Annotated in this window: 55 protein-coding genes (2 of these 55 cut by a window edge); 17 read left to right on the forward strand and 38 right to left on the reverse strand. The window is 32.8% G+C overall.

What is annotated here, in order from left to right; all coding sequences use genetic code 11:
- From QYS47_RS14625 to QYS47_RS14670, 10 genes are all read right to left on the reverse strand, one after another.
- Positions 1-634 carry the 5' portion of a phenylalanine 4-monooxygenase gene (locus QYS47_RS14625; RefSeq protein WP_322346935.1) on the reverse strand. The gene continues 104 nt to the left of window position 1, outside the view, so 634 of the gene's 738 nt are visible here — the first part of the coding sequence; it begins with the start codon at positions 632-634; its stop codon lies beyond the left edge, outside the window.
- Between the two features lie 234 nt (positions 635-868).
- Positions 869-1,993, reverse strand: coding sequence for a DNA polymerase III subunit beta (gene dnaN / locus QYS47_RS14630; RefSeq protein ID WP_308355978.1), 1,125 nt, complete (start codon positions 1,991-1,993; stop codon positions 869-871).
- Between the two features lie 235 nt (positions 1,994-2,228).
- The gene (locus QYS47_RS14635) at positions 2,229-3,161 is read right to left on the reverse strand and encodes a hypothetical protein (protein WP_322346936.1); all 933 of its coding nucleotides are present in this window, start codon (positions 3,159-3,161) and stop codon (positions 2,229-2,231) included.
- Positions 3,154-4,845 (reverse strand): gliding motility-associated ABC transporter substrate-binding protein GldG, encoded by a 1,692-nt coding sequence (gene gldG, locus QYS47_RS14640; RefSeq protein WP_322346937.1) that lies wholly within the window; start codon positions 4,843-4,845, stop codon positions 3,154-3,156. Before gldG ends, QYS47_RS14635 begins: the two co-directional genes overlap by 8 nt.
- A complete protein-coding gene (gene gldF, locus QYS47_RS14645; protein WP_322346938.1) occupies positions 4,833-5,567 on the reverse strand; it encodes a gliding motility-associated ABC transporter permease subunit GldF in 735 nt (244 codons plus the stop codon). Before gldF ends, gldG begins: the two co-directional genes overlap by 13 nt.
- A 4-nt stretch (positions 5,568-5,571) precedes the next feature.
- Positions 5,572-6,480, reverse strand: coding sequence for a gliding motility-associated ABC transporter ATP-binding subunit GldA (gldA, locus tag QYS47_RS14650; RefSeq protein WP_322346939.1), 909 nt, complete (start codon positions 6,478-6,480; stop codon positions 5,572-5,574).
- A 71-nt stretch (positions 6,481-6,551) separates the two neighbouring features.
- Positions 6,552-7,679 carry a site-2 protease family protein gene (locus QYS47_RS14655; protein WP_322346940.1) on the reverse strand — a complete coding sequence of 376 codons (1,128 nt, stop codon included), beginning with the start codon at positions 7,677-7,679 and terminating at the stop codon, positions 6,552-6,554.
- Positions 7,676-8,308 carry an HAD family hydrolase gene (locus tag QYS47_RS14660; protein ID WP_322346941.1) on the reverse strand — a complete coding sequence of 211 codons (633 nt, stop codon included), beginning with the start codon at positions 8,306-8,308 and terminating at the stop codon, positions 7,676-7,678. Before QYS47_RS14660 ends, QYS47_RS14655 begins: the two co-directional genes overlap by 4 nt.
- 78 nt (positions 8,309-8,386) lie before the next feature.
- Positions 8,387-9,664, reverse strand: coding sequence for an N-acetylmuramoyl-L-alanine amidase (locus QYS47_RS14665; RefSeq protein WP_322346942.1), 1,278 nt, complete (start codon positions 9,662-9,664; stop codon positions 8,387-8,389).
- Positions 9,665-9,777: 113 nt separating this feature from the next.
- Positions 9,778-15,609 (reverse strand): FG-GAP-like repeat-containing protein, encoded by a 5,832-nt coding sequence (locus tag QYS47_RS14670; RefSeq protein ID WP_322346943.1) that lies wholly within the window; start codon positions 15,607-15,609, stop codon positions 9,778-9,780.
- 156 nt (positions 15,610-15,765) lie between these two features.
- Between QYS47_RS14670 and QYS47_RS14675 the strand changes: the two genes are divergently transcribed.
- The 4 genes from QYS47_RS14675 (at position 15,766) to QYS47_RS14690 (ending at position 22,923) form a co-directional block, all read left to right on the forward strand.
- Complete coding sequence (locus QYS47_RS14675; RefSeq protein WP_322346944.1) at positions 15,766-18,825, forward strand: CHAT domain-containing protein; 3,060 nt, start codon at positions 15,766-15,768, stop codon at positions 18,823-18,825.
- Positions 18,826-18,887: 62 nt separating this feature from the next.
- Positions 18,888-20,597 carry a single-stranded-DNA-specific exonuclease RecJ gene (recJ, locus tag QYS47_RS14680; protein ID WP_322346945.1) on the forward strand — a complete coding sequence of 570 codons (1,710 nt, stop codon included), beginning with the start codon at positions 18,888-18,890 and terminating at the stop codon, positions 20,595-20,597.
- A gap of 67 nt (positions 20,598-20,664) precedes the next feature.
- A complete protein-coding gene (gene lptB / locus QYS47_RS14685; protein WP_302101760.1) occupies positions 20,665-21,396 on the forward strand; it encodes an LPS export ABC transporter ATP-binding protein in 732 nt (243 codons plus the stop codon).
- 3 nt (positions 21,397-21,399) lie between these two features.
- Positions 21,400-22,923: a GH3 auxin-responsive promoter family protein gene (locus QYS47_RS14690; RefSeq protein WP_322346946.1), complete on the forward strand. Its 1,524-nt coding sequence runs from the start codon at positions 21,400-21,402 to the stop codon at positions 22,921-22,923.
- Between the two features lie 54 nt (positions 22,924-22,977).
- Here QYS47_RS14690 and QYS47_RS14695 read toward each other — a convergent pair whose 3' ends face one another.
- Genes QYS47_RS14695 through QYS47_RS14710 form a run of 4 tightly spaced genes read right to left on the reverse strand, consistent with a single transcriptional unit; the run spans position 22,978 to position 26,037 of the window.
- A complete protein-coding gene (locus tag QYS47_RS14695) occupies positions 22,978-23,574 on the reverse strand; it encodes a thioredoxin family protein (RefSeq protein WP_322346947.1) in 597 nt (198 codons plus the stop codon).
- A gap of 7 nt (positions 23,575-23,581) precedes the next feature.
- Complete coding sequence (locus QYS47_RS14700) at positions 23,582-24,070, reverse strand: TlpA family protein disulfide reductase (RefSeq protein WP_322346948.1); 489 nt, start codon at positions 24,068-24,070, stop codon at positions 23,582-23,584.
- A 36-nt stretch (positions 24,071-24,106) separates the two neighbouring features.
- Positions 24,107-25,267 carry a hypothetical protein gene (locus tag QYS47_RS14705; RefSeq protein ID WP_322346949.1) on the reverse strand — a complete coding sequence of 387 codons (1,161 nt, stop codon included), beginning with the start codon at positions 25,265-25,267 and terminating at the stop codon, positions 24,107-24,109.
- On the reverse strand, positions 25,264-26,037 hold the full coding sequence (locus tag QYS47_RS14710; RefSeq protein ID WP_322346950.1) for a hypothetical protein: 774 nt from the start codon (positions 26,035-26,037) through the stop codon (positions 25,264-25,266). Before QYS47_RS14710 ends, QYS47_RS14705 begins: the two co-directional genes overlap by 4 nt.
- Positions 26,038-26,256: 219 nt before the next feature.
- Between QYS47_RS14710 and QYS47_RS14715 the strand changes: the two genes are divergently transcribed.
- Positions 26,257-27,288, forward strand: a complete 1,032-nt coding sequence (locus QYS47_RS14715) for an RluA family pseudouridine synthase (RefSeq protein ID WP_308355963.1) — start codon at positions 26,257-26,259, stop codon at positions 27,286-27,288.
- 144 nt (positions 27,289-27,432) lie between these two features.
- On the opposite strand, the gene QYS47_RS14720 is transcribed toward QYS47_RS14715, so the two are convergent.
- On the reverse strand, positions 27,433-28,590 hold the full coding sequence (locus QYS47_RS14720) for a 1-acyl-sn-glycerol-3-phosphate acyltransferase (protein ID WP_308355962.1): 1,158 nt from the start codon (positions 28,588-28,590) through the stop codon (positions 27,433-27,435).
- A gap of 180 nt (positions 28,591-28,770) precedes the next feature.
- Between QYS47_RS14720 and QYS47_RS14725 the strand changes: the two genes are divergently transcribed.
- Genes QYS47_RS14725 through map form a run of 4 tightly spaced genes read left to right on the forward strand, consistent with a single transcriptional unit; the run spans position 28,771 to position 30,528 of the window.
- On the forward strand, positions 28,771-28,998 hold the full coding sequence (locus QYS47_RS14725; RefSeq protein WP_302101768.1) for a hypothetical protein: 228 nt from the start codon (positions 28,771-28,773) through the stop codon (positions 28,996-28,998).
- Positions 28,999-29,032: 34 nt separating this feature from the next.
- The gene (locus QYS47_RS14730; RefSeq protein WP_302123492.1) at positions 29,033-29,335 is read left to right on the forward strand and encodes a hypothetical protein; all 303 of its coding nucleotides are present in this window, start codon (positions 29,033-29,035) and stop codon (positions 29,333-29,335) included.
- 3 nt (positions 29,336-29,338) lie between these two features.
- Positions 29,339-29,740 (forward strand): BT0820 family HAD-type phosphatase, encoded by a 402-nt coding sequence (locus tag QYS47_RS14735; protein WP_308355960.1) that lies wholly within the window; start codon positions 29,339-29,341, stop codon positions 29,738-29,740.
- Positions 29,737-30,528 (forward strand): type I methionyl aminopeptidase, encoded by a 792-nt coding sequence (gene map / locus QYS47_RS14740; protein WP_322346951.1) that lies wholly within the window; start codon positions 29,737-29,739, stop codon positions 30,526-30,528. The genes QYS47_RS14735 and map overlap by 4 nt, the downstream gene beginning before the upstream one ends.
- 15 nt (positions 30,529-30,543) lie before the next feature.
- On the opposite strand, the gene QYS47_RS14745 is transcribed toward map, so the two are convergent.
- Genes QYS47_RS14745 through QYS47_RS14755 form a run of 3 tightly spaced genes read right to left on the reverse strand, consistent with a single transcriptional unit; the run spans position 30,544 to position 32,768 of the window.
- Positions 30,544-30,939: a VOC family protein gene (locus QYS47_RS14745; RefSeq protein WP_302123490.1), complete on the reverse strand. Its 396-nt coding sequence runs from the start codon at positions 30,937-30,939 to the stop codon at positions 30,544-30,546.
- Between the two features lie 36 nt (positions 30,940-30,975).
- On the reverse strand, positions 30,976-32,025 hold the full coding sequence (locus tag QYS47_RS14750) for a lysylphosphatidylglycerol synthase transmembrane domain-containing protein (protein WP_308355958.1): 1,050 nt from the start codon (positions 32,023-32,025) through the stop codon (positions 30,976-30,978).
- Positions 32,022-32,768, reverse strand: coding sequence for a segregation and condensation protein A (locus QYS47_RS14755; RefSeq protein WP_308355957.1), 747 nt, complete (start codon positions 32,766-32,768; stop codon positions 32,022-32,024). The genes QYS47_RS14750 and QYS47_RS14755 overlap by 4 nt, the downstream gene beginning before the upstream one ends.
- 179 nt (positions 32,769-32,947) lie before the next feature.
- Between QYS47_RS14755 and dxs the strand changes: the two genes are divergently transcribed.
- Both dxs and QYS47_RS14765 read left to right on the forward strand, forming a co-directional pair.
- Positions 32,948-34,873: a 1-deoxy-D-xylulose-5-phosphate synthase gene (gene dxs, locus QYS47_RS14760; protein WP_308355956.1), complete on the forward strand. Its 1,926-nt coding sequence runs from the start codon at positions 32,948-32,950 to the stop codon at positions 34,871-34,873.
- On the forward strand, positions 34,870-35,643 hold the full coding sequence (locus QYS47_RS14765) for an alpha/beta fold hydrolase (protein ID WP_302123488.1): 774 nt from the start codon (positions 34,870-34,872) through the stop codon (positions 35,641-35,643). Before dxs ends, QYS47_RS14765 begins: the two co-directional genes overlap by 4 nt.
- A 2-nt stretch (positions 35,644-35,645) precedes the next feature.
- Here QYS47_RS14765 and galE read toward each other — a convergent pair whose 3' ends face one another.
- From galE to QYS47_RS14785, 4 genes are all read right to left on the reverse strand, one after another.
- Complete coding sequence (galE, locus tag QYS47_RS14770) at positions 35,646-36,671, reverse strand: UDP-glucose 4-epimerase GalE (protein ID WP_322346952.1); 1,026 nt, start codon at positions 36,669-36,671, stop codon at positions 35,646-35,648.
- Positions 36,671-37,663: a UDP-glucuronic acid decarboxylase family protein gene (locus QYS47_RS14775; RefSeq protein ID WP_308355955.1), complete on the reverse strand. Its 993-nt coding sequence runs from the start codon at positions 37,661-37,663 to the stop codon at positions 36,671-36,673. The genes galE and QYS47_RS14775 overlap by 1 nt, the downstream gene beginning before the upstream one ends.
- Before the next feature lie 3 nt (positions 37,664-37,666).
- On the reverse strand, positions 37,667-38,965 hold the full coding sequence (locus QYS47_RS14780; RefSeq protein ID WP_322346953.1) for a UDP-glucose dehydrogenase family protein: 1,299 nt from the start codon (positions 38,963-38,965) through the stop codon (positions 37,667-37,669).
- A gap of 129 nt (positions 38,966-39,094) precedes the next feature.
- Positions 39,095-41,482, reverse strand: coding sequence for a TonB-dependent receptor (locus QYS47_RS14785; protein ID WP_322346954.1), 2,388 nt, complete (start codon positions 41,480-41,482; stop codon positions 39,095-39,097).
- Positions 41,483-41,573: 91 nt separating this feature from the next.
- On the opposite strand from QYS47_RS14785, the gene QYS47_RS14790 reads away from it, so the two are divergent.
- Positions 41,574-42,227 (forward strand): MarR family winged helix-turn-helix transcriptional regulator, encoded by a 654-nt coding sequence (locus QYS47_RS14790; protein ID WP_322346955.1) that lies wholly within the window; start codon positions 41,574-41,576, stop codon positions 42,225-42,227.
- Here QYS47_RS14790 and QYS47_RS14795 read toward each other — a convergent pair.
- From QYS47_RS14795 to QYS47_RS14820, 6 genes are all read right to left on the reverse strand, one after another.
- Positions 42,224-42,709 (reverse strand): sterol desaturase family protein, encoded by a 486-nt coding sequence (locus tag QYS47_RS14795; RefSeq protein ID WP_308355951.1) that lies wholly within the window; start codon positions 42,707-42,709, stop codon positions 42,224-42,226. The two genes, QYS47_RS14790 and QYS47_RS14795, sit on opposite strands and share 4 nt — an antisense overlap.
- A gap of 17 nt (positions 42,710-42,726) precedes the next feature.
- On the reverse strand, positions 42,727-43,572 hold the full coding sequence (locus QYS47_RS14800) for a 4-hydroxy-3-methylbut-2-enyl diphosphate reductase (protein ID WP_302123474.1): 846 nt from the start codon (positions 43,570-43,572) through the stop codon (positions 42,727-42,729).
- Between the two features lie 8 nt (positions 43,573-43,580).
- Positions 43,581-44,423 carry a phytoene/squalene synthase family protein gene (locus QYS47_RS14805; protein ID WP_302123473.1) on the reverse strand — a complete coding sequence of 281 codons (843 nt, stop codon included), beginning with the start codon at positions 44,421-44,423 and terminating at the stop codon, positions 43,581-43,583.
- Positions 44,424-44,435: 12 nt separating this feature from the next.
- Complete coding sequence (locus tag QYS47_RS14810) at positions 44,436-45,911, reverse strand: phytoene desaturase family protein (protein ID WP_322346956.1); 1,476 nt, start codon at positions 45,909-45,911, stop codon at positions 44,436-44,438.
- A gap of 11 nt (positions 45,912-45,922) precedes the next feature.
- Positions 45,923-46,426, reverse strand: coding sequence for an RNA polymerase sigma factor (locus QYS47_RS14815; RefSeq protein WP_308355949.1), 504 nt, complete (start codon positions 46,424-46,426; stop codon positions 45,923-45,925).
- Positions 46,427-46,717: 291 nt separating this feature from the next.
- A complete protein-coding gene (locus QYS47_RS14820; RefSeq protein WP_308355948.1) occupies positions 46,718-47,653 on the reverse strand; it encodes a MerR family transcriptional regulator in 936 nt (311 codons plus the stop codon).
- Between the two features lie 157 nt (positions 47,654-47,810).
- Between QYS47_RS14820 and QYS47_RS14825 the strand changes: the two genes are divergently transcribed.
- Positions 47,811-48,113 carry a DUF4286 family protein gene (locus QYS47_RS14825; RefSeq protein WP_302101779.1) on the forward strand — a complete coding sequence of 101 codons (303 nt, stop codon included), beginning with the start codon at positions 47,811-47,813 and terminating at the stop codon, positions 48,111-48,113.
- 95 nt (positions 48,114-48,208) lie between these two features.
- Here QYS47_RS14825 and QYS47_RS14830 read toward each other — a convergent pair whose 3' ends face one another.
- The 4 genes from QYS47_RS14830 to QYS47_RS14845 are packed head-to-tail and all read right to left on the reverse strand — an operon-like array spanning position 48,209 to position 49,253.
- Complete coding sequence (locus QYS47_RS14830) at positions 48,209-48,427, reverse strand: hypothetical protein (RefSeq protein WP_322346957.1); 219 nt, start codon at positions 48,425-48,427, stop codon at positions 48,209-48,211.
- A gap of 1 nt (position 48,428) precedes the next feature.
- Positions 48,429-48,728 carry a thioredoxin gene (trxA, locus tag QYS47_RS14835; RefSeq protein ID WP_308355947.1) on the reverse strand — a complete coding sequence of 100 codons (300 nt, stop codon included), beginning with the start codon at positions 48,726-48,728 and terminating at the stop codon, positions 48,429-48,431.
- 6 nt (positions 48,729-48,734) lie between these two features.
- Entirely contained in the window at positions 48,735-48,932 is a 198-nt protein-coding gene (locus QYS47_RS14840) for a heavy-metal-associated domain-containing protein (protein ID WP_302101781.1), read from the reverse strand.
- A gap of 9 nt (positions 48,933-48,941) precedes the next feature.
- Positions 48,942-49,253: a rhodanese-like domain-containing protein gene (locus tag QYS47_RS14845; protein WP_302123469.1), complete on the reverse strand. Its 312-nt coding sequence runs from the start codon at positions 49,251-49,253 to the stop codon at positions 48,942-48,944.
- A gap of 148 nt (positions 49,254-49,401) precedes the next feature.
- Here QYS47_RS14845 and QYS47_RS14850 point away from each other — a divergent pair, with 148 nt between their 5' ends.
- Positions 49,402-49,743: a hypothetical protein gene (locus QYS47_RS14850; protein WP_302123466.1), complete on the forward strand. Its 342-nt coding sequence runs from the start codon at positions 49,402-49,404 to the stop codon at positions 49,741-49,743.
- A gap of 37 nt (positions 49,744-49,780) precedes the next feature.
- Here QYS47_RS14850 and QYS47_RS14855 read toward each other — a convergent pair whose 3' ends face one another.
- The 4 genes from QYS47_RS14855 to QYS47_RS14870 form a co-directional block, all read right to left on the reverse strand.
- Positions 49,781-51,262 carry a M28 family peptidase gene (locus QYS47_RS14855; RefSeq protein ID WP_322346958.1) on the reverse strand — a complete coding sequence of 494 codons (1,482 nt, stop codon included), beginning with the start codon at positions 51,260-51,262 and terminating at the stop codon, positions 49,781-49,783.
- A gap of 18 nt (positions 51,263-51,280) precedes the next feature.
- Positions 51,281-52,177, reverse strand: coding sequence for a bile acid:sodium symporter family protein (locus QYS47_RS14860; protein WP_322346959.1), 897 nt, complete (start codon positions 52,175-52,177; stop codon positions 51,281-51,283).
- Between the two features lie 70 nt (positions 52,178-52,247).
- Positions 52,248-53,279, reverse strand: a complete 1,032-nt coding sequence (locus QYS47_RS14865; protein ID WP_322346960.1) for a quinone-dependent dihydroorotate dehydrogenase — start codon at positions 53,277-53,279, stop codon at positions 52,248-52,250.
- Between the two features lie 179 nt (positions 53,280-53,458).
- Positions 53,459-53,761, reverse strand: coding sequence for a DUF3276 family protein (locus QYS47_RS14870; protein ID WP_322346961.1), 303 nt, complete (start codon positions 53,759-53,761; stop codon positions 53,459-53,461).
- 134 nt (positions 53,762-53,895) lie between these two features.
- Between QYS47_RS14870 and QYS47_RS14875 the strand changes: the two genes are divergently transcribed.
- From QYS47_RS14875 to QYS47_RS14885, 3 genes are all read left to right on the forward strand, one after another.
- A complete protein-coding gene (locus tag QYS47_RS14875) occupies positions 53,896-54,801 on the forward strand; it encodes a DUF58 domain-containing protein (protein ID WP_322346962.1) in 906 nt (301 codons plus the stop codon).
- Between the two features lie 83 nt (positions 54,802-54,884).
- A complete protein-coding gene (locus QYS47_RS14880) occupies positions 54,885-55,472 on the forward strand; it encodes a riboflavin synthase (RefSeq protein WP_322346963.1) in 588 nt (195 codons plus the stop codon).
- Positions 55,473-55,483: 11 nt separating this feature from the next.
- A complete protein-coding gene (locus tag QYS47_RS14885) occupies positions 55,484-56,182 on the forward strand; it encodes a LytR/AlgR family response regulator transcription factor (protein ID WP_302123460.1) in 699 nt (232 codons plus the stop codon).
- Here the strand turns inward: QYS47_RS14885 and QYS47_RS14890 are convergent.
- Together QYS47_RS14890 and hemF are read right to left on the reverse strand one after the other, a co-directional pair.
- A complete protein-coding gene (locus QYS47_RS14890) occupies positions 56,156-56,731 on the reverse strand; it encodes a phosphatase PAP2 family protein (RefSeq protein ID WP_322346964.1) in 576 nt (191 codons plus the stop codon). The genes QYS47_RS14885 and QYS47_RS14890 overlap by 27 nt on opposite strands.
- A gap of 33 nt (positions 56,732-56,764) precedes the next feature.
- Positions 56,765-57,671: the 3' portion of an oxygen-dependent coproporphyrinogen oxidase gene (gene hemF, locus QYS47_RS14895; protein WP_322346965.1), read on the reverse strand. The gene runs 11 nt beyond the window's last position; 907 of the gene's 918 nt are visible here — the last part of the coding sequence; its start codon lies beyond the right edge, outside the window — the gene reads right to left on this strand; it ends in the stop codon at positions 56,765-56,767.

A 57,671-nucleotide genomic window follows, 5' to 3' on the forward strand; every position in this document is an offset into this window, starting at 1 on the left:
TCGTTTGAAACTTATCCTTTCTGTAACTACTATCAATTATTTTTCCTACATCGTAATTAAAATGCTCTGGTTCATCAGAAATTGAAAATTTAGTTTCCCCTGGTGAAGAAATAATACCAGCACCATAAATTCTTAAATCCCCCTCTTCACGGATTAAGCCAAACTCAATTGTAAACCAATAAATACGACTGAGTAAATGAATTGCCCACTCATTATCCAAATGTTTTAATCCAATTTTAGCTAATCCTTGTAAGAAGTCTACAAATGGCTGGTTCGTTAGTAATGGAATATGTCCAAAGACATCATGAAACATGTCTGGTTCTTCTAAATAATCTAACTGTTCACGAGTTCTCAACCAAGTGGTAGCTGGAAATATTCTATTACTTAATAATTCAAAGAATTTATCATCTTCGACAATACCAGGAACAGCCGCTACTTGCCAACCTGTTAGCTCTTTTAAATATTTATTAGTTTCCTTGAAGTTAGGAATAGCTTTTTCAGTAAAATGGATTTTATCAATTCCATCTACAAACTCCTTAGTAGCTACTTTTTTAATATTTTGAAATTGCCTTCCAAAAAGGATTCCCCAAACATCTTGGTCCTCGGCTGTGTAATTTTCATAAATCTGTTGCATGTTGATAATAATTAAATTTTAATGTTAGTGTTTAAATTTGGACATAAAAAAAGCCCGATTCCATTGGAACCGGGCTTGGTATATTTTTTATTTAAAATATGTCTTACAAAATATGCATAACACTACCATTACCGATTCCTTTCGGGGACTGATAATAGTAATAATATGTGTTGTGCGTGAAATTCATTGAAGCAAATATATGTTGTGATAATTATAAAACCAAATTAATTTCAATTATACATAATTATTTAACATCACTGGCATAACCAATAATAAGATATCTTCATTCTCATCCATATCAGAAGGGAATAATAAACCAGCTTTATTAGGTGCTGACATATCAATACTAATTTCTTTGCTATCAAGGTTATTCAGCATCTCGATTAAGAATTTAGCATTAAATCCGATTTCAATATCATCTCCATTATGTTCACAAGCCATTATCTCACTTGCTTCATTAGAGAAGTCTAAATCCTCTGCGAAGATTTGTAATTCACTCCCATTAATTTTTAATCGAACCTGATGTGTCGTCTTATTCGCATAAATGCTAATCCTTTTCAAAGAAGCCATAAACTCTTGACGGTTGATGGTCATCTTGATGTTGTTTTCCGCAGGAATTACATTTTCATAGTCTGGGAAACGCTCATCCACTAATCTACAGATTAGTTTAATGTTATTAAACTTGAAATAAGCATTAGACATATTAAATTCTACCGCTACGTTTACATTTTCAGCAGGCAGGCTATTTTTCAATAATGAAAGTGCTTTTCTAGGAATGATAATTCCAGTACCAGCATCAGAAGCCACATCCACTCTTCTGTAACGGATTAATCTGTTACCATCGGTTGCTACAAAAGTTGTATTGGTTTCATCAAACTTAACATAAACACCGCCCATAGCAGGACGAAGCTCATCGTTGCTTGTAGCATAAATGGTATGGTTGATAGCAGTTGCTAAAACATCTGCTGAAATATCTACTGTATCAGGGTTTTCAACTTCCTGTACTTTAGGGAAGTCTGTAGCATTTTCTCCTGCAAGCTTATAGCGTCCATTGTCAGAGCTAATTTCGATACTGTAGGTTTCCTCATCTATTGAGAAAGTTACAGGCTGCTCTGGTAAATTTTTAAGCGTATCCATCAAAATCCTAGCAGGTACCGCAATACTTCCATTTTCCGATGATTCTACATCAATTTCAGTAATCATGGAAGTTTGTAAATCTGAAGCTGTAATGGTTAATAATCCATCTTGAATTTCAAATAAGAAATTCTCTAAGATGGGAACCATTGGATTGGTTGAAATAACTCCATTAATGGATGAAATTTGCTTTAATAATGCAGATGAGGATACTAAAAATTTCATAGTTTTTTATTTAGTGCTCGCTTTCAAAATAACTGTAAAAGCTCAGCTATAAACTTCTTGATTTTTTATTACCAACAAAGTTAAAAATTAATTTGCAAATCTATACTTTATAGCGCATTTCCCAACTAAAAATTAGTAAATGAAATCAATTTTTAATAAAAGACTGAAATGTGATATAAATTTAGTTAAGGAATTTAAGCTAAAAGCTTAATATGATAGAATAAATCTGGTGGACTCAAAGCAATTTTTCTAATTCAATCCATATTTTCTCCATCCTTTCGTTTCGGATAGCTGCCCATTCATTATCATTAATATGAACTAAATACGCATTAAATTCAGGATTTTTAAAGAGCTTTAAATCTAAGTTCTCATTATCATCTAATGCATTAATTATGATAGAACCTGCCTCTTGGAAGCTTTCTTTCTTTTCTAATGCAATATGATCAGAAGGTAAAAACTGATCCACAAAAAAATAATTGAATCGTTCCACAAAATTCATGACTTTGGCTGTATCTGCTTTTTCGTTCTGTAAGCGCAATAATTGATCTTCATACTTAAATACTAGTTCTTTTTGATTGGGCCTATCAATTGTAAGGCTTACCATATCTTGCCAAATCCCATCAAAAATAACTCTATCTCTCCAATCACTTTCAGACACTTCAAATATCCCTGCAACATAACTTTGGTAACCTGGCAGCTGTACTAAATAAACTTCATCCCCTTTAATAAAATAAGATTTTAGAGCTTGAAAATCTCCTCCCACCGTATAGGAATTAATTAATTCATTTTGACCATAAATATTTACACTCACTCCAGTATCCAATACTTGCTGCTTAATTTCTTCTGCAGTTTCATTTACCAAAGCTCTTTGAATACTAATTTCTTCTAATAATTTAAAAAACACTTGCTGCATAGAAGCATCTAATCGATATTCTTCATTTACTGTCCAATAGCTTGATTTCTTTTCTATTGTATTAGATATCCCCTCTCCATTAATCTCTATTCTTGAAATATTTTCAAAGGCATTTTGAATTGAAAACAGATCCTTTTCAAAAGTAGTAGTACGCCTTTCGTATGGGTTATAATTATATACAATTATGGTACATAAGACCATAACAATTAAGATCGACAGTAAAGATATATTCTTTTTAGATTGAGCTTTATTCATTGAATTTGGCATATTTTCTTTTCCTCCAATAAAATCTTATTAGTCCGAATAAAACAATCAAAAGGATTGGTAAGGCAACATTCAATAGTTGCATCAAAAGCTTATCTTCTTGAGCTTTCACCTTATCTAAGGGTCTAATTTTTAAATCTTTACTCCTAGAGATTATTAATCCATCATCATCCAATAAGTAATTCAACATATTAAGAATTAACTGCTCATTAGCAAAGTTTGAGGGGCGATTGGCATATGGATCAACACCTAATGGAAATGGTTGATTATTCTTTTTATTAATTTCACTTAAAAGCAAGTCACCATCAGAGGCCACAATAATTGAATTACTTTCACTTTTATTTAATCTTTTACTCTCATCTTTACCTTTAGGCACCAGTCTGTTTTGATAGGCTGAATTAAATTCCCCCTCTAACAAATAAGTGACCGGAACATTCTTTTTATTAAAATTCTCAGGTTTAACATCTTCTTTTAAACTTTCAAAGCTGATATGGATAGGTCCATTTAAAACTCGAGTATAATCAGATGTAAAAATTAAGGGTGTTTTTGTTATGTCAGGAGCTAAAACAGTATCAATGGAACTAACAAATTTCCCATAAACTGCATCCATATTTCTAACTATGGGATGATCAGCGTAATTATTTAAGATGATATAATAAGGCCATGGCAAAAGTTGTATTTGAGCATCTTTACCCAAATTACCTGTAACAATTGGGAAGTTCCCACTATTTACATCTTGAATGATATCCTTATTGACTCTTACGCCATATTTAAATAGTAAATCATCTAAACCTGTTTCTACAGGTAATGCCAGTGCTCCATAATCCTTTATGGAATCCACATCCATCATTAAACCATCTAAAAAGAATAAACTTTTACCACCCTTCATGATATATTGATCAATATCGTATAATTCAGAATTCGAGAAATCTTTAGTTGGTTTTATAAAGATTGCAGCATCAAAATTCTGAAGTCTTGCAGTATTCTGTACCGGAATTAAATCATATTTCTGAGATACGGCATCCTTCAATCCTTTTAACACACTTCCTGATGCAGATTCTTTAGATTGATAGAGAGCAATACTTTTTCGATCTACATTTGCCAAGCTTTTAATAGCATTAGCGAGCTCATATTCAATATTCTCAATAGATTGAGTGATAGCTTCGCTAGCCCCAGCTGCATTATTACCGTTTAATAAAATTACAGGTAAGCTTTTTCCACCGTATGATATTTCTGCTCCGGGAAAAATCAGTTTCTGAGATTTCTTTCCATCCTTATTATCGAAAACGGTAGTAGGTTGAATTCCCTTATCAATAAGGTATCTATAAAATTCATTTCTAGCGTTTGCTGAACTAGCTTGATCAGGATTCACAAAATTATATTGCAGATTTCCATATGCATAAGTTTTGAATTGCTCTAAGGTTTGCTTTATGGCCGTCTGCAATCTTGTAAATTCAGAATTAATATCACCTTCTAAATAGACTTCAACATAAACGGGTTCTTCTAGATTTTTTAAGAGCGTGATCGTAGCATCATTCATAGAAAACCTATTCTCCTCTGTCATATCAATACGAAATATCTGATATCGAAAACCGAGATTAACTAAAACTACTAATGTGAATAGTATTAGAAATTTAAGTATGTATTCCGTTGATTTCCTTTTTAAGAATTCCATTTTCTTAATTTTAATACCATATAGGTGGCTCCAAGAAACAAGCTACTGATAGAAATGAAATATAATACATCTCTAAAATCAATCACTCCTTTACCCAATGCATCATAATGTGCCAACATGCCAATTTTATCAATTTGAATATCCAATTCAGAAACAAAAGCTAAATCTGAAATAGAAGAAAATCCCATAAAAACTATGAAGCTTATGAAAACGGCAATGATGAAGGACACGATCTGATTTTCTGATAATGATGATGAGAAAATACCAATTCCAGTATATGAAGAAGCTAGAAATAATAAGCCAATATAGGCTCCAATTATCCCTGCAGTATCAATATTCCCTACAGGATTACTCAAATAAGACAGTGAGAAATAGTATACTAATGTTGGAATAAGAGAAATAAAAACAAGAACTAATCCTGCAAAATATTTACCTAATAGAAGTTTTAATTCTGTAATAGGTTTTGTCATCAATAGCTCAAAAGTACCGCTTTTGGTTTCTTCAGCTAAGGCTTTCATGGTTATGGCAGGAATAAGAAACATCAAAACATAAGGAGCTAGATTGAAAAATATCCCCATATCTGCATAGCCATATTCAAAAATCGCAGTATCAGGAAAAACCCATACAAGCAGTCCCATACTGACTAAAAAAACACCCATTACCAGATAGGCAATTAGTGAATTTAAAAAGCTATTTATTTCCTTTTTAAAAATACTCCACATGGGATTAATTATTTTGAGTAAGTTTTCGAAACACTTCTTCCATATTCCCTTTCTCTAGAGAGATACCAATCAATTCTACATCATTTTGACCTGCCCACTTAAATATTTCTTTCCTAATATCACTTGTTGTCTCAAACAAATACTCAACCTTATTAATCATTTTAAGATTATTAACCTCAGCGTGTTGCGACCAATATGATAAATCAGATTCAGATTCTAATTCTACCTTAATAGTGAACTTCTCCTTTTCATCCGTTAACTCATTTACAAGCTGATCCGCTACAATCGTCCCTTCTTTAATAATGATTGCCCTATTACACATAGCTTGCACTTCCTGCATAATGTGCGTGCTAAGGAGCACTGTTTTATCCTTACTGATCGACAAGATTAAATTCCTTATTTCAATAATTTGGTTTGGATCAAGACCTGTGGTTGGCTCATCTAAAATCAAAACAGAAGGATCATGGACCAAAGATTGAGCTAAGCCTACTCTTTGTCGGTAGCCTTTTGAAAGTGTTCCAATTTGCTTATTCTGCTCTTTGGTTAATCCGCAAAGCTCAACTAATTCTGCAACTCTGTTCTTTAATTCAGAACCTGATAATCCATAGATACCTCCACAAAACCTAAGAAATTCATGAACATACATATCTAGATATAAAGGATTATGCTCTGGCAAATAACCAATATGTTTTTTTACTTCAAGAGGATTTTGGGAAACATCAATTTCATCAACCAATATTTGTCCAGAATCAGAAGGTAAAGTACCCGTTATCATTTTCATGCTAGTTGATTTACCAGCACCATTTGGCCCTAGGAAACCCACAATATTTCCTTTTTTTATTTCAAAGGAAATAGTATTCACTGCGATTTGCTCGCCAAAAGTTTTAGTAAGATCCTTAACGAAAATGGACATTCAGAATTCTGTGATTTTGTTTGATGAACGCAAAAATAGCGTAATAATTATATATAATTCAAGTTCCTGAATTAATCTAATATTAAAGGTTCAAAACTAAAGCAGATGATAAATATTATAAGACATAACCATCCTAAAACTTTTCTTCCTGTACTCAATGATCTATCATCTGGAGCTATCGGATGTTTTACCCCAATAAATCTACCTAATAAAAACACAAACAATAAATAACCAGAAAAACCTGTGATGGAAGGAAACAAATAGGTAGTTAAGTATTGGGCAGCAAACATACCAACCGCAATCATCCAAGTAGTACTCTTATCAAAGCCTAATCCTCTGAATGACATAAATAAAAAACCGATGTAGGAAACACTATATAAAAGCATTGAACTTATTGGAATTCCAGCAGTAATTAGACCCAGTCCTGCCATGAATGTGAATATCATATATAATCCAAAAGCGATATAAAAGTGGTTTTTTGCTCCAAAAAGACCATATATAACATGCCCACCATCTAGTTGACCGATAGGAATTAAATTTAAAGCAGTAAAGAAAAGTGCAAGAAATCCAGCAAATAAATAAGGATAATGAATAATCTCTTTATGATTTGGTAATCGATCAGGATCTGCAACATACTTTTCAAACCATGAGAATAATAGATTATTTCCTAGACTTAAACTAACTATCTCTTCATCATCATATACATGATTAGCGTAATCTAAACCATATTGCTCATACTCTGGATGAATTTCAAATATATATTCAGGTTCCGGTAAATTTGTAAATCCATAAAATAATACACCTAATGCAGCAATGAACCCGGCTATCGGACCTGCTATTCCAATATCAAAAAATTGTTTTCTTGATCGTATTGGTCCAACAATTCGAATTAAAGCGCCAAATGTACCGAAAGAAACTGAGCTGATAAATCCTAGCCACATTGGAATGTAATTGGGTAAAGTGACTTCAACTTTATGGTATTTAGCTGTAAAAAAGTGACCAAATTCATGAACAGTTAAAATAAATAGAAATGGGATTGAATACTCCATTCCTGCAACGAAATCTGACCAAGAATAATCAGGAGAATAAAATATAAATTTACTCGTAATCCATTCAGAACCCGCAAGAGTAGTGGTAATAAAAGTAATTACAAATAGTAATATCTTTTTTAGGTAGTAGCGAGCATTTTTCTCAATCATATTTCAGATAATTTACTGTTTAACAGCTCTGTAAAGCCTCCATTTCTCGGTATATGAAGTGTATGAATACCTAATTGAGCAGCTGATTCTAAATTTAGCTTTGAATCATCCATAAACAAAGCTTCCTCAGCAAGTGTTTGAGACTGCTTTAAAACATTTTCATATATTTCTTGATCAGGCTTTCTTTGATTTAGCTCATGAGAAAAATAAACTTCATTGAATAAATCGTTTAAATGAGCATAAGGAAACGAATTTGATAAAATCTTATGAAATGCTTTTTCGTGTATTGCATTTGTATTACTTAACACAATACATTTATAATCTTTAAGCAAACTCTTTACCTCCTCAATTCTATTGATTGGAATTTGACCCAGCATAGCATTCCATGCCTTTTTTATCTCACCTGCATGCGCCTCTATCTTAAATTCCATTTTAAGTTGAGATATAAATTGATCGTCTGAAATTAATCCTTTCTCATATTCTTTAAAAACTGAGGCTGATAAATAAGCGTCTTCTACTTTTTGATTTGACAACCCAGATAAGTCTGAAAATGCAATGATTGTTTTATCTACATGTAAATCAATAATAACACCCCCTAAATCAAAAATTATAGTTTTTATTTTCTGCAATTTTTCTCTTTATTTTAATGAATGCAAATATGGCTGTTCATCCCCCTAATTCAAAATAAGATATAAGCATTAGGTTTATTATAGGATCATAAAACGTTGTAGTTCCTGCTGATGAGAATTAAAAACTATTTGTAGAAAATAAATTCCTGATGTTAAAGTATTAGGTAAAAGTACCTCAATCTTATTCTCCCTAAAATATAATTTCTCCCACTTAATATATTTACCTCTTTGGTCAAAGATCTGAAAATATAGAATATCATTTTGTCGATTTTCATCTAATTCCAGATTAAATGAGAAGTTGTTACGAATAGGGTTCGGATATAAATTAGTACTTAGAAGTGTATCAAATTCTATTTCAATAACTGGTTTATCTTCACCTCGACAAGTCGATACTTGAACATCTACATTTTGCCTAATCTCGTCAAGTTTTTCATAAACATTTATACCAGGGCATAATGTATTGCATCCGTCTTGATGACCTGCAATTACTCCAAGATTTGAATTTAACGGGTGGGAATTTGTAGCTAATGCATTTAAATCATCTTTAAAAGCTTTCCAACTCAAAAGATTCTCCAAACTATTGAGCATGTCTTGCTCTGGATCAACAGTCTCATAATTCCCTAATAAACAAACTCCCATAGTAGTAGAGTTTGATCCACAAAAATGAGCGCCTATAACTAAATCCTGTTCACCACCTGCCGGATCCCTGCCGGCATATATAGCCCCATTGGGAGCTATCAGGTAATTGTAACCTATATCTGACCATCCATTTTCCTGAGTATGAAAAATGTAAATATTCCGAACTGCAAGCGTATAGTCTGTAATATTATTTGAACCCGCTGAGTGATGGATTATTAAATTTTCAGTATCTGTGAAGCTTCTACTATAGCTTGGTTCAGCTAATCCTGACCTCCATTCATCTTGCGTTATAACACCTTCGAGTTGGCAATTATTCGAATCCTGCTTCCTTCTCATTTTTAATGAACTAGCGTAATTACCTTCTCCATTGATTAAAATAGCTTCAATCTGAAGTTTTGATTGATTTTTCAGCATCAGCTTTAGCTCAGATGTAGATTCGTTAAAATGAATTATTGTAGAGTAGAAATAATTTGAATTATCTAATTGGTGTGGACTGTTCTGAAAAACTATACTCTCATCTTTTAATAAAAAAGAAATTTCCTTAAAGTCTATCTCATTTTTAGATTTTAGAGCAATTGCAGTAAATTCAAAATTCGATCTCAAATTAAATCTTTGATTTGAGGAAATTTCTATTGGTATGGTGGTCAATCTTTTTTGTTGTGCCTTTAAGGAAGAAACAGATAAGACTAAACATGAAATAGCAATGATTCTAAACATAATTCAATAATCTAATTATTATAACTTTAGTTTTGTAAAATTATTGAATATAGATCAAAAAAATAGGTCGATTCAAAAAATCGACCTATCTAAATTAAGAATTGAATTTAAATCTATTCTTTAATTACTTTATAAATTCCATTAATACCATTTGTTGATATTATCTGAATGAAATAAATGCCTGGAGCTTGATTACTTAAATTAAACTCATACTTATTATTTACATTCTTTTCATTAATGGACTGGATCAACTTGCCTTCCGCTGATAATAAACTAATCTTGGATATATCGGCCAAACTTATTACCTCAATTTTATCTTTTGCTGGATTAGGAAATAGCTTAACCTCCAAAAATTTATTAGGATTATTTGCCGTGTATCTAACTCTTTTTACAGAAATTTTCCCATTCTCAGAAGTTGCAGAAATTTCTAAAGCTTCTTGATCTTCGCCCGTTAATTCAAACACAATATCTGAATCTTCATCCATAGGAACACCTGGTCTGTCAAATTTTACCGTATATTTCCCAGCTGGGAGATTAGGAATAATAAACTCCCCATTTTCATCCGTTTCAAGATAAGCAACTAATTCTCCTTCCTCCATAACGGTTCTAAAGGAAATCTCTCTACTTGAACCTGTTAAACGCCTAACACTTACTCCCGCTCCCTTCACTCTCCTTCTAGGGAGCATTCTTTCTTCTTCACCAAATACCTCTTCAAAATATCCACTAAACCTAGAGGTACCATTAAGTTCCTGTGGCTCACCCTCCATGGTTACTGATAAACCATCTTGATCACTTCTATGCTGAATGACTTCAGCTAATTCCCAATCAATCGTATTTGGATAGTAAGTATTGATAAGATTAGGATAATCACTTTCATTATTATCAACATATAAAATGTAATCTCCCAAATCAAGATTTAGGATATCAAAAACACCTCCAGCTTTTAGATTAACAAAATATTCTCCGTTCGCCATTTGAACGCTGTCATACTGTTCTCCTTCTTGAAATTTGAATAGATGTACTTTTCCACTTTCCGTTGGAAACTCATTGGTATCAAACATTAATCCTGAAAGATTTGCGGTGGCTATGATGTTAACAGGATTTGATTTGATTCTAAAGTCTGGGCTAAGAATATTCAACATTTCATTCCCCACTTCTAATTGGTAACTACCCATCAATTCATAGGTAATTGAATCATATAAAATAGAGCTAGAATCTTTACCGTTCACTAAAGTACCATCCTTATACCACTGATAAGTGTTTGCTGAACCTTGAACCAGATAGTCAATTAAGAAGCTTGATCCATGTGGGAATCTTTTATCTTCGGTTACACCGAAATTCGCTTGGTTTTCAAAATTGAAAGAAGGCACAACCACTTGTGGTTCTAAATCATCAAAACCTAAAGCATTTCCACTAACATTTAAGGTCTCTAGAATTGGTAACGTACTCAAATCAGCCAAATTTTCAATAGCGTTATTGGAAACATCTAAAACTCTTAAACCCAGTATTTCTGCAATTTCCTCTGGAACAGAACCAGTTAAGTTATTTTCCGGTAAATTTATTTCTACTACTCGATTATCTTGAACAATTATATCATTAGGGTCATCCGACCAAGTTTCAGGATTATTTGCAGTTGTATCCCATACAATCGTGCTCCAATTTTCTCCACCCGTTGATTCGTATAATTTTTTTAATGCTGCAATATCGCGCTCTAAGGATGAAACCTTTAAGTTGGTAATATTAGAATTGAGAATAAGGCCTGGTAAAAGTGAGTTACTTACTTCTACATAATAATTACCCTCATCTGATCTTGCTACGCTACCAAAAGTAAGAATCGAATCCGTTGCACCAGCAATAGCTGTACTATCTTTAAACCATTGGAAAGTGTTAGAAGAAGCTGGCGCACTAACTTCTAAGCTAACTTCCGCAGCTAAGAAATCAATGTAAGATTCTGGAATAATATAGCTTGTGTCTTGATTGGAATAACTGAAGTTCGAAATTGAACTGTAGGCTTGTAGTTGCTCAAAGGCTAATCTATTTGAAGATACATTAAATGAATTCAGTTGCGCTGAAATGGGTACTAATGAAAGAATACTTGTGATATTATTTGATGCTAAATTTATTTGATTCACAAAATTTAGGCTCCCTAATTCAGCTGGTAAAGCTCCACTTAATTGTTTATTGCTCAGATTAATCGCAAATAAGCTATCATTCTTCATGCTTAAGCCTTCCCATGTGTTTAATTTACCTGTTAACCAATTTGTAGAGCTTGTCCAATTTGCGCCATCAAGACTATCATACAATGCAACCATTGCTAAAGAGTCTGATTCTAAATAAGTAGATACTGGCAGCTTAATACTGTTAACAGCACTGTAGTTTGATGAATCACCGCTATTTGTATAAGCTTTTACAGCATAAGAATATAATTCAGAATATTCTGGTGCGACATAAGTCAAAGAATCACTAAATACGGTTATAGTGGAATCTCCTGCTGATAAAGTATTAGGGTTATTATCCTTTCCTATGTAAACTTTATAATTAACGGCATCATTTACAGCCGACCAGTTAAGACTAAAACCATTTGAATTCAAATTACTTAGGCTGACAGATGGTGGATTAACTTCAGTTGATTGTGGTGAAAAATATGCTACCGCTAAATCACCGTTTTCACGAAGCATAATTATATCTTTAACTTCATCTGCATTCAAATCTGCAACGGCTAAACCAGAAATTTTTGATCCAGGGTAGTTATAGGTATTGGATTCAGCAAAAGATCCTGCACCATCATTCAATAAAATATGAATTGCAGGATTATTATAATCTGAAACCACTAAATCTTGTAAGCCATCACCATCCATATCCTCAGCAACCATAACAGCTGGAGCAAAACTTAAAGCTACAAATGAATAACTAGTGCCGTCAAAAATTCGGATTTCATTGTTTATAATATTAGAACTTACAATATTGTCTAATCCATCTCCATCGGGTGAGACTACAATTGATTGAAAAATCTCACCTACTGCAAAATTTGATCTGAAACTGGAGTTTGATTGACTGAAAAAATTTGTATTTGATAAATACCCACTATCTAGATCAATATAATTCAATTCCACATCATTTTGACTCTCTGTAAAAAACACAGGATTCAAATCTGTTATTTCCTGGTTAAAGGCAGTACCAAAAGCAGGAGGTATGCTGGCATATGGAGAACAATTTTCTCCTGAAGAGATAATATTTGCTACTGCGATATTACTATTAATTCCCTCAGAAAAATCATAGATTGGGTAAATTATGTCCGTGAAGCCATCGTAATCTAAATCTCTTAAATCAAAGTCATTATAATTTATATTTGGATCATTAGCCCCATCCCCTAAATTTGTAAAGTTACCATTTCCATCATTTTGAAAATAAATAATACTGTTTATTGAAGAAAATGAAAAAGAAAGAACAAAATCGAATACTGGATTACCAGAAATATTTGAAAGCTCCAAGTCAATATCTGTTGGATTCAGTTGATTTCCCTCCACTATTAAATTGAAGGGTTCATAGGTAGTTTGACCTTCTAAGTTCCTAAAATAGGCGACAGAGTCATAACTAGCAGTAGTAATGACCGCATCAATAGTATTGTCAGCATCTATTGTCCCTAATTTAAGAGTAGATTGCCCCAATGGAGCAGAACCATTTACATTCCCAACTACTGTTAAAGTATCGAATGCTGCGTTTAAATTACTTATAATTGTTGAATTCGAAACGGTGAAATTTCTCCTGCTATAATAAATTTTTCCATCATTAGCCACGGCCTTTAACTGACCTGATTGAGCACCAAACGGAACAGTAACTGTAACGCTATTTTCAGTTGATGATACAACATTTGATGACTTTGAACCAAAATAAACTGATTGTATAACCGGTCCAAAATTACCTGATAAATTTAAGGTTACACTCTCACCTGGCGCAGCAGAATTCTGCGAATAACTTACTATTTCTTTACGGTAATAGAATGGGTTTTGATTAACCGAAGTTGAAGCTAAACCAAGTCTTGCAGTATCAGCTAACGCAAATGAATATTGAACTCCACTAACAAATGAAGAATCTGTTGATGAAGAAATCCCAAGAACACTACCATTTTGAAAATTAACTAGAGCTAAAGAGTCCAAATTAGTAATACCCTCCTCTATTAAATCATATATGATTGGTTCAAAACTAGCATCAACATTTACATCGGTTAAACTACTCGTTATTTCCCAAGTATCCTTAAATCGATCCCTAGCTAATCCAGATGAAATAAAGAGTGTATCAAACTCACCACAGTAATTTGAAATGGGGTTTACCCGCACTAAATCAGTTTGTTGAAAGTCTTCATTATTATTAATTCTAATTTGCTTTAAACCAGTCCCATTACCAACAGCAAAGGTAAAGGGAGTATTTCCAATTTTTCCAAGTGGGGCTTGGACATAACTATCTTTCTGAATACCCGAAACACTTCCATTAGATCCAATGATGACCTCTCTTTGAAATCCTTCATAGAGATCAAAACCTCTAATTACACCATTTATAAAATTCAACTCATTTTTAATATATAGTTGAGAGATCGTTTCACCATAAGAAGCTGATATTTCTACACGGGTTCTACTATCTGAATTGGGTTCATCAGCTAGATTAATAATAAGATCATTATAGATAATTGAATCCTGAGCTATACCAAATCCGCTTAATTGTTGATATCCATTTCCAACCATATGAAGAATGGATTGATCTTGAAAATTAATTTTCCCTCCTGCTCCATTTCTTAAAAAATCGAAATACACAAACATCTCTGTATTTCCAGTGAAATTAACTTGAAACTCTTCATTTGTTTGCTGAATTGCGTCCATTTGAAATGACCCCACAAACACTTTTGAATTAAATATATTCGACTTATAAAATTGAGCACTATTAGTTCTATCATTAAAAAATGATAACCTCCCACTTACATCTAAGGTCACGTTTTGAAGATTGAGATAATTACCCATAAAAGGTGAAAGAGCGGAGCCCAATTGTCGAATATCCATATTCCCTCCTACTTTTATTAATAAAGAATCCCCATTATTAAAGCCTTCTAATCTTAATGGAGTATCAGACAATATCTCATTTTTATCTATTATGAAGTTATTTCCAACAACAAGGCTTGCCTGATTTAAAGGGTTAGCGGTAATAAATACACCAACTGAATCGCTAATCTGAGCCCCAAAAACATCAGAAATTTTTAAATTATTATCAATGGTTAGATTCCCATCATTGATCCAAATTCCTGTATGGGGTGTCTCTTCAAAATTACCTACTATATTAACCTCATCAATTAAAATAATCTCTCCTGAATTAATAGTAACCTTATGATAAATATTTACTGCAGAATCAGCCGGTGGCACTACTCCTCCTGCCCAAATACTCGGATCTGACCAATCGCCATCTGCTATAGAGTTTATAAAAAATGGGTTGGTTTGAGTTTGAATAACTATTGTATCACTATTAGCTTGACTTATCCTTTCACCCCAAATTCTTATATTATAATCTTGCCCAGGAGTTAATCCGCTTATACTAAATGAAGTATTTAGACTACTTACTATGGCTGGGTTGTAGGCAGGTAAAAATGTTACAAAATCATCTACCGATACCTCAATATTAAAATCAAATTCTGTAGCCGTTGAATTATTGAGAAATAATAATATGGAATTCTGTGTGGTTGATGAAACTTGTACATCTGGGCTTGGGATGGGATCTGCTACATCGAAGCTTTTGTCTGAAAGAAAACCTTTATCATGGGCTGTTCTTCCCTTTTCAATAATAACTGGCTCTGAGTAAGTCATTACACCAGGGCTACCGCTATTTAATTCAGAAGTATTGTTTCCAATAGCAATAAATTGAAAAAAGATGCTTGCCAATAAAAGTACAATAAATGTTTTCATGTAGTTATATAAAGTAATTCTTATTTTAAATCGAAATAAAAAACAAACAATAAAGTCTTTACAAAGTAAAAAAATATATAATATTAATCCTAATTATTATTTTTTTATTACTATTTTTTTGTAGTATCTTTAGCCTTACAATTGATTAGAATATTTATGAAAAATATAATCTCAACCTCTATTTTGTTTCTGCTTTTGCTTACAAGCGTAAATATAATAGCTCAAAATTCAAATTCTTCAATTTTCATCGAAATACAAGAAGCTTTTAATTCAGAGGATTACGAGAAAATTATTTCGAAAAAGTCAGAAATATACAAGCAGGTTAATTCCAAAGCTGATACTATTTCTGCCGAACTATTATATTATTTAGGAGACTCTTACTTAGCTTTTGATAGTCTAAAACTCGCGCTTCAGATTATGGAAGAGGAATTAAAAGTAAGGAAAAACATTAAACATACTGACCCATTATTGATTGGTGATATCCATTTTAACTTAGCCTATTACCAACAGTTGAATAGTGACTATCAAAAATCCATCGAAAATTTTGATGAAGCATCTGAGATTTATAAAAAACAATCTGGAGTAGCTGATCCAGGATACGTAGAAAGTAAGATTGAATTAGCAAAATCATACGGAATTATTGGTGAACATAGAACTTCAATGAAAATATTGGAAGATTTACTAAAAATTGAGTTTGTTAAAGAACAGTACCAACATGTTGTAAACAAAGAATTAGGAATGGCTTATTTTGACATCGGCTATTATTCTAAATCTGAAGAAATACTAAAGCAAAATTTAGAATTTATTGAGAAAGTATTTGGTAAGGAAAGTATTGAATTTGCTGAAGGCTTAATAACTCTTGCTATACCTTATTATTACAGGTCGCAATATTCTGAATCTGAATTATTATATACTCAAGCCTTAGAGATCATATCTAAATTAAGTGGAAATGAATATTTAACAGAGAATACAAAAAATAATCTTGCGTTATTGTATTGGAAGATAGGTTTATATGAGGAAGCTATAGAAATTTATGAAGAAATCATTGAGAATGAGCCTAGTTTACAAAACGCTAGTACCTACAGTAATTACGCTCAAAGTTTAATTGCCGTAAATCAAAAAGAAAAAGCAATTGAATATTTCGATAAGTCTTTATCAATAATTAAGGATATTTTGGGAGAAGGAAGTGAATTATACATCAGAGTTTTAAAAGAAAAAGCCTTAGCCTTAAATGGTGTTCTGGATTTAGAGAACTATTACAAGCTTATGGGTGAAAGTTATAGTGTCTCTAAAAAAATATTAGCAAAAAGTAATCCAGAATACTCTAAATACGAATTACGATGGGGAATAGCCAATTTTAGATTAAACGATATTAAACAAGCAGAGAAACACATTAAAGCTGCCCACAACCTAAGAGCAAAATATCTGAGTAAGAACCATCCTCTTTATGCTGAATCAAGTAAAGAGTTAGCTGAATTAAGTTGGTACAAAAAGGACCCTAAAAAAGCTAAGGAGTATTTCAATGAAACTTTTGATAATTATTTTGCTCAGATAGAAGCATATTTCCCTGCATTAAGTGAACAACAAAAGGCCAACTTTTATACCAATATTTTAAGATCAACTTTTGAGGAATTCAACTCCTTTGCAATATCCTATTACAAAGAAGATCCAGAATTACTGGAAGAGATGTATGATTATCAATTAGCAACTAAAGGGTTAATCATGTATGCTACTGCTAAGGCTAGAAAAAATATTCTAAATAGTGAAAATCAAGAATTGATTGACAAATACCAAAACTGGATCAGCACAAAAGAGCTAATATCGCAGCTTTATTCGATGTCGAATGAAGAAGTTGAACAACAAGAATTAAAGCTCGACTCACTATTAAGCGTTTCGTCAGATTTAGAAAAAGAACTTAGTAGAGCATCTTCCGAATTTGCAGATGCATACACTGCAAAAAAATATAGCTGGAAAGATGTTCAAAAAGAACTAAAACAGGGTGAAGCCGCTATTGAGATGATCAGATACAGAGAATTTGTTCCCGATAGCAGCGGAATATTTAAGAATAAAATAAACTATGCTGCATTATTAATCGATAAAAATTCTAAAAATCCAGAATTGATTCTTCTTGAAAATGGACTTGAATTAGAAAATAAATACATTAAAAACTATAGAAATGCTATCCGATTCAAGGTAAGAGATAATTACAGTTATAAATTTTATTGGCAACCCATAGCTGAAAGAACTAAACAATATGAAAAATTATATTTTTCTCCTGATGGAATTTATAATCAAATCAGTATAAATGTATTGTTTAATACAGCCAGTAAGAAGTATGTGTTAGAAGAACAAAACGTACAATTACTAACCAATACGAAGGATTTATTAGCCTACAATAAAACAAAATCGAATTCAAATTTAGCTGCTAACCCTACATTATTTGGATTCCCAAATTATAATAAAGGAATAACTGAAAGTATAACTGAAAATCAGCAAAGCGCTAGCGATATAGTTGAAAATGCAAGTTTAAATAGAGGTTTAAGAGGAAGTCTTCAGAGGTATATAAGAGGAAATGCATTAGTAACCGAACTTCCAGGCACAAAAGTAGAAGTAAACCAAATTGATAATATTTATAAAAGCAACTCTAATGAAAATCCGGAAACCTATTTGGAAAATGATGCAGATGAACTACAATTAAAAGGTGTAAAAAGTCCAAAAGTTTTACACATAGCCACTCATGGCTTCTTTTTAGAAGACAATGAAACTGCTAATACTGAGGAAGAAGATAAATACAGTGAAAATCCATTATTGAAATCGGGATTGATTATGGCTGGTGCTAATTCATTTATTTCTAGCGGACTAAATGAAGGAGCAAGACAGGATGGAATATTAACAGCCTATGAGGCCATGAATCTAGATTTAAGTGATACAGAATTGGTTGTTTTATCTGCCTGCGAAACAGGATTAGGGGAATTGAAAAATGGTGAAGGCGTTTATGGTTTAAGAAGAGCCTTCCAAGTTGCAGGGGCTGATGCTATTATTATGAGTTTATGGTCGGTTGATGATGCTGCTACTCAAGAGCTTATGACTAGTTTTTACGAAAATTGGGTAAATGGAATTGACAAATTAACTGCTTTCAATCAAGCTCAGAAAACCATTAAGGAAAAATATAAGTCGCCTTTTTACTGGGGAGCTTTTGTAATGGTTGGTCAATAAATTAAAAATATAATTAGAGTAAAGGCTTCGTAAAATCACGAGGCCTTTTTTATTTTTGTGATATGTCAACTGAAAAAAAATGGATTTTAGCTCCTGAACCTGCCAAATCGCTGGTTTCACAACTAAATGAATCAATCAATATCAACCCGATTTTATCTAAAATTTTAATAAATAGAGGTGTAACTAATTTTGAGGAAGCTAAAACATTTTTCAGACCTTCTATAGAGGATTGCCACGATCCATTTCTTATGAAAGATATGGATATTGCTGTAAATAGACTACAAAAAGCCATTCAAAACAATGAATCAATTTTAGTATTTGGAGACTACGATGTAGATGGCTCTACATCTGTTGCCATGATGTATAGTTTTTTACAAAACCATTGTGAAAATTTATACTATTACATTCCTGATCGATATTTAGAAGGTTATGGAATATCTTATCAGGGAATTGATTATGCAGTTGAGAAAGAATGTAGTTTAATAATTGCATTAGATTGTGGTATAAAAGCCATTGATAAAATTCAATATGCAAATGAAAATAATGTTGACTTTATTATATGTGATCATCATAACCCAGGCGCAGAACTTCCTGAAGCAAAAGCTATATTAGATCCTAAAAGAAAAGATTGCAAATATCCATTTAAAGAACTATCTGGTTGTGGCGTAGGATTTAAGTTAATTCAAGGGTTTTGTATTCAAAATAATATTCCAGAACATCATGCTTTTGAATTATTAGACCTAGTAGCGGTTAGCATAGCTTCAGACTTAGTATCTGTTACGGGTGAAAACAGAATTTTAGCTTTTTATGGATTAGAAAGAATTAACTTTAATCCAAGACCTGGCATCAAAGCACTATTAAAATCCTCAGGTCTTAATGAAAAAATCACAATTTCTAATCTAGTTTTTCAATTAGGACCAAGAATAAATGCAGCCGGAAGAATAGATCATGCACATTTAGCAGTTAAGTTGTTAACTGCCATTCATGAAGATCAAGCCTTATTAATTGCCGAAAAAGTATCCAGTAAAAACAATACTCGCAAAGGCTTTGATCAAAGTATTACTTCGGAAGCCCTTAAACTTATTGAGGATGATCATAAAATCCTTCATGCAAAAAGCACTGTATTATTTAAAGAAACCTGGCATAAGGGTGTAATTGGAATTGTTGCCTCCAGATGCATTGAACATTATTACAGACCAACCATTATTCTTACCGAATCAAATGGAAAAGCAACTGGTTCAGCACGTTCGGTTGATGGATTTGATTTATATAATGCTATTGAATCGTGTAAAGAACATCTTGATCAGTTTGGAGGACACAAGCATGCTGCTGGCTTAACCTTACCCATTGAAAATATCCCTCAATTTTCTAATGCATTTGAATCTGTAGTACAACAGAATATTACCGAAGATCAGCTTATTCCTAAAGTGCACATAGACTCCTATGTTAAAATTGATCAAATTACGGATAAGTTCTATTCAATTTTAAGTCAAATGGATCCATTTGGTCCAGGAAATATGCAGCCTGTTTTTGCAGCAAAAGATCTAAAATTGATAAGTAAACCTATCCTTTTAAAAGAAAAACATTTAAAATTAGAAGTGATGGACAAAGAGGGTCATCATATAATCAAAGCAATAGGATTTGGTTTAGGTCATTTAAAATCAAAATTAGAGTCAAACAGTAATTTTGAATTAGCCTTTACCATACAAGAAAACCATTTCAATGGTACAAAATCTTTGCAGCTTTATCTAAAAGATATCCGCATTGAATAATTATTTTCGTTAATTTGCCTTTTGGGTATGTTTGTTGCTTCTCATGCAAATAAACAAAATAGACAAAATGATATTAAGAGCTGATAATCTTGTAAAAATATATTCAAAAAGAACCGTAGTTGATCATGTTTCAGTTAGTGTGGAACAAGGAGAAATTGTAGGACTACTAGGGCCAAATGGAGCAGGTAAAACTACCTCATTTTACATGATAGTAGGTCTAGTAAAACCGAATTCTGGAGAAATATTTTTAGATGATCAAAACATCACGGATTTACCAATGTATAAGCGAGCTAAAAAAGGGGTTGGCTATTTAGCTCAAGAAGCCTCTGTATTCAGATCCTTAACAGTTGAAGAAAACTTAATGGCTGTTTTGCAGATGAGAAAAATTAGCAAAGAAGCCAAGAATGAAAAAATGGAAAGCCTGCTTGAAGAGTTTAGCTTAAACCATGTGCGAAAAAATAAAGGGATGGTACTTTCTGGTGGCGAAAGAAGACGTACTGAAATTGCCAGAGCTTTAGCAATGGATCCTAGCTTTATATTATTGGATGAGCCTTTTGCAGGGGTAGATCCAATAGCTGTTGAAGAAATTCAAACGATAGTAGGACAGCTCAAAAATAAAAACATTGGTATTTTAATCACAGATCATAATGTAAACGAAACGCTATCCATTACTGATAGAGCCTATCTAATGTTCGAAGGTAAATTATTAAAAGCTGGTACTGCTGAAGATCTTGCGAATGATGAACAAGTAAGAAGAGTTTATTTAGGGAAGCATTTCGAATTAAAAAGAAAACTATAAACTATGGAATTCCTTCATTCTATTATGACATGGGTGATGAAGAAAAGAATCCACGAAGTGGAGCTTTTCATCAAATATCCTAATGAAGTTCAGATTGAAGTGCTTCATAAACTAATTTATAGAGCCAGGAATACAAAATTTGGCCAAGAGTATAAGTTTGATGAAATAAAAGACTTTGAAACTTTTCGAGAAAGAGTTCCTTTACATACTTATGAAGAATTATTCCCCTATATAGATCAACTGCTAAAAGGTGACCAAAATATACTTTGGCCAACTGAAATTAGATGGTTTTCCAAATCTTCTGGAACTACTAACGATAGAAGTAAATTTATTCCTGTTTCAGATGAAGCCCTTGAGGATTGTCACTTTAAAGGGGGGAAAGATTTACTATCTATTTACCTTAACAATAACCCAGAATCCAGACTATTTACAGGTAAAAACCTGAGCATAGGCGGTAGCCAACAAGTAAACCAATTCGACAATAATTCAAATTCATTTTATGGTGATGTCTCTGCCGTAATTATGAAAAACCTTCCGTTTTGGGTTCAGATTATTAGAACGCCAAGCCTTGAAATTGCTCTCATGGATGAATGGGAAGGTAAGATTGAAGCCATGGCAAATGCAACCATGAAGGAGGATGTAACCAGTTTAACGGGCGTACCTACCTGGACTGTAGTTTTACTACAAAGAATATTAGAGCTTACAGGAAAAAATGATATTTCAGAAGTATGGCCTAATTTAGAGTTATTTATACATGGTGCTGTTTCTTTTGTCCCTTACCAACCTCTATTCAAAGACCTGATCAAATCACCAAGAATGAGTTATTTGGAGACTTATAATGCTTCAGAAGGCTTTTTTGGAATACAAGACTTGAATGATTCTGATGAGATGCTTTTAATGTTAGATTATGGGATTTTTTACGAATTTATACCATTAGAAAATGCTAATGAAAAGCAACCTAAAACTCTTCGTTTAGGAGAAGTTGAACTTCATAAAGTATATGAAATCGTAATCAGTACCAATGCTGGATTATGGCGCTATAGAATTGGTGACACCATTAGGTTTACTTCATTAGATCCTTACAGAATCAAGATCAGCGGTAGAACCAAGCATTTCATTAATGCATTTGGAGAGGAGCTCATGATTGAAAATGCAGAAAAAGCAATTGCTGTGGCATGCAATAAAACTGGAGTAATCATAGATAACTTTACGGCTGCTCCTAAACATTTAGCACAAGGAAAAAGAGGAGCGCATGAATGGGTAATTGAATTTTCTAAAGAACCCAACAACATAGAGGAATTTGCTCAAATTTTAGATGATGAAATAAGAAAGATAAACTCTGATTATGACGCTAAACGATATAAAGACATTGCCTTGCATTGCTTACTAATTCACAAAGTTCCTCAAGGAACGTTCTATGAATGGATGAGAAAAAGAGGGAAATTAGGAGGACAAAATAAAGTACCTCGCCTTTCAAATAGCAGAAAATATCTGGAAGACCTATTAAGCATGGTTAAACAGAAATAAAAAAAGCTGATTATAATATCAGCTTTTAAATAAATACCTTTCAAATGTAATTGATTAAGATGCCCATTTAATAGTGCATCCTATAGCTTTAGTTTTCTTTTCTGGTACTTCCTCGCCTTTCAAAACTGCATTAACTGCATCCTCTACATATTTTTTATCAGCCAAATCTGCTGATTTAGTATTATTATCAATTGCTCCAATATACTTTACTGTTTTATCAGCATCTAAAACATACACATGAGGTGTATTGGTAGCACCATAAGCTTTCGTAATTTCTTGAGTTTCATCATACACATAAGGAAATTCAAATCCCTTTTCTTTTGCTCTTACAATCATCTTATCAAATGAATCTTCAGGTGATCTTTCATCATCATTTGGATTGATTGCAATTACTGGAATTCCCTTGTTTGCATACTTTTCATGTAAGGCTATAATTCTATCTTCATAAGCAACAGAATACGGACAGGAGTTACAAGTAAAAATAACCATAAACCCTTTAGCATCTTTATAATAGTCTAAAGAAACCATTTTTCCATCTACATTTTTGAGGGCAAAATCTCTAGCGGTATCCCCTACTTTATATCCATTTTCCTTAATACTAAATGCAAAGAGAGCAGTTAAAATAATCGATAGTGCTAATAACTTTTTCATAGTTGTATTAATTTAGTTTTTGTTTTATTAATGATGTTAATTCTCCTTCATCAAATTCCTTTTCATAAAAAAATTTCTTGCCATCTACAATCAGTAAGGTTGCTGGAATTGCTCCGGACCACTCAGGACTAACTTTGTCTATCCATGAATTATAGTCAAGGTTATTAATTAGATAAAGTCCTTTAGGATTCAATCCTTTTTTTAAAGCAAACTTATCAGCTCTTGTAGCGTTTTCTTCAAAATCTAAACTCATATAGATGAAATCAACCTCCGGGAATTCAGCCTGAGCCTCTACAAAATAAGGTAACTCCTTAATACAAGGTTTGCACCATGTTGCCCAGAAATTAATCACAGTAATATTCTGAGAAGAAGTAGGTTTCATGAGCTCTTCTAATTGAGGGACATCAATAATTTTAATATTTTGATTCTGAGAAAAAAGTTGATTTGTAAAAATGAATCCAGAAAGGAAAATTATGACAGTGATTATCTTTTTCATAACCAAATATAAACGATAATTACTGCAAAATGTTGATCACAAAATCTCGAGTATCTCTTCTTTTGGGATTTTGAATATATTAATTCTTTCCTTGGTTCCAGCAAGAGTAATTTTAGAGAGTATAATCATACCTTCATCTTGGGTCGGTGCAATCTTAACTACCGCTAATGGATCAATTCCTCCAATGTACTTTATAGCCACTAGATCTCCTGAATTTTGATCATAAAAGTTCAATTTAATTCTACCATCTAGAGTAGTATAAGCATTGACCAAATATTCAGAATTGCCAACTGGAATGACTGCTGAAGTCGCTTTTTGTATACTCAGTCTATCCCTGACATTTCCTCCACCTAAAAATTCTATTTCAACAGTATCCTGAACAATAGGGCTATAACTATTTACAAAGTATGACTGATTATTATAAAAATAATTAATAGCAAGTAGACCACTCCCAATCTCCGTAATTGAGTTGATTTTATCTTGAGCTTGACTTTCAATTAGTCCTGATTGAATACCCTGATCATTTGTATAGGTTAAATTTAAACTATTACCACGCAATCCATTAAAATATAATACCGAACCAGAATTATATGCACCTACAAAAAATTCTTCCTTTTTGGTTCGTCTAAAGGTTAAAATATTTTGATCCGTTAATTTCACAGTATCAAATCTTCTGGCCCATTCCATTGCAAAACCATCTTGTATTTTACTTAATACCATTCCTGTGGTGTCATTATAAGTTAAGAGAAGATATGTATTGGGATTGATAGTATTAAAAGCAAGAGGATTAGGATAACTATCATACGTTCTTAAAGGCTCAATTTTTTGCTCTAGATCATTTATCTCAAACAAAGTGGAAGTAGCATTTGGGTTAGTAGCTGCAATAAAATAATATTTATCTCCTTGCTGAACCAATCCCGCAATAGGATCTACGTACTGAGGTTCTAATTGTCTGCTCCACTGAAAATCTCCTCTGTTAGATACTTTCAAAACAAAAATTGTATTATTCGCTAATTTGGAAAGCACTAGATATCCTCCTTCATTAGTTTCTATAATATCTAATGGTGTGTAATTAATGTCCTCTGACAGATTATCAAAAATGCTATTAAATTTCTCAGTTGAATTATATTCAACAATATCCTCATCGCAGGCAGATATTAAAAAAAGAATTATAAATAAATAGATTGAACTTCTCATATTTCTACTGGCATAAATTCCTTTTTACTTAAATATTTTAGTGGGAAAATTATTCCAATTAGTGCCTCAACCGTCTGGAAATTTATGTCATCCATTACATCATAAGCTTCATTTTGTAAATTTTCATTAGCATATCTTGCATTTTGATTGTTTGCATTACTTAATCCATATCGAAAATTGGCTTCAGCCGTTATGTAAAAAGTATTGACTCTAAACCTAGCACCTACTCCAACAAACGCATCGGCTTTAAAAGGTGCCATAATTGATTTAATATCTTCATTTTTATTAAACTCTTGGCTTTCAATACCATTTTGAATAGTGTATTTAGTGTATTCCTTATTTGCATTTAACAAGAGTGAAAAATTTATGCCCGCTTGAGCAAAAGGAATTATAGCAGGCACACTTGGTTTTCTGCCTTTTCTATCCCAAAATCTACTGTTAACTTTTCTAAACATAAATCGAAAAAAAACAGGTAGATCCAGATAATTTAAACTATGATTATGAGTGAAATTAACGCTGTTGGATGTACCAGGCTGTTCTTGTAAATATTGAAATCTTACTCTACTAACTGAAGCATTTGTTCCTAATACCAATCTTTGTTCAAATTGATACATATAGGTTATACCGTATATCACACCTAAATTATTAACCTCTTGATATTGCTTATTATACAAGCCTTCATTTAGATTATTAGTTGGCTTTATAAGAGAATAACGATTGATTACATTTATTGTATTGTAGTTCGCACCAGCTCTAAATCCAAAATACATTTGAGAATTTTTAAAGGGATCTTTATTTAATTTATCCCAAACTGATTGCGCATTACATGTAATACTTATAAGCAATATAAACACACTGCACAGATACTTAAACATCATTTTTTTTATCAAACACCGCATTAAAGATCAAACTTTTTATACTTCAATCAAAATAAATAGAAGGGTTCATTCGCACTATCTTTTTACTAACTTTACGCTCAAGAAAAAATTATGCAAGAAGATATATCAAACAATGAACAGGAAGATGATGGTTTATTTGAACATCATCAAATAAAAGTTGATCCTAAACAAGAGTTACTACGGATAGATAAATTCTTAATGGATAGATTGCCTAATGTAACCCGAAATAAGGTTCAAAAGGCAATAAAAGATGGGTTTGTACAAGTAAATGGCGACACAATTAAGCCCAATTATAAAGTTCATCCTAATGACAATATCAGAATTGCGTTACCTGAACCTCCACGAGACACGGAGGTTGTAGCTGAAAACATTGAGCTTGATATTATTTATGAAGATGATGATCTTCTAATTGTTAATAAAGAGGCAGGAATGGTAGTTCATCCTGCTCATCAAAATTGGACTGGTACGCTCGTGAATGCATTAGCATATCATTTTCAACAATTACCAGAAATGGAAGGAAATGAAGGCAGACCGGGATTAGTTCATAGGATAGATAAAGATACTTCTGGTTTATTAGTGATTGCCAAAACTGAACAAGCCATGACTCATCTTGCAAAACAGTTCTTTGATCACAGCATTGAAAGAACCTATTATGCTTTAGTTTGGGGGGAATTGGAAAATGAAGAAGGCACTATTGATGTGAATTTAGGCCGAAGTTTTAAAGATAGAAGAATAACGGATGCATTTCCTGAAGGGGATTTTGGAAGAACTGCGATCACCCATTATAAAGTAATTGAAAGACTCCGTTATGTAACACTAATCAAATGTAATCTGGAAACAGGAAGGACACACCAAATTAGGGCTCATATGAAATATATTGGTCATCCTTTATTTAATGACGCTACTTATGGTGGTGACAAAATTTTAAAAGGAACTCAATTTTCTAAATACAAGGCTTTTGTTGAAAATTGTTTTAAAGTAATACCAAGGCAAGCTTTACATGCGAAATCACTGGGTTTCATTCACCCTACTCAAAACAAACACGTTCAGTATGAAACTGAATTACCAGAGGATTTTAAAATGGTACTTGAAAAATGGAGGCATTACATCCAGTTTAATTAAACATCTGGATATTCAGGTATTGCTACCATTAGTTTTAAATATTCAAAGATGGTTAAATTGATTGAACAGGCAGTAAATTAGGAAACTAAAGACTTAGATCTTACAATTCAGCATATAATGACTTTTGAAGTAAAGGCGAAAGTTTTATAACTCACTTTCAGCCAATCCTTCAACTTTAAGTTTGTTCTTAACAGGATTTGCATACATGGCTAATAATGGACCTTTCAATTCATCAAAGTCTGCAGAAAACATTTTAGCTTGATTTCTAAGATAATCTTCAAATTTCTCAGCTTCTTCTTTAGAATAGTAATCTGAAAAACGATTTTCAAACAACCAGTCATATGCGATGAAGTTATTAGGCCATAGCTTATAATTTTTATGAATTCGTTCATCAATCAAATCCGCTAATGCCTGCATTTGATCATTTTTATTCTTGATCTCTCTTATTTCTTGAAGTTTCTCATCCACTATTTTACCAATGGAAATATGAACTCTTCCTTTAACACCAGTTATACCTGCAATCATGCTTTGTAAATCATCCTCAGGAGTTTTTTCTATGGGTTGTCCTGCCAATTTGGAAGCAATTTCTCTTGCCTTTAAAACATCACAAGGATCATATTCATAAGAAATAGCCATTGGGGCAATTCTTAATGGAGCATAATTTTCATAAAAATCTTTCCCTCCACTTAAACCTATCATTTTCAATAAGCCCTGTTGAGTTTGATCATCTCCATCTTTTGTTCTACCCTCTCTTTGAGCAATCCAAATCGAGGTTTTTGCCTCTAAAATAGTATAGCGAATGTAGGAAGATAAAGTCTGTGAATAGGAATACATCTCCCTTGGAGCTACATTTCTATTCACAATAAAGTTTTTATTAAGTTTAGCTAAATCGGTCACCCATTGATTCACTAGTAAATTATTTCCAATGGCAACCTCTGTCGTATCTATGCCTAATTCAAATAGTAATACATTCAGAATGGTCGAGTCCAATACAATATCTCTGTGATTAGATATAAACAGGTAGGCATTTTCAGGGTTTATTCTATCGAATCCATCATTAGTAATTCCTTCTGAACTACTATCTAATACTCTTCTAGCAGTAGGATACATCATTACCTTCTGGAAATCTTTAACTGAACTCACCTCAGATAAAGACTTTTTTAATTCATCAATTGATTTTTCAGGAAATAATCTATTGGTAACCTGATCAAAAAAAGGATGCTGAATGAAACGCTTAACCGCTTCATTAACTTCAGAATCTTTATAAGGTCTAATCGAATCAAATACTTCCAAATACTCCATAAATCAAAAAATAGAAACACGAAATAAATGATTTTTACGTTAAAATCCCGAAAATAGATAGGAAATTCCCTATTGACACTCAAATTATCACTCTGGGAAAACTTCATATTCATTTAACAAGCACTTAATAATAAGTCGGTTACAAAATTGTAGCTTTGTATAAATTCAAAAGTATCAACCATGCATAAAGTCACTCCAAATTTTTACGCGGGTGTTAATTTCATCCAGATTTCTTGTTTACCTCAAGAGCAACAAGAACTTTTTAGCAATTGGATTCATAAAAGTTCTGTTATGGAAATGGAAATTAATAATATCAAATTAAATGATTGTGTAGATTATCAGGAATATACGTATTGGTTTGATTTTCAAAATCAGAATCAAAATTCATACTTAGATTCCAGTATTTAATATATCTTATTAGATTTGTGGTAAACCTACATCTATGGATTACCAAAAAGAATTAGTTGTTGTTTCACAAAAATTAATTCCTGATTTTGAATTTAATCAGCAGACCATCTCTGATAAAAATGGCTTTGTTAAGTCGATTAGTCCTTACCTTTCTCACCTATTAGATAATGACTTTCAGAAATTAGTACAGATAATGTACCGTATAGATGTGTCAGAAAAAGAATTTGCCTTAACTTTGCAAGCTGGAAATGAGAATATAGCTGAAAAGCTGGCGGAATTGATTTATAACCGCCTTTGCTTAAAAGCTAAAATAAGAGCAAAATACAAAGCAAAGTAATTTATGCTAAAAATAGCAGTTGATTTTGATGGCACTATAGTTGAAGATCGATACCCAAATATTGGCAAACCTCAATTATTTGCTTTTGAAACTTTAAAAGCCCTTCAATCTCAGCAACACTTGTTAATATTATGGACGGTACGCGAGGGCAGAGCTTTAAAGGAAGCTATTGAATTTTGTAAAAAGCATGGTGTTGAGTTTTATGCAGTAAATAAAAACTTTCCAGAAGAAGAATTAGAAGAAGGGCAAAGTAGGAAATTAAATGTTGACTACTTTATAGACGATAGAAATATAGGTGGCTTTTTAGGTTGGAGTAAAACATGGGAACTATTAGGTAATTCACCTGTTGATTACTCATTACCAAAAAGATCATTTTGGGATAAATTAAAAGACTTGTTTAGATGATTCACTTGAAGACAAAAGAAGAAATAGAATTAATTCGTAAAAGTGCATTGCTAGTTTCTAAAACACTCGGCTTAATGGCCGAATTACTTGAACCAGGAATCACTACTTTAGAATTAGATAAAAAAGCTGAAGAATTTATCCGAGATAATGGTGGTGAACCAGGTTTCTTAGGTCTTTATGATTTTCCTAACACCCTATGCATGAGCCCGAACGAACAAGTTGTTCATGGCTTCCCAAACAAAACGCCATTAAAAGAAGGTGATATTATTTCTATTGATTGTGGAGTTAAAATGAATGGTTTTTATGGAGATCATGCCTATACATTTGCTGTAGGGGAAGTAAAACCTGAAATTGAGCAATTATTAAAAGTCACTAAAGAATCATTGTATTTAGGTATTGAAGAATGTAAAGCGGGCAATAGAATAGGTGATATTGGATTTGCCATTCAACATCATGCTGAAAAACATGGCTATGGCGTAGTGCGTGAATTAGTAGGTCATGGATTAGGTAGAAAGATGCATGAATCTCCTGAAGTACCTAATTATGGTAAAAGAGGTAGAGGTGCCAAGCTGAAAGACGGCTTAGTCTTAGCAATTGAACCCATGATCAACTTAGGTGGTAGAAGTATTAAGCAATTAGCTGATGGATGGTCAATCGTTACTGCTGATGGAAGATATTCTGCTCATTTTGAACATGATGTTGCAATAGTAGATGGAAAGCCCGACATTTTATCAACATTTGATTTTGTTGAAGAAGCATTAAAGAAAAAAGGGTTAGCTATTTACTAACCCATATTAATAATATTAAACCTTTTCCCATAAGCCAGTGGGAACAATTTCTAATACATGGCCAATTGGGTCCTCAAAATAGGCAGAGAATTTCCCATTAGGCCATTTATGCTCGTAGGTTACCTCAATTCCTTTTTGCTTTAGTTCTTCTTTGGCTGATTCATAATTCTTAGCAGGAACCTCAAATGCTATATGTTGCTTTCCTCTTGCAAAATGAGGAGGTGGAACATCTTGATGTTCACTAAAATCTGGATTAAAACATAATAATACAGAGGTACCTGATCTAAAAAAAATAAGCTTTTCTGGAACGTAAGTCATGATAGGTAATCCTAACTTACCATTATAAAATTCTTTAGCTTTTTCTAAGTCTTTAATGTAAAGACATACTTCTTTAATTTGATTGATCTGCATATCATCAAATTAGCAAAAAGCCTAGAATTATAAAACTTAATGTTTTTTCTTGAAGACTTTAGCAATCCAACGTGGCAAAACAATTGCTCCTAAGAAAAGATACGGATAGTAAGTCATTAATCTCCAGAAAATATTCGTGATAAATGTAACTGAGCCTAAATCTTCTTTAAAAAATTGTGTAAAAATGAATTCCGCAGTCCCGCTACTTCCTGGTGTTGGAGATACTAACATGGTAATCCATATCACTACGTGACGAGCAAATATTACAATATGATCGAAAAAGCTCTGATCAGTAAAGGCTTCTATCACACAATTAAGCATAGCATAACGAGCAGACCAGATAAATAAAGTAGATAACGAGATCTTTAGCCAATACGTAAAGCTTCTTCCTCTCAATTCTTTAGAAGCCATCATAATTTCAGAACCTTGCTCATAGGCTCCCTGTCTCCACCTTCTTAAGAAACCTATAGAGGTAATTTTTAATAAAATCCATCTGAACCACCGTGGATTTACTAATACTGCAAAAGCCATCACAAAGGTGTAAACCGCAATTAATGAATAACTTATAATAAAAAGTGCTGGTAAGCTTCTTCCCAACTGACTTTCTACCATTGTATTTTGAGGAAAAATATAGCCCGATGCAATTAAATAAACGATTGGAGCCATCACTACAAAGTAAAGGTTGTCAAAAATGGCCGTAATCATGGTATAAGCCAAGGCTTTACCTAATTTCAAGCCTTCTTTCATGAGTATAAAAACAGCCACTGCTGTACCTCCAACTACTGAAGGTGTAACCGCTGAAGCAAATTCCCATAATATAATCACATAAATACTACTCTTCCATGACAGCCTTTCACCAGTTATCATTCTGATTCTGTAGACGTAACCAAGATCACGAGCAAATAAAACAAAAAAGGCTAAAGCAACAGGAAATATCTCAGCCTCAAATATTTTTGTTAGGTTTTCAACCGTTACAGAATCGTCTTGATAAAAAAGAAATGCGACTATAGAAACACCTAATAAAACGGGAATCCAAACCTTATTAGGATTTAAGGTTTTAAATACTTTCTCTTTCTCTAATTTCATTCAGCGACTTTTTCAATTTTCTCAAGCCAAAAATTATTGAATCCCTCCCCTACTGTGATGGTAATAAGTGAACTTTGTAATAATTCTAGAATAGCTAAAAAATTAAATATTACTGCGATTTTTTCTGGCTTCTCCTCAATAAAACTTGTAAAGGCCATCCGTCCATCTAATTCTAATCTACCAAGGATATGAGTTTTCTGTCCTTCAATAGTATAAGGATATTGGACCACTTTATGCGAAGGTTTATTTTTCTCCAACTCATAGCGAGCCATTACATCCCTAAAAACACGTAACAATTTATACAGGTCTACATTCTGAAGTTCAGCTTCTACATTTATAGTTTCAGATAATGATCGAACCTCTTTCTTAACATTACCTCTTTTTTCTTTTTCCTGCATTTTGCCTTCCATTTCGGAAAGTTCCTGCAAAACAGATTTATATTTTTTGTACTCTAATAAATGTCGAACAAGTTCCTCTCGAGGGTCTATCTCATTTCCTTCTTCATCCATTTGAGGTCTGGGAAGCAGCATTTTAGCTTTTATTCTCATCAAAGTAGAGGCCACAAGGATAAATTCACTTGCCACTTCGATATTCATCTGCTCTAAATGCTTCAAATAATCAAGGAAATCATTCGTGATTTTAGAAATAGGAATATCATAAATATCCAACTCATCCCTTTCAATGAAGAAAAGAAGCAAATCGAATGGCCCCTCAAAAAGTGGTAATTTTATTTCAAAGCTCAATGTAGATGAATATTTAGTCGTTCTAGATTTTCAAAGATAATTGAATTTGAAAATATTGTAGGTTTATAAAAGGATTTTATCAAATAATTAGCTTTTTTAACGCAAAAAATTCGGTAATTTGTAAGTTGAAAAACATTTACGAGTAGTTTTTGTTTTTTGCATTAAACATTTGAAAACTTATGCTTATTCAACCCGGAGAACTTTTATCTAAAATAGATAGCCCTGCTCAACTTAGGGAGTTAAATCAATCACAATTAGTACAGCTAAGCCAAGAATTAAGACAATTCATTATTGATAACGTATCAATTTATGGGGGTCATTTTGGCGCTAGTCTTGGTGTTGTAGAATTAACTACTGCACTTCATTATGTATTTAATACTCCAGAAGATCAAATTATTTGGGACGTAGGACATCAAGCTTACGGTCATAAAATCTTAACTGGTAGAAAAGAAAAATTTCATACCAATAGAGTGTACAAGGGAATTTCGGGTTTCCCTAAAAGAAAGGAAAGTGAGTACGATGCTTTTGGTGTAGGACATTCTTCTACTTCTATTTCTGCTGCTTTAGGTATGGCTTTAGCCTCTAATTTAAAAGGAGATTTACAAAAGCAACACATTGCTGTTATCGGTGATGGCGCTATGACAGGCGGGATGGCATTTGAAGGAATGAACCACGCAGGTGCTTCTGATGCTAATATGATTATTATTTTAAATGATAATTGTATGTCAATTGATCCTAATGTTGGAGCTTTAAAAGAATATTTGACTGACATCACAACCTCTCACACTTATAATAAAATGCGTGATGATGTATGGAAGTTATTAGGAAAAGTATCTGGTTTTGGGAAAAGTGCACAGGAGGTAGTTGGCAAATTAGAAAACAGCATTAAATCATTCCTTTTAAAGCAAAGCAATTTATTCGAATCGTTAAACTTAAGATATTTTGGTCCAGTTGATGGGCATGATGTAAATCATTTAGTTCACGTTTTAAGAGACTTAAAAGATATTCCTGGACCTAAAGTATTACACTGTGTAACTACTAAAGGTAAAGGATTTGGCCCTGCTGAAAAAGATCAAACTAAATGGCATGCTCCAGGTAAGTTTGATAAAATAACTGGTGAAATACAAAAGAAACCTGTAACAAAACCTTCAGCGCCAAAATATCAAGAAGTATTCGGACATACTATTGTTGAATTAGCAGAGCAAAATGAAAAAATTGTGGGGGTTACACCAGCAATGCCTTCAGGTTCTTCATTAAATATTATGATGAAGGCCATGCCTGACAGAGCATTTGATGTTGGGATTGCGGAACAACATGCCGTTACCTTTTCTGCAGGTTTAGCAGCACAAGGATTGGTTCCATTCTGTAACATTTACAGTACTTTCATGCAACGTGGTTATGATCAGGTTATTCATGATGTTTGTATACAAGATCTTCCAGTCAATTTCTTTTTAGATAGAGCTGGATTTGCGGGAGCTGACGGTCCAACACACCATGGTAATTACGATATTGCCTACATGCGTTGTATTCCAAATATGATTGTTGCTTCACCAATGAATGAGGCAGAATTAAGAAATATGATGTATACCTCTCAACTTCCAAGAGAAGGGAAAGCATTTACTATTCGTTACCCAAGAGGTAAAGGAGTTATGCCAGAATGGAAAACTCCAATGGAAGAAATGGAGATTGGTACTGGAAGACAAGTAAGAGATGGAAAAGACATTGCTATTTTAAGTATAGGTCATATTGGAAATTATGCTTTAGAGGCTGCTGACAAACTAGCTGAAGAAGGTGTTGAAGCAGGTGTTTTCGATATGAGATTTGTTAAACCTTTAGATGAAAAACTTCTCCATGAGGTATTTTCCCAATATAAAAAGGTAATTACCGTAGAAGATGGGTGCCTTATGGGAGGATTTGGTAGTGCAATACTTGAATTTATGGCAGAAAATGATTATTCTTCACAAGTGAAACGTTTGGGTATTCCGGATAGAATAGTTGAGCATGGTGAGCAAGCTGAACTACATGCAGAATGTAACTTCGATCCGGAAGGCATTTTTACCACAGCGCTTCAAATGGTTGAACAATCTGTACATGCTAAACTATGAGCATTCACTTTGAAGTATCCGGAAAAGGTTATCCGGTAGTTTTTTTACACGGTTATGGCGAAACACATGCCATTTGGGATCACTATAGAGAGAGATTATCTTCAAAATATAAGGTAATCACTCCTGATTTGCCTGGTTTCGGTAAAAGTGATAGCTTACCATATGAGCATAGTCTTGACATGGTAGCAAATTCCGTTTACGATTGTTTAAAAAGACAAAACGTTTCTGAATGTATCATCATGGGACATTCTTTAGGCGGTTATGTTACTTTAGAAATTGCTAAGAGATTTCCCAATATTGTTTCTCATATAGGATTAATACACTCTACTGCACTTTCTGATACAGAGGAAAAAAAAGAAGGCAGAGTAAAATCTATTGAATTTATACAGAAATACGGTGTAGCTAAATTCATCGAGAGTTTCGTCCCAATGCTTTTTCATGAAAATCACAGGGAAAGACTTAAAGATACTATTCAAACCATAGTTGAAGAAGGTAGTAAAATACCAGAGAAAACTTTAACGGATTACATGTTATCGATGAGGGATCGTCCTGATAGCATTGAATTTATTAAGGAATTTGAAGGCTCTATTTTATTCATCTATGGTGAAGAAGATGCCAGTATTCCTGTTGCCTTAAGTAAATCTCAAATAAAATTCATGAAACATCCCTATCTGAAAAACTTACCTAAGACAGGTCATATGGGAATGTTCGAGCAAGAGGAAGAAGTATATCAAGCTATCTCAAAGTTTATTGAAGTAACTCATAAATAAAATTAGCTTTCTTTAGCTAAGGCTTGCTCCCAATCCCAAGCAGACTTCAGCATCTCTTCTAAACCTCTTTTGGTTTTAAATCCTAGTTCGGTTTCAGATTTTGTCGTATCAGCATATACTGCTTCAACATCTCCTGGTCTTCTCTCAACTATTTCATAAGGAATTTTAATGCAAGTAGCTTTCTCAAAGCTATTTACCATGTCAAGTACTGAATAACCATTACCTGATCCAATATTGAATACGTTAAATGAATTTTCGGATTGTTTATTAGCAAACTCCATCGCACCGATATGGGCATCTGCTACATCAGATACATGTATATAATCTCTAATACAAGTTCCATCAGCAGTATTCCAATCCCCACCAAAAATGTTGAGTTTATCCCTTTTCCCACTTGCTGTTTCAGTAATATAAGGAACCAAATGATGAGGTGGTCCTGACTGAAACTCTCCTATTAATGATGATTCATGAGCTCCAATTGGATTAAAGTACCTTAATGAGACTACCTTAATGGGATGTGCGACACTTGCATCTCTTAAAATATCTTCACATATTTTTTTTGTATTTCCATATGGAGAAACAGCTGGTTTTATTGGAGCCTCTTCAGAAACAGGTAAATTATCAGGATTACCGTATACAGTGCATGAGGATGAAAAAACAATAGAATGCACATCAAATTCATTCATACACTCCAATAAGTTAATAGTTGAAGTTAGGTTATTATAATAATAATGTAAGGGTTGTTCAACTGATTCTCCGACTAATAATACAGCCGCAAAATGAATAACCCCTATAATCTGGTTGTTATTACTCCAAAAGACTTCTTGTAACTGCTCCTTATCCCTCATTTCTACTTGTTGAAATGAGGGGCGCTTTCCAGTAATTTTTTCGATTCTTTCTAAAACAGAAACATCACTGTTAGAAAGATTATCAATTATCAAGGGGTCGTATCCTTGATTTATCAATTCTACAACCGTATGAGAACCTATATACCCTAAACCACCCGTAACTAATACCTTATTTGCCATTACTTCACTATGTATTTATCAAATTCTTTATGCTCCTTTTGGAATAACTTTTCTTTATCAAGTGACTTAAAATAATCATAAGTTATTTTCAAACCTTCTTTTCTATTCACTTTTGGTTCCCAACTTAATAATTCTTTCGCTTTAGTAATATCTGGTTGTCTTTGCTTAGGATCGTCTTTAGGAAGATCTTTATAGACCACCTTTTGTTTAGTACCGGTAAGCTTGATAATTTCCTCTGCAAATTCTGATATTGTAATCTCATCAGGGTTACCAATATTTACTGGGTATGCATGATCACTCAAAAGTAAACGATAGATTCCTTCTACTAAATCATCAACATAACAGAAAGATCGAGTTTGAGAACCATCTCCAAAAACAGTCAAGTCCTCCCCTCTTAGGGCTTGCCCAATAAATGCTGGCAATACTCTTCCATCATTTAATCTCATGCGTGGCCCGTATGTATTAAATATCCTTACGATTCTAGTTTCTAATTGATGGTAGGTATGGTAAGCCATTGTAATAGATTCCATGAATCTTTTAGCTTCATCATAAACACCTCTAGGGCCTATTGGATTTACATTTCCATAATAATCTTCCGTTTGAGGATGGACCATAGGATCTCCGTAAACCTCAGAAGTTGAAGCCACTAATATTCTAGCTTTTTTCTCCTTTGCTAAACCTAATAAGTTATGAGTTCCGTGAGCTCCTACTTTTAGAGTTTGAATCGGGATTTTCAGGTAATCAATGGGACTTGCTGGTGAGGCGAAGTGAAGTATATATTTTAGTTCACCCGAGACATGAACATATTTACTCACATCATGGTGATAAAATTCAAAATATTCATTTCCCATTAAATGGGAAATATTATCCATAGAGCCTGTAATAAGATTATCCATTCCAATTACGTGATAACCTTCTTTAATGAATCTATCACAAAGATGAGACCCTAAAAAACCTGCTGCTCCAGTGATTAATACTCTTTCCTTTCCCATGACTTATCGTCCTATACTAAAATATGTAAATCCTAATTCCTGCATCTGATCTACTTCATACAAATTCCTTCCGTCAAGGATTAAAGGCTCCGAAAGTTCTTCCTGAATAACATCAAAATCGGGTGTTCTGAAAACAGGCCACTCTGTCATGATCATTAAAGCATCTGCTCCTTTCAATGCTTCATAAGGATTTTCAGCATAAGTGATTTTATCACCTATCTGCCCTTTTACATTCTCCATTGCTTCCGGATCATAAGCCTGAACTTTAGCACCTGCACTAATTAAGGCTTCTATATTGTATAAGGCAGGGGCTTCTCTAACATCATCTGTATTCGGTTTAAAAGCCAATCCCCACATAGCGATGGTTTTTCCTTCTAAATTATTTTTGAAATACCCATTCAAATTATCCATTAAACGTGTTTTTTGTGTGGTATTTACATCCATCACAGCATTTAATATTTTGAAATCATATTGGGCATCTTTAGCCGATTTTGCTAATGCCTGCACATCTTTAGGGAAACAACTTCCTCCATATCCTATACCTGCAAATAAAAACCTTTTACCTATTCTGGTATCCGTACCAATTCCTTTTCTTACCATATCTACATTAGCACCTAAGCGTTCACATAGATTGGCAATTTCATTCATAAAGGTAATTTTAGTTGCAAGGAATGAGTTAGCAGCATATTTAGTTAATTCTGCAGATCTTTCATCCATGAAAATAATAGGATTACCCTGACGCACTAATGGGGCATATAAACGCTCCATGATTTTTTTCGCCTTATCAGACTGAGTTCCTATCACTACTCTGTCGGGTTTCATGAAATCATCTACTGCAACACCTTCTCTTAAGAATTCAGGATTAGACACAACATCAAATTCAACCTTTGCATTTTTCACAATAGCGTTGTGAACCTTATCAGCTGTACCTACAGGTACAGTGCTTTTATCAACTATTACAGCATATTTATCTAGAATATGTCCTAGATCATCCGCTACTTTTAATACATATTGCAGATCAGCTGCACCATCACCGCCTGGAGGGGTTGGCAAAGCTAGGAATATTACTTCAGCATCCTTAACACCTTCCTTAAGATCAGTGGTAAAATCTAATCTTTTTTGCTTTATATTTCTTTCAAAAATGGCTTCTAAGCCAGGCTCATAAATCGTTACTTTTCCTGATTGAAGCTTTTGAACTTTTACTTCATCTATATCAACACAAGTTACATGATTACCTGTTTCAGCGAAACATGTTCCTGTCACTAAGCCCACATAGCCTGTTCCAATTACTGCTATCTTCATTTATATAGTAAAATTTTAATCCCGTGATTTAAACAAAGGATTGGTTAAATCCAATCCTTTATATTTTGATTCAAAATTAAACTATAATTTGATAGAAATTAAAATATTCTGGGATTTATGAGTACTAATTTAAAAATCTATAACTACTCCTAAATTCGGGAGTAATGAACTATTGCTTACGTCTTCAATCCTTACTAATTCCCTAGGTTGAATAATATCTCCCATATCATCTCTTCTCAAGCCAAAGCTAGGTTCTGACGGTAAGTCTTGAACAAATGCATTTTGTACTTCAAAAAATATGTTGAAAGTCCAATTGTCAAAGTTCCATTTTTTATCAATTCTAATATCGGTTTGGTTAAATGGATCTAGTAATAAATCACCTTGTCTTGAATAATCTCTTACAATAGAAGGATAAGCTCTAAGCGTTGCTTCCTGATCGACTGGTGCTAGTGGAGTTCTACCTAAGTATCTGACTCTTGCACTTAATTCCCAATTATTCCCAAACTTATAGCCCCCAGTAAATGTGATTAGGTTTTGATTATCCCATGTCGATCTTAAATATTCATCCTTATCAAAGCCTGTAAACTCACTTCTATAAAGCGTATAAGCTAAAATCGCATAAAAATCTTTTGTTAATTTACGTTGGTATAAAAATTCCATTCCATAGGTTCTTCCCAATCCAACGCTTTCAATTTCTTCATTACCTAAGACTGAAAAGCCTCCTCCTAAATTGGCAAGTGAAACACTGTCTATAACAGAAACTGGATAGTTATCATATCTTTTATAAAACCCTTCAATACTAAATCTAGAAGAAGGGGTTACTAAATATTCAATTCCAGCAACTAAATGATCACTTTGAATATATTCAGCATCACGATTTAAAAACTCTCCATTTTCATTTGCGAATCCTAAAATGGTATATGGAGGGATTTTATAATACCTACCAGCTGATGCATTTATAGTCCATTTTCGCTTTTCATCCAACGTATAAGAAATTGACGCTCTCGGACTGAAGGTTTTATAAATTTCATTTCCACTTTCCGTAAATGTGTTCCCATCAAACCTAAAACCTGCAGATAAACCTAATCTATCATTTAGAAAATTCCTAGAAGCTTGAGCATTTGCTCCATATCGGGTAAAATTGAAGTTATTTTCATAACTAAATCCTCTTCTGTCGCCTGCAAAATCAGTGCTATTTGTATAAATAGCTTCTTGAACAATAAAACCGCTATTGATAGTCCAATCTTCCAAGAATTTAGTGTAATTATATCTCAATTTTATTTCTTGCTCTTGGGAATTATTGCTGAACACTAAGCCTTCTTGGTTTACATTATCTTGAAATTGCTCAAATTGATTATTTAAAATATTAGTGCTTAGTGCAGTTGTCATAAAGCCTGAATTATCTTTAAACCTTCGTTTCCAACTAAGACCAGATGTGGTACTCCATTGCTTAATTACAGGTATTTGGTCTAATACTGCTTGTTGTTCAGGACTAAAATCATCTGGCGCATTAATAGTTAAATCATCTATTGAACCTACACCTGTAAAAATTAACTCATTGTAATCATCAATTTTATGAGAAAGCTTGTATTGATAATCCCAGTAATCGGGTAAAAAAGGTAAATCAATCGCTTGAAACAGTAATTGCAAATATGATCTTCTTACTGATGCTATAAACGAAGTATTACTTCTTTCTTCATCTTCCTTCTTAAATAACGGACCTTCAGTTGTGATAGCCGCCTCACTACTACTTAAGCGAAAATTATTTCTAAATTCTCGTCTATTCCCATCTCTTTGGTCAAATTGTAGCACGCCTGACAAAACATTATCATATTGACTTGCAAAAGCACTTGAAGAAAGTGTAACTCCTTCAAAAAAAGAAACATTTAATAAGCCAACAGGTCCTCCTGCACTACCTTGCGTACTAAAATGATTGATATTTGGGATTTCAATACCATCAAGATAGTAAACGTTTTCATTTGGAGCACCTCCTCTAATAATGATATCATTCCTAAATCCTCCTACAGAGCCACTCACTCCAGGTAATGATTGCGCTACTTTCGCTATATCATTATTTCCACCAGGATAAGTAGCTATTTCTTCAGGAGATAATTTCTGTATTGATAAAGGTGTCTCTTCATTCTTTATAAAGGGATTAGCTCGCACTGTAACGCCTTCTAATGTTTCCACATCTTGACTTAATTCGAAATTAACGTTTGGAATACCCCCTGATCTTACTGTTACATTAAACCTAGAGCTCTTTTGATAACCAACATATGAGGCCGTAACTGTATAGGACTGAGGTTCAATATTTTTAATTTCATAATAACCATCAATATTTGTAACAGCACCTAACTGAGTTCCTTCAATTATTACACTAGCACCAATCAGAGGTTCTTCAGTTTTGGCATCCCTTACATATCCTCCGAAACTAGCCTTAGTCTGCCCGAATGATTCAAATGATGTTGTAAAAACAATTAATATTGTAATAACTAAGCTAAAAATGTAGCGTTTCATTTTTGTTTAAGTTTTAAATTTATTTTTATTACAAAACCATAACTTTTTTATTACAATGTTGTTTCAATATCGATAAAAATATTTTCAAAAAATGTTAGATAACGGAATTAAGCTTCTCCAACTTTATCAAAATTTCCTAAAAAAGAATCCAAATGCTAGTCTTAGTGACTTTGGGAAAAGTCTAGCATCATCTGATAAAAGTGAAATTCATGAGGATGAGATTGAAGAAATGAGTAAAAAAATGCCATTTCCATTTCCCGCTAAATCAGCAGATGAATATATAGGTTGGGCTTGGGGAAGATTAATGAATTTCAGTCAAATATGGGAGAAAAAAGCATTTGCTAATCAACCCATTCATAATTTAACTGAATTTGGAGTAGCTCTTTATGTATTAAGCCATGAAAACTGTAGTAAATCAGAAGTTGCAAATCATTCCTTACAAGAAAAGACCACCATTTTTGAAACTATAAAAAGATTGGTCAGAAATGGTATTATTAATGAGAAGGAGAATCTTAAAGATAAAAGAAGCAAACAACTATCCATATCTAAAAAAGGACAAATCGCTTGTTTTAGTGTTATGGGCACTGCAAATGATATCAGTAAACACCTGGTAGGAAATTTAAGTAAAGAGGAGAAAATCAATTTATTTGATTACCTTATCAAATTAGATGAATACCATCAATACTGTTATGATAATTATAAAGATGAAAACTGGGAGAAACTGAAAGAGGAGATGATAGGCTAGGCTTTTGCTCTACTTTTATTTTCTTTTACCTCATACTTCTTAGGTGCATATAGAAACCCAAAAGCTTCAGCACCTTCCTTTGTATGGACTTCATGATGTATATAGTGTGCACGAATCATTCTTCTTAAATATGAATTTTTCGCTTTAAACTTAATTTTAACTCTTCTATGTACTAATATATCATGAAATAAAACATAGAAAACCCCATAGCATGCTACTCCTATTCCAACAAAAAGCAACCATCTAACTTCTGGAAACTCAATACCTGCCATTATTAAAGAAGCTGAGGGAATACTAAAAACCACTGCAAATAAATCATTTCTTTCTAAAGCATGGTTATGCACTTTATGATGAGATCTATGCCAAGTCCATAAAAATCCATGCATTATATATTTGTGGGTAAACCACGCTACCCCCTCCATGAAAAGAAATGTACCTACAACTAGAAAAGCGTAGAATAAAATGGTTAATACTTCTGACATATTTCTACAATAACACTTTAATATTTTAATAATTCATCTCTCACTTGCTCCATTAACCACATTGGAGTAGAAGTAGCTCCACAGATTCCTACAGAGTCGTTATTTGAAAACCATTCTTTGTTTAGTTCAGATATATTGGAGATGAAATAAGTATTTGGATTTTTATCTTTACAAACATTATAAAGCACCTTACCATTAGAGGATTTAGTGCCTGAAACAAAAATAACCTTGTCAAATTCTCCAGCAAAAGAACGTAATTCTTTATCTCTGTTAGATACCTGACGACAGATAGTATCATTTGCATTTACACTAATTCCTGCTTCAGTGAGTATCTCTTTAATTTTGTAAAAGTTATCCGTACTCTTTGTAGTTTGGCTATATAAAGTTAATTCTTTAGGTAAGGTCGCAATATCCAGTTCATTTATATCCTGAAAAACAACTGCTTCCTGATTTGTTTGTCCTAAAAGGCCTTCCACTTCAGCATGCCCATGTTTACCATAAATATAGATCTGCTCTTTCTTATCAAAGGAATTCTTAATTCTATTTTGTAGTTTTAAAACAACAGGACAAGAGGCGTCAACTAAAGTTAGATTATTCTCAATTGCTAATTTATAGGTTGAAGGAGGCTCTCCGTGTGCGCGGATTAATACCTTTTCATCTTTTAAATTTTTTAAAACCTCTCTATCAATTATTCTAAGTCCTTTTGCTTCTAATCTTTTTACTTCTTCATCATTATGAACAATATCACCTAAACAATATAGGTAGCCCTGTTCTTCAAGCATATCTTCTGCCATTTCAATGGCATAAACTACTCCAAAGCAAAAGCCTGAACTATTATCGATTTTTACATTTAGGTTCATCATGGGCAAATTTAAAGAGTGTTCAACTGATGTTTTACATAACTACCCAATAACAGAAATAGTTTTTTTGAATCTGGAACTCTTACTCTTTGTTCCATTATTTTATTTGGTGAAAACCGCTTAATCTTATCAAATAATTTCAAATAATAAGTATAGGCTAAATAAACACCCCATCTGGCACCTCTTGGTAATTCAACTATACCTTTGTAGGCATGATCGAAATCCTTTTGAATATCTGCTTCTATTTTTTCTTTGTGAGATACGGAGAAATCATTAAAATCTACTCCTGGAAAATAAACTCTACCTCTTTCATAATAATCTGATTTAATATCTCTAAGGAAGTTTACCTTTTGAAAAGCAGACCCTAGGCTTTTTGCGAAGGGTAATAATCTTTGATATTCCTTTTCATCACCATCGCAAAAAACTTTTAAACACATTAAGCCCACTACTTCAGCAGAACCATAAATGTATTCCTCATAAGATTCCTGCTGATAATCAATATCTAGCAAATCCATTTCCATACTATGTAGGAAAGCTTCAATTAAAGCATGATCAATTTGGTATTGATTCACTACCATTTGAAAGCAATGTAAAACAGGATTTAAACTAATTTCATCTTTAATAGCAGTATAAGTATTACTTTTAAACTCTCTTAATAAGGACGCTTTATCCTTTTCATGAAAAGTATCTACGATTTCATCTGCATATCTCACGAAGCCATAAATTGCATAAATAGGATAATGAAATTTCTTATCTAGGCTTTTAATTCCTAAACTGAATGAAGTGCTATATCGATTAGTAATAAGCTTACTACACTCAAAAGTGGTCTGATTAAAAAGTTCTTTAGCATCCATAAGCTTTTATTTCTAACTTATATCTTTCATTACTTCTTTTCCAACCACTTGCCCTGAAATCAATGAAGGTGGTACTCCTGGGCCAGGAACTGTGAGTTGACCAGCGTAATAAAAGTTTTTAAGCTTTTTATTCTTTAATGATGGTTTTAAAATAGCCGTTTGTTTTAAGGTATTAGCTAAGCCATAAGCATTTCCTTTAAACGAATGATATTCATTAATAAAATCCTTATGGGCAAAACTTCTCTTATAAATTACATGATCTTTTATGTTTTCTCCTAATATTTTCTCCATTCTATCTAAAATTAACGAAAAATATTTTTCCCTAATCTCCTCAGTATCCTCAAGTCCAGGGGCTACTGGCATTAAGATAAAGATATTCTCCTTTCCCTCTGGAGCTACCGAATCATCAGTTTTTGAAGGAGCACTCACATAAAATAAAGGCTCGTCAGGCCATTTAGGATTTTCATATATTTGTTTGGCATGAGGACCAAAATCATGATCAAAAAATAAATTATGATGAACCAATCCTTCAACTTTTTTATCTAATCCTAAGTAAAAAATCAGTGAAGAAGGAGCCATTGTTCTATTTTCCCAATAATTTGAAGTATAGTTTCTGAACTCCATTGGCAAAATCGACTGATCGGTGTGCTCATAATCAGCTGAAGAAACTACAATATCAGCATCATAGGAATCCGTTTTAGTAATAACCTTTTTAGCTTTATTGCCTTCGCATTCAACCGAAACTACTTCTTGCTCTGTAATAAATTTAACCCCTTTCTCTTCCGCTAGTTTTACCATCCCCTCTACTATTTTATGCATCCCTCCATCTGGATACCAAGTACCCAAACTAATGTCCGCATAATTCATTAAACTGTATAAAGCGGGGGTGTTTTCAGGCAATGCTCCAAGAAATAAAATTGGGAATTCCATAAGCCTAATAATGCGCTCATTTTTAAAGAACTTTCTAACGTGGCTGTAAATGGATGAAAAAATGTCCATTCTTACCATATCAAAAAGTAATTTGAGACTCATAAACTCTGTTAATGATCTGCCAGGTTTATATACCAGGTCATTAATTCCTTTCTCATATTTATATGCAGCTTGTTTTAAGAATTCATCCAAATTAGGACCACTTCCGGGCTCAAGCCCCTCTAGCATGTTTTTGAATTCTTGAAGATTTGCAGGAACCTTTAAAACATCATTTTTCCCAAAAACAACATGATAAGAAGGATCGAGTCTTTTTAAATTATAATAGTCCGAAACATTTTTACCAAAGGTTTGGAAATACTTTTCAAAAACATCGGGCATCCAATACCAACTTGGCCCCATATCAAAAGTAAAGCCCTCAGCTTTAAACTGACGGGCTCTTCCTCCTAGGTCTTTATTCTTTTCAAGAACTGTTACATCTAATCCTTTATCGGCTAGGTATGTTGCAGTAGATAAACCTGCAAAACCTGCTCCAATAACTACTACTTTATTTTTTGCCATTAAATTTTTAATTAAGCATAAATCTTTAGAGCACTTTTCAACTCTTTTCTGGCAATATGTATTCTATTTTTTACAGTTCCAATTGGTATCTCTAATTTTTCAGCTATCTCATGATATTTAAATCCTCTGAAATGCATCATGAAAGGTTCTTTATAAACATCATCCAATTTTGCAATCTGTTTCACAATATCAGCCATCGCAAAAGAACCATAAGCTGAGTTTTGAGCAATATTTTCTGTTGAATTGATAAAGTGTAAATTTTCTGTAGTATCAATGAAAGTTTTTCTTCTTACCATTCTTTGATAATTGGTAATAAAAGTATTTTTCATGATAGTAAACAACCAAGCTTTAAGATTTGTGCCTTCCGAAAATTTTTCACGGTTAGAAAATGCTTTCAGCACTGTTTCTTGAATCAAATCGTTTGCCTGCTCCATATCTTTCGTCAACCTCAATGCAAACGGTTTCATAGATTTTGTCATATTGTTAATCGCGTAACCAAATTCTAATGCTGTCATGATTGTTTAAGTTTGATGTTGTTTAACAAATCTACTTTTTAATTAAACAACTTCCAAATTTTTTGTTTAGTTTTTTAATTATTCTATTAAACAAAGTAGCGATAATCGAAAGCATATATTTTAAAAAGGCTATTTAGAACAGCTTAAGGCACGTTTTTATATGTACATACATAGATATATTAAAAATCATTATTGTTTAACTAAAAAATTTTTATGCTAAAGTTTTATTAAGGTAAATAAAAAAAGCCGCTTAATTGCGGCTTTGTTATTATCATTATATAAATACTAATACTATTCGTATTTCATATTTTTATTTGCTTCAGGTCTTTGGGGTGATAATTCAATATCTTTTTCATTAATAAAATCAATTAAATCTTCCATTTTCATAATGAACTCAACATTTTTCTTTCTTTTGATGTCTTGCCCAATCACCTGAAAACCACCTACAAATAAAGTGGCGCTATTAAATAGTTCAGCTATCTCATCAATATATCCTTGTACCTCTGACTTTCTTGGGGCTGCAGTACAAATGGTTAAGACATAATCAGGAGTATGGATATCCTTTACAGAATAAAGATCAGATTTAGGAAGATTTTGACCTAAGTAAATCACCTTAAATTTCCTTGCTCTTAGTAGGTAAGAAGCAAACATTAAAGACAACTCGTGTAACTCTCCTTCTGGAAGAAACAGTAACCACTTCCCTTTTGATTCACTTTCAGTCACATATTGTCCATCAATAGCAACTGTCATTTTCTGACGAATTAAATTAGATATAAAATGCTCCTGAGCTGGAAGAATACTTCCAGTTTGCCATAGCATCCCTATTTTTGCTAAAAATGGATAAATAACATTCAGCATGGTTCGTTCAAAACCATACTTTAATATATTGTTATTTAAAATGTTTTCAAATCTATCTTCATCCATATCAATCATACTCAATGTTAATGAGTTTATTTGATCTGGAAATCTTAGATTCGTTTCTGCAATTTTAAGAACCTCCTTATTAAGCTCATCTTCACTCATCTTAGCAATTTTGGATATTTTATATCCATTTTCTTTGAGTGTAGAGATGTTCAGTACTAATTTCAAGTCCTCATCGCTATAATATCTGATGTTTGTATCAGTCCGCTTGGGTTCAATGAAATTATACCTCTGCTCCCATATCCTTAGTGTATGGGCTTTAATTCCTGATAAGTGTTCTAAATCTTTAATTGAATAACTGCTCACAATGCTCCTCCTTTCGACTTACCTTTTAAGAATAAAAGTTTATTTCATTAGCTTAAAAAAACGGGTTGATAAGTAAAAAAATAACCACGTTTGTCTAAAAATGTTTTAAAAAGATTAAACTTAAAGTCAAATTTGTAAAAAAAAAATTTAAAATGCTATGATAATTTATAATGTGACCGTAAATGTTGAGAAAGATATAGAAGAAAGTTGGGTTAAATGGATGAAAGAAAAGCATATACCTGATATTTTGGCAACAGGCTTTTTCAATGATCATAGAATGTTGAGACTCTTAAATGAAACGGAAGGAGATGGCGAAACATACGCTATTCAATACTTTACGGACGAATTAGACAACTTAGAAAGGTATATGATGGATGAGGCTCCCAGACTAAGAGATGAGCATATCAAGAAATTTCAGGATAAATGTGTTTCATTTAGAACTTTCCTGGAAACGGTTTAATTAAATTTATTTATTTTAAACATTAAATATTTTAATCAAAAAAAATACAACCTATGAATTTAGGTTGTATTTTTTTATCATTTTGATCACAAAAACTATTTAAACTTCTTAACTGCTATAGAAATCAAAGTATATATTAGATAAACCCATGGTGCACCATGAAGAACTAAATCAAAATAATCCATACCTCCCATTCCTTCAGCTCCACCCAATACCCATTTTACTTTTCCAAAAAAGTGTGGTTCAGGCACATAAGGAGCTAAACCCAATGTAAGCACTGCTAATATTGGGTAAAACAAATTGTTCTTTTTCATATCACTTCGCTACCTGATTAATTTGATTCATTATGGTATTTGGGTCAACCACTCCTGCCTGACGCCATTTAATTTGACCATTCTGAAATAGAATTAAAGTAGGTATGCTTTGTACTTGATATTTCATTGATGCCTGCTGATTTCTGTCTACATCAACTTTAATAACTTTTACTTTCCCTTTCATTTTTTGAGCCACCTCTTCTAGATAGGGTGCCATCATTTTGCAAGGGCCACACCAATCAGCATAAAAATCGACCAAAACAGGTGTTTCGCTTTTAATTAAATCGCCAAAACTCGCCATAGCTTATTATTTTGCAGGATAACCTAAATTATCCAGTTTTGCTTTTACGTCTTCAAGAGAGGTTTCACCCTTTGAATCAAAATCTAACTTACCTGTAGGTATATCAACATTGTTTACTTGAATACCTTTTAAATCAGATAATCCATTCTTTATAGCTTCTACGCAACCTCCACACTTTACATTTTGTAGCTCTAATGATTCCATAATTATAAATTAAGAATTAGCGTATTGATTCCACGCATTAATTCCACCGTCTAAATTATATAATTTATCAAAGCCATTACTTGCCATAAAACCACATGCAGTACCGCTTCTGTTTCCGCTTCTACAGTACACTAAATATGTTTTATCTTTATCTAATGCATTTATTTCGTTGGCAAAATCAGGCCCCATTATATTGATCATTTTAGCGCCTTCAATAAACCCTTCCTCCTTTTCTGCTGGAGTTCTTACATCAATTATTTCTGTATTAGGCTCTTTTGATAGCTTATCAAATTCCTCTGGACCTATATTTTTATGGTTCATAATAAAATTTTATTTATTAAACATTATTTCTATCAAAGATACGTTTTTTATGAGGGCATTGTTTGTAACTGGTGTTACAAATTACCAAATTGGATATAAAAAATGCACACTAGGCTAATTAAAATTAATAAATCAAAATCCCATTAAAATGAAATATTATTTAATCATATTACTGTTTACCTCCATTTTTGTAAGTTGTAATGAAAACCCAGATGAAGAATTGGATTCAGAAATAATTAAGGTAGAATTATCCGGTACGGAAAAGTATTCTTTTACATTAAGGAAGGCAATTCCTGTTGAGGGTGGATTTGAAATAAGGGAACAAGCTAAAAACTTTCAAATCAGTAATGTTCAATTTGGAAAGTTTACTTATCAGGCTAAAGAAGGTTTTAAAGGAGATGAAATTATTGAGATTGTAGAAGTTGGCAGCATAGGTGATGATAATTTCACCGACTATTATAAATGGGTATTTAAAATAAAAGTGAAATAGCCCTCTACCGGTAATAAAGGGCTATAGAATTTATATTTTAATCTTCATAAAGCATTTTTCCTGCTTCATAGTATTTATCACCTTCTACCCAAAATGGTGTTTCTTCGTCATTTGCAATTAGGCGAGCTGATAATACAAAAGCTCTAAAAAACTTCTCCATATAATCGTAATCTATGCTTTCCGGATTATCAGATTGCTGGTGATAATACTTCCCTATCTCTGCATCAAATGCAGTAAATCCCAAACTAAAAGTTGGTGCAGGAATACCTTTTCTAGCAAAATTCACATTATCACTTCTATCAAATAAGCCTTGCTCACCAGCAGGATCGTCTATTGCTTTTAATCCAAAAGCTTTAGAAGCAGTTTTTATATGTTTACCAGCGGTAGTTCTTTCCAACCCAATAATTGTAGTTAAACTCGTATCATTATATCCTCCATTATCACTGTTGAAACAGTAAACCATATCTTCCAAAGGCAATAATGGATTTTCGACATAATATCTACTCCCCAATAATCCTTTCTCTTCAGCTGTAAATAAAATAAATAAGGCTGACCGCTTAGTTGGATTTTTAGCAATGCTTTCAGCGGCACTCATAACGGTAACCACTCCTACAGCATTATCTCGAGCACCATTATAGATTGAATCTCCCTCAGAATTTGCTTTTCCTATCCCTAAATGGTCATAATGAGCAGAATATATGATAAACTCATCTTTTAACTCAGGATCAGTCCCTTCAACCATGCCCACTACATTTTTTGAAGGCATTGGTAAGGCCATTGCTTCAGAAATTGAAACTTCAATATTCTTTCTGTTTCTTGCCATATAGGTTTTTAACCATTCTTCTTTAAAATCTTTAATCCATAATCTAAAGAAACTATTAGCTTCCTCTTTATCAGCAAAACCAATACCGCTTCTCCCCATAAAACCTTTAAATCGATCCCAATTTTTAGATTCCTCTGTATGAAGTTCAATTAAACCTAAAGCTCCAGCATCTTTGGCATAAACAGATTTTTTAGCACTTAATTGATAAACAAAATTTAGATCTTGATTATCCTCAGAACCTGCTTTAGCAACCGCTATTTTCCCTTTTAAATCTTTTCCAGTAAAATCCTCCTCTGAACCGTAGTCAACAAAAACATATTGATCAGTCGTTAAATCAACATCGGAACCTTCCGCCCTAATTAAATCTTCTGGAGCTACTTGCTTGCCACCTATTTGTAGAGCATAGGCTTCTGGAGCTACATTTTTTACTAAAGGAACTTCTTGAAAATATCCTTCAGTAGCCCCTGGCACTGGAGATACTCCATATCTTTGAAATGTGGTAGCGATATAACGAGCAGCTACATCTATTCCAGGAGTTCCAGTTTCTCTTCCTGCTAATTCATCGGAAGCCAGGAAATAAATATGACCTTTAATAGTATTTTTCTTTATAGTATTTCTTACTAATTCTTCATCTGATTGGGCAAATATGACAAAGCTCATCAGCATGAAGACTGATAAAATTGATAATTTCTTCATTATAGTTTTGTTATTTATTTAAGATAAAGATAATTCTTTTAATGCTTCTGTAGCATTTTGTTTTTTAGAGATCGCAATAACTACAGCAGCGGTAATAAACATCAATAAACTATAGATAGCAGCAGGAATTGCCATCTCTGTATTATTTAAAATTGCGGGACTTAGTGCCAATGCAATGGCAAGCGTACCATTCTGTATACCCGTTTCTATTGCAATCGAACTTCTTTGTCTTTTATTCAGTCCAAACAATTTCCCTAAGGCAAATCCCATTACCAATGCAGTTAGATTTAAAATTATAGCTGCTACTCCTGCCTGTTCGAAGTAAGGTATAATATTCGCTCTTTCCTTTAAAATTGCGGCTACTAAAATCAGAACAAAAAATACTGTAGAAATAATATTCATTGCCTTTTCAGATTTCAGAGCAAAGCGAGGCCTTTTTTGTTTAATAATCATACCGATTGCTACTGGAAAAATTGTAACTAAAAATATCTGAATAAAGGTTTTAAAAAAAGGCAAAGAAATGGCTTTTTCACCTGTCATATAGTGCGCTAAGGCGATGTTCAAAAGTATTGGAATGCTAAAATTAGTAACAATACTACTAATTGCTGTTAAGCTTATGGATAAGGCTAAATCTGCTTTTGCTAAATGTGAAATCAGATTTGAAGTTGCTCCTCCTGGACATAATGCAATTAATATTAAACCTACTGCCAACTCAGGGACCGTGAATAATAAGGCAGCCAATCCGAATCCAATAAGTGGAAGTAATAGTAATTGACTAACTAATCCTATAATTGCAGCTTTTGGATAAAGAGCAACTTTCTTAAAATCATTAACGGTTAATGTCATTCCCATTCCTAGCATGATTATTCCTAAAGCCAGAGGGAGAAAAATGGCAGTTACAGCACTTTGTTCCATAGTTTAATTTTTTCTATGTAAAATGCTCAATTTAATCTTAATCTGCAATTCATGATTAAACTTTTGAATACTAAGCTTTTAGAATTGCCTTATTAATCTCCTTTATTAATGAAGGGCCCTCGTATATAAAACCGCTATATAATTGAAGAAGACTTGCTCCTGCCTCAAGCTTTTCAATTGCATCTTCTTTTGACATTATTCCGCCTACTCCTATAATGGGAAATGATGCGTTTGAATTAACATGCAAATATTTGATAACTTCTGTAGATCGGTTCCTTAAAGGTTTTCCACTCAATCCACCATTTCCAATACTTTTTACTCTTGTTTCATCAGTACTTAAATCATCTCTGCTAATAGTAGTATTAGTTGCTATTACCCCATCAATTTTTGTTTCGTTAACTATCTCAATTATATCATCTAATTGCTGATTAGTTAAATCAGGTGCTATTTTTAATAAAATAGGTTTAGCCTTTTCTTGTTTTTTATTTAGAGCCATTAAGTGATTAAGTAGTTTCATTAGAGGCTCTTTTTCTTGTAGATCACGCAAACCAGGAGTATTTGGAGAGCTTACATTTACCACAAAATAATCTACAAAAGGAAATAATTGCAGAAAACATTTTTCATAATCGTTAAAAGCTTCCTCATTAGGAGTCATTTTGTTTTTACCAATATTACCCCCTATAATCACTTTACTTTTCCTGTTTTTTAATCTTTGGATGGCAGCATCTAAGCCTTCATTATTGAATCCCATTCGATTAATAATTCCGTTATCTTCTTTTAATCTGAATAAACGTGGCTGAGGGTTACCAGGCTGAGCTTTTGGAGTAGTGGTTCCTATTTCAATAAATCCAAAACCTAAAGATGCAAGTTCATCTATTAACTTAGCATCTTTATCAAAACCTGCCGCTAGTCCAACGGGATTTGGAAAAGTTAGTCCAAAAAGTTCCCTTTCAAGTTTAGGGGATTTTAACTGAAAAAGGCTTTTATTAATAAATTTTGCACCCGGTAGGTTAAAAAAGAATTTTGTTAATGAAAATGCTAGATGATGAGCTTTTTCAGCTGAAAATAGAAATAGAAATGGTCTTATTAATGCTTTATACATCAGAAATATGTTGAGACTTTAGAATTGGTTCCAAAGTTCTAATATTGATTTAATAAAACCTTAAATTTGGTTAAAAATGTATAGGAGGAATTTAGAATAATTAAATAATATAGCCTCTAACAGAGGTAGAAGCTATATTATATATTAAAAATTCCATATAAAAAGCAATAAGCACGAGATTAATCCCAACTCAGGTCATCTTCGTCTTCTCTGTCAAATTGAGTAAAGTCAAAGTCGGGCATTAATTCCGTTTTGATATGATCAACGCTCTCATTTAATGCATTTACAAATTTATTGAAGTCTTCTTTGTATAAGAATATTTTGTGTTTCTCAAAAGTGAAGCCATCATCTTTTGGTTTTCTTTTACTTTCAGTGATGGTTAAATAATAATCATTCGCCTTGGTTGTTCTTACATCAAAAAAATAGGTTCTCTTTCCCGCCCTTACTCTTTTCGAAAATAATTCTTCCTGTTCTCTTTCCATATACTCTTTCACTACTCTTACTAATATTGTTTTAAATTATTTGGGTTAAATATAGTATAAACCCTGACACTTTTGCAAATTGGAAATATTAAATTGCCATAACATCAAATTTAATAACGAAGTATTTAATACTAATGGATATTAATTTAGAAAATCTACCACAAATACCCTCTCTTGACCTATTAGCAAAGCAGCTAGTGGAGGGGTTTATTACTGGAATGCATAAATCTCCATTTCATGGCTTTTCGGTAGAATTTGCTGAGCATAGGTTATACAATCCAGGCGAAAGTACTCGACATATAGACTGGAAAGTGTTTGCTAAAACTGACCGACTATATACTAAAAGGTATGATGAAGAAACTAACTTAAGAGCTTATATATTATTAGATAATAGTTCCTCCATGTATTATCCGGTTGATAATAATGGGAAGATTCGATTTAGTATTTTAGCAGCTGCTAGTTTAGCTTATTTACTGCAAAGACAAAGAGATGCGGTAGGACTAATTAGCTTTTCTGATACTGTTGATGTTTTCACGGAAGCAAAATCCACACGCACTCATTTACAAAATATCTTTATTCATTTACAAAAACTTTTAACACAAAATCAACAGCATAAGAGTACGGATATAAGTCAGTGCTTACATATAGTAGCAGAAAAAATTCATAAAAGATCGCTTGTAATTATTTTCAGCGACTTAATGACTAAGCCTGAACAATTAGATGATTTATTTAAATCTATTCAGCATATAAAACACAGAAAGCATGAAGTTCTATTTTTTCAAGTGAACGAACCCATTACAGAGCTTTCATTTGAACTCGAGGATAGACCTTATATAGTTGAAGATTTAGAAAGTGGAAATAAAGTAAAACTTAACCCAACTGAAATTAGGGATTCTTATCATAAGAAAATTGAAGAGTATTATAATCAAATTTCAATGAAATGTCATCAATACAAAATTGATCTTACCAGAGTTAACATCAATGAGGATATTCAAAAAGTATTAGCTGAATTTCTTATTAAAAGAAATAAGATGAATTAATTTTAAATATTCTTATTTTTAATCAACAGCAAACCATTTGCCATTAATGCTGTTTGCCAAGTCAAAATAATATTAAAAGAATCATGTTTACTGGTATAATTGAATCACTAGGAGAAGTCATTTCTGCAAAAAAAGAAAATACAAATCTTATTTTAACGATTAAGAGTGATATTTCTGAAGAATTAAAAATAGATCAAAGCGTATCGCATAATGGTGTTTGTTTAACCGTTACCGAATTGCATCCTAATGCACATACTGTTGTTGCTGTAAAGGAAACATTAACTAAATCCTCTATTGGTGGGCTTGCCGATGGAGATTTAATTAATTTAGAAAGATGCATGCAAATGAATGGTCGTTTAGATGGCCACATAGTTCAGGGGCATGTTGACGGTAAAGGTAAGTGCCTATCTATCAAAGACGAAGAAGGAAGCTGGATTTTTGAGTTTTCGTATGATTCAACTGACAATGTATTGGTTGAAAAAGGTTCAATCTGTATAAATGGAGTGAGTTTAACCTGTTTTGAAGTTACAGACAGCAGTTTTAAAGTGGCCATAATTCCCTACACATATGAACACACAAATTTCAAAAAAATGAAAAAAAACGATGAAGTAAACTTAGAATTCGATATAATTGGGAAATATGTACATAAACTCGTTAAAAGGACTAATTAAAAATTAACACTATGGCTTCAGAATTAAATTGTATGATTGTGGATGACGATCCAATATTCAGACAATACATAGCGAAACAGATTAAAGAAACGAATGGCTTAAAATTAGTTACCGAAGCTGACAGTGCTGCTAATGCCTTAGGTCTGTTAGAGGAAAATGAAATAGATATTATTTTCCTTGATGTTCAGATGCCAGAAATGACAGGTATTGAATTAGTGCAAAGACTTAATAATGGTTATGAAGTAATATTAGTTACTGCTAATGATAGCTATGCAGTTGATGCATTTGAACAGAAAGTAACAGATTACTTAGTTAAGCCATTTGAGTATGACCGTTTTTCGCAGGCTATTACAAAAGCAAGAACTAATATTGAAGCTTTCCGCAAGAAAAAGAATATCATTGAGCATATTTTCATCAAAAGTGACGGAAAGATAGTTCATTTAAGACTACAAGATATTTTATTTGTTGAGGCCTTGGCAGACTATGTGGTAATAAACACTGATGCCAAAAAATATATCGTACATCACACTATGAAAGGAGTTGAAAAGAAATTGCCAACTCATCGATTTGTTAGAGTACACAGATCCTTCATTGTTAACATTGAAAAAATCGATTTCATCGAGGATTTAACTGTGCATATTAAAGCTAAATCAATTCCAATTGGGGCTTCTTACAAAGAGGCTTTATACAATACTATGAATTTTCTCTAAGTGATTAGGGAAAATTCTTTTATATAAATTATAAGTAATAATTGCAGCAAGAATACCTAAAATAGCTCCCATTATAATATCTCCAGGATAATGAACTCCAACATAAATTCTGGAATATGAAACTACAATGGCCCACACGATCATCATTTTAGCGTAAACATTTCTATAAATAAGCCATAAAAAAGTAGCTAAAGCTATAGTATTGGAAGCATGGCTTGAAGCAAAACCAAACTTACCACCGCAACCTTTTACCATATGAACCATAGCTTGAATTGAGGGTTCATGACATGGTCTTAATCTTTCAAAAAATGGCTTAAAAAAACCTGAAGCCGCTTGGTCAGCTAAAGTGATTAGCACTGCAAAAGCGATTAACATAGACCAACTTTGCCATCTTAATTGTTTGATAACAAAGAATAGGATTAATGCATATAGGGGAATCCAAGGATTTCTCTTCGTAATGAATAGCATAATTGGATCCAACCAATCGGCATGGAATCCATTTAACCATAAAAATAATTGTTGATCAAATTCAATTAAAGACTCTAACATTAATCAAGGTTTAAATATAAAATCTAGTGGGTATTAATTGTTATTTACCCAATCAATTTCCTTTTTCAGTAATGAAACGGTTTCTTTCTCAAAATCCTTTTCAGGAGTATAATCATAAGCCCAATTAGCTTGCGGAGGCATACTCATCAGAATTGATTCAGTTCTTCCATTTGTCTGTAAACCAAATTTGGTTCCTCTATCCCAAACTAAATTGAATTCAACATACCTTCCTCTTCTTAGAAGTTGCCATTTCTTATGCTCCTCTTCAAAACTTTCATTTTGGTTTAGCTTCATCAAATGACTGTATACAGGAGCAAATAATTCTCCTACACTTTGAACAAAAGCAAAAATATCCTCTTTTGAATGATTTTCGTCTTCCGACAATCGATCAAAAAATATACCTCCTATTCCCCTAGTCTCTTTTCTGTGAGGTAAGTAAAAATAATCATCCGCCCATTTTTTGAATTTAGGATAATATTTGACATCATGTTTATCACAAACCTTCTTTAATTCTTGATGAAAAAATTGTGCTTGAGCCTTATTAATAATATGAGGGGTTAAATCTATCCCTCCACCAAACCAATAAGTACCGTTGCTTAATTCAAAATAACGGACATTCATATGAATAATCGGTACCATGGGGCTGAATGGATGCATTACAATAGAGACCCCTGTAGCAAAGAAATTGAGTTCATTAGATCCATCATCTTTTATCTCCAAAGTTTTCAATAAACCTTCAGGTGCTGGTCCTTCAACTGCTGAAAAATTAACGCCTGCCTTCTCAAGTATATTCCCGTTTTGTAATAATCGAGACTTACCTCCTCCACCTTTGGCATGATCCCATTCATCTATTTCAAATTGACCTTTTCCATCAGTTTCAGAAATCACATTACAGATGTTAGACTGAAGACCTTTAAACCAGTTACTAATACTAATTTTA

The sequence above is a fragment of the Marivirga arenosa genome, assembly GCF_030503875.2.
In the GTDB taxonomy this organism is placed as follows: Bacteria; Bacteroidota; Bacteroidia; order Cytophagales; family Cyclobacteriaceae; genus Marivirga; species Marivirga arenosa.

Bases quoted from the DNA above. Each gene is read 5' to 3' on its own strand.
- dnaN (WP_308355978.1), bottom strand. From the start codon at position 1,993: ATGAAATTTTTAGTATCCTCATCTGCATTATTAAAGCAAATTTCATCC.
- QYS47_RS14635 (WP_322346936.1), bottom strand. From the start codon at position 3,161: ATGAATAAAGCTCAATCTAAAAAGAATATATCTTTACTGTCGATCTTA.
- gldG (WP_322346937.1), bottom strand. From the start codon at position 4,845: ATGGAATTCTTAAAAAGGAAATCAACGGAATACATACTTAAATTTCTA.
- gldF (WP_322346938.1), bottom strand. From the start codon at position 5,567: ATGTGGAGTATTTTTAAAAAGGAAATAAATAGCTTTTTAAATTCACTA.
- gldA (WP_322346939.1), bottom strand. From the start codon at position 6,480: ATGTCCATTTTCGTTAAGGATCTTACTAAAACTTTTGGCGAGCAAATC.
- QYS47_RS14655 (WP_322346940.1), bottom strand. From the start codon at position 7,679: ATGATTGAGAAAAATGCTCGCTACTACCTAAAAAAGATATTACTATTT.
- QYS47_RS14665 (WP_322346942.1), bottom strand. From the start codon at position 9,664: ATGTTTAGAATCATTGCTATTTCATGTTTAGTCTTATCTGTTTCTTCC.
- QYS47_RS14670 (WP_322346943.1), bottom strand. From the start codon at position 15,609: ATGAAAACATTTATTGTACTTTTATTGGCAAGCATCTTTTTTCAATTT.
- QYS47_RS14675 (WP_322346944.1), top strand. From the start codon at position 15,766: ATGAAAAATATAATCTCAACCTCTATTTTGTTTCTGCTTTTGCTTACA.
- recJ (WP_322346945.1), top strand. From the start codon at position 18,888: ATGTCAACTGAAAAAAAATGGATTTTAGCTCCTGAACCTGCCAAATCG.
- lptB (WP_302101760.1), top strand. From the start codon at position 20,665: ATGATATTAAGAGCTGATAATCTTGTAAAAATATATTCAAAAAGAACC.
- QYS47_RS14690 (WP_322346946.1), top strand. From the start codon at position 21,400: ATGGAATTCCTTCATTCTATTATGACATGGGTGATGAAGAAAAGAATC.
- QYS47_RS14695 (WP_322346947.1), bottom strand. From the start codon at position 23,574: ATGAAAAAGTTATTAGCACTATCGATTATTTTAACTGCTCTCTTTGCA.
- QYS47_RS14700 (WP_322346948.1), bottom strand. From the start codon at position 24,070: ATGAAAAAGATAATCACTGTCATAATTTTCCTTTCTGGATTCATTTTT.
- QYS47_RS14705 (WP_322346949.1), bottom strand. From the start codon at position 25,267: ATGAGAAGTTCAATCTATTTATTTATAATTCTTTTTTTAATATCTGCC.
- QYS47_RS14710 (WP_322346950.1), bottom strand. From the start codon at position 26,037: ATGTATTTTGGATTTAGAGCTGGTGCGAACTACAATACAATAAATGTA.
- QYS47_RS14715 (WP_308355963.1), top strand. From the start codon at position 26,257: ATGCAAGAAGATATATCAAACAATGAACAGGAAGATGATGGTTTATTT.
- QYS47_RS14720 (WP_308355962.1), bottom strand. From the start codon at position 28,590: ATGGAGTATTTGGAAGTATTTGATTCGATTAGACCTTATAAAGATTCT.
- QYS47_RS14725 (WP_302101768.1), top strand. From the start codon at position 28,771: ATGCATAAAGTCACTCCAAATTTTTACGCGGGTGTTAATTTCATCCAG.
- QYS47_RS14730 (WP_302123492.1), top strand. From the start codon at position 29,033: ATGGATTACCAAAAAGAATTAGTTGTTGTTTCACAAAAATTAATTCCT.
- QYS47_RS14735 (WP_308355960.1), top strand. From the start codon at position 29,339: ATGCTAAAAATAGCAGTTGATTTTGATGGCACTATAGTTGAAGATCGA.
- map (WP_322346951.1), top strand. From the start codon at position 29,737: ATGATTCACTTGAAGACAAAAGAAGAAATAGAATTAATTCGTAAAAGT.
- QYS47_RS14745 (WP_302123490.1), bottom strand. From the start codon at position 30,939: ATGCAGATCAATCAAATTAAAGAAGTATGTCTTTACATTAAAGACTTA.
- QYS47_RS14750 (WP_308355958.1), bottom strand. From the start codon at position 32,025: ATGAAATTAGAGAAAGAGAAAGTATTTAAAACCTTAAATCCTAATAAG.
- dxs (WP_308355956.1), top strand. From the start codon at position 32,948: ATGCTTATTCAACCCGGAGAACTTTTATCTAAAATAGATAGCCCTGCT.
- QYS47_RS14765 (WP_302123488.1), top strand. From the start codon at position 34,870: ATGAGCATTCACTTTGAAGTATCCGGAAAAGGTTATCCGGTAGTTTTT.
- galE (WP_322346952.1), bottom strand. From the start codon at position 36,671: ATGGCAAATAAGGTATTAGTTACGGGTGGTTTAGGGTATATAGGTTCT.
- QYS47_RS14775 (WP_308355955.1), bottom strand. From the start codon at position 37,663: ATGGGAAAGGAAAGAGTATTAATCACTGGAGCAGCAGGTTTTTTAGGG.
- QYS47_RS14780 (WP_322346953.1), bottom strand. From the start codon at position 38,965: ATGAAGATAGCAGTAATTGGAACAGGCTATGTGGGCTTAGTGACAGGA.
- QYS47_RS14785 (WP_322346954.1), bottom strand. From the start codon at position 41,482: ATGAAACGCTACATTTTTAGCTTAGTTATTACAATATTAATTGTTTTT.
- QYS47_RS14790 (WP_322346955.1), top strand. From the start codon at position 41,574: ATGTTAGATAACGGAATTAAGCTTCTCCAACTTTATCAAAATTTCCTA.
- QYS47_RS14795 (WP_308355951.1), bottom strand. From the start codon at position 42,709: ATGTCAGAAGTATTAACCATTTTATTCTACGCTTTTCTAGTTGTAGGT.
- QYS47_RS14800 (WP_302123474.1), bottom strand. From the start codon at position 43,572: ATGATGAACCTAAATGTAAAAATCGATAATAGTTCAGGCTTTTGCTTT.
- QYS47_RS14805 (WP_302123473.1), bottom strand. From the start codon at position 44,423: ATGGATGCTAAAGAACTTTTTAATCAGACCACTTTTGAGTGTAGTAAG.
- QYS47_RS14810 (WP_322346956.1), bottom strand. From the start codon at position 45,911: ATGGCAAAAAATAAAGTAGTAGTTATTGGAGCAGGTTTTGCAGGTTTA.
- QYS47_RS14815 (WP_308355949.1), bottom strand. From the start codon at position 46,426: ATGACAGCATTAGAATTTGGTTACGCGATTAACAATATGACAAAATCT.
- QYS47_RS14825 (WP_302101779.1), top strand. From the start codon at position 47,811: ATGATAATTTATAATGTGACCGTAAATGTTGAGAAAGATATAGAAGAA.
- QYS47_RS14830 (WP_322346957.1), bottom strand. From the start codon at position 48,427: ATGAAAAAGAACAATTTGTTTTACCCAATATTAGCAGTGCTTACATTG.
- trxA (WP_308355947.1), bottom strand. From the start codon at position 48,728: ATGGCGAGTTTTGGCGATTTAATTAAAAGCGAAACACCTGTTTTGGTC.
- QYS47_RS14840 (WP_302101781.1), bottom strand. From the start codon at position 48,932: ATGGAATCATTAGAGCTACAAAATGTAAAGTGTGGAGGTTGCGTAGAA.
- QYS47_RS14845 (WP_302123469.1), bottom strand. From the start codon at position 49,253: ATGAACCATAAAAATATAGGTCCAGAGGAATTTGATAAGCTATCAAAA.
- QYS47_RS14850 (WP_302123466.1), top strand. From the start codon at position 49,402: ATGAAATATTATTTAATCATATTACTGTTTACCTCCATTTTTGTAAGT.
- QYS47_RS14855 (WP_322346958.1), bottom strand. From the start codon at position 51,262: ATGAAGAAATTATCAATTTTATCAGTCTTCATGCTGATGAGCTTTGTC.
- QYS47_RS14860 (WP_322346959.1), bottom strand. From the start codon at position 52,177: ATGGAACAAAGTGCTGTAACTGCCATTTTTCTCCCTCTGGCTTTAGGA.
- QYS47_RS14865 (WP_322346960.1), bottom strand. From the start codon at position 53,279: ATGTATAAAGCATTAATAAGACCATTTCTATTTCTATTTTCAGCTGAA.
- QYS47_RS14870 (WP_322346961.1), bottom strand. From the start codon at position 53,761: ATGGAAAGAGAACAGGAAGAATTATTTTCGAAAAGAGTAAGGGCGGGA.
- QYS47_RS14875 (WP_322346962.1), top strand. From the start codon at position 53,896: ATGGATATTAATTTAGAAAATCTACCACAAATACCCTCTCTTGACCTA.
- QYS47_RS14880 (WP_322346963.1), top strand. From the start codon at position 54,885: ATGTTTACTGGTATAATTGAATCACTAGGAGAAGTCATTTCTGCAAAA.
- QYS47_RS14885 (WP_302123460.1), top strand. From the start codon at position 55,484: ATGGCTTCAGAATTAAATTGTATGATTGTGGATGACGATCCAATATTC.
- QYS47_RS14890 (WP_322346964.1), bottom strand. From the start codon at position 56,731: ATGTTAGAGTCTTTAATTGAATTTGATCAACAATTATTTTTATGGTTA.